Source organism: Nocardia sp. Marseille-Q1738 (assembly GCF_965283145.1).
Window position 1 is genome coordinate 684,496 of sequence record NZ_CBDIMS010000001.1, and the last position, 57,396, is coordinate 741,891.

At 67.4% G+C, this 57,396-nt stretch carries 50 protein-coding genes (1 of these 50 only partly in view); 28 read left to right on the forward strand and 22 right to left on the reverse strand.

Annotated elements, in window-relative coordinates; all coding sequences use genetic code 11:
- Window positions 1-29: 29 nt before the first annotated feature.
- From ACWPXK_RS03070 to ACWPXK_RS03085, 4 genes are all read right to left on the reverse strand, one after another.
- On the reverse strand, window positions 30-341 hold the full coding sequence (locus ACWPXK_RS03070; RefSeq protein WP_454194472.1) for a PE domain-containing protein: 312 nt from the start codon (window positions 339-341) through the stop codon (window positions 30-32).
- 164 nt (window positions 342-505) lie between these two features.
- A complete protein-coding gene (locus ACWPXK_RS03075) occupies window positions 506-856 on the reverse strand; it encodes a metallopeptidase family protein (RefSeq protein ID WP_454194473.1) in 351 nt (116 codons plus the stop codon).
- Window positions 857-866: 10 nt separating this feature from the next.
- Complete coding sequence (locus tag ACWPXK_RS03080) at window positions 867-2,003, reverse strand: septum formation family protein (RefSeq protein WP_454194474.1); 1,137 nt, start codon at window positions 2,001-2,003, stop codon at window positions 867-869.
- A 75-nt stretch (window positions 2,004-2,078) separates the two neighbouring features.
- Window positions 2,079-3,779 carry an aldehyde dehydrogenase family protein gene (locus ACWPXK_RS03085; RefSeq protein WP_454194475.1) on the reverse strand — a complete coding sequence of 567 codons (1,701 nt, stop codon included), beginning with the start codon at window positions 3,777-3,779 and terminating at the stop codon, window positions 2,079-2,081.
- A 92-nt stretch (window positions 3,780-3,871) separates the two neighbouring features.
- Here ACWPXK_RS03085 and serS point away from each other — a divergent pair, with 92 nt between their 5' ends.
- The 6 genes from serS (at window position 3,872) to ACWPXK_RS03115 (ending at window position 11,740) form a co-directional block, all read left to right on the forward strand.
- Window positions 3,872-5,134, forward strand: coding sequence for a serine--tRNA ligase (serS, locus tag ACWPXK_RS03090; protein ID WP_454194476.1), 1,263 nt, complete (start codon window positions 3,872-3,874; stop codon window positions 5,132-5,134).
- 169 nt (window positions 5,135-5,303) lie between these two features.
- Window positions 5,304-7,097, forward strand: coding sequence for a putative bifunctional diguanylate cyclase/phosphodiesterase (locus ACWPXK_RS03095; protein WP_454195420.1), 1,794 nt, complete (start codon window positions 5,304-5,306; stop codon window positions 7,095-7,097).
- A 362-nt stretch (window positions 7,098-7,459) separates the two neighbouring features.
- Window positions 7,460-9,100, forward strand: a complete 1,641-nt coding sequence (locus tag ACWPXK_RS03100; protein ID WP_454194477.1) for an MFS transporter — start codon at window positions 7,460-7,462, stop codon at window positions 9,098-9,100.
- Window positions 9,101-9,204: 104 nt separating this feature from the next.
- Complete coding sequence (locus tag ACWPXK_RS03105; RefSeq protein ID WP_454194478.1) at window positions 9,205-10,161, forward strand: DMT family transporter; 957 nt, start codon at window positions 9,205-9,207, stop codon at window positions 10,159-10,161.
- A 55-nt stretch (window positions 10,162-10,216) separates the two neighbouring features.
- Window positions 10,217-11,248, forward strand: coding sequence for a TlpA family protein disulfide reductase (locus ACWPXK_RS03110; protein WP_454194479.1), 1,032 nt, complete (start codon window positions 10,217-10,219; stop codon window positions 11,246-11,248).
- 153 nt (window positions 11,249-11,401) lie between these two features.
- Window positions 11,402-11,740, forward strand: a complete 339-nt coding sequence (locus ACWPXK_RS03115) for a BP74-related protein (protein WP_454194480.1) — start codon at window positions 11,402-11,404, stop codon at window positions 11,738-11,740.
- A 60-nt stretch (window positions 11,741-11,800) separates the two neighbouring features.
- Here ACWPXK_RS03115 and ACWPXK_RS03120 read toward each other — a convergent pair whose 3' ends face one another.
- Complete coding sequence (locus ACWPXK_RS03120) at window positions 11,801-13,339, reverse strand: Rieske 2Fe-2S domain-containing protein (RefSeq protein ID WP_454194481.1); 1,539 nt, start codon at window positions 13,337-13,339, stop codon at window positions 11,801-11,803.
- A 41-nt stretch (window positions 13,340-13,380) separates the two neighbouring features.
- Window positions 13,381-14,208 carry a hypothetical protein gene (locus ACWPXK_RS03125; RefSeq protein ID WP_454194482.1) on the reverse strand — a complete coding sequence of 276 codons (828 nt, stop codon included), beginning with the start codon at window positions 14,206-14,208 and terminating at the stop codon, window positions 13,381-13,383.
- Window positions 14,209-14,565: 357 nt separating this feature from the next.
- On the opposite strand from ACWPXK_RS03125, the gene ACWPXK_RS03130 reads away from it, so the two are divergent.
- Together ACWPXK_RS03130 and ACWPXK_RS03135 are read left to right on the forward strand one after the other, a co-directional pair.
- Window positions 14,566-15,315, forward strand: coding sequence for a lysophospholipid acyltransferase family protein (locus ACWPXK_RS03130; RefSeq protein ID WP_454194483.1), 750 nt, complete (start codon window positions 14,566-14,568; stop codon window positions 15,313-15,315).
- Window positions 15,316-15,326: 11 nt separating this feature from the next.
- Window positions 15,327-16,088 (forward strand): lysophospholipid acyltransferase family protein, encoded by a 762-nt coding sequence (locus ACWPXK_RS03135; protein ID WP_454194484.1) that lies wholly within the window; start codon window positions 15,327-15,329, stop codon window positions 16,086-16,088.
- A 435-nt stretch (window positions 16,089-16,523) separates the two neighbouring features.
- Here ACWPXK_RS03135 and ACWPXK_RS03140 read toward each other — a convergent pair whose 3' ends face one another.
- The 3 genes from ACWPXK_RS03140 to ACWPXK_RS03150 form a co-directional block, all read right to left on the reverse strand.
- Window positions 16,524-16,997 (reverse strand): NUDIX domain-containing protein, encoded by a 474-nt coding sequence (locus ACWPXK_RS03140; RefSeq protein ID WP_454194485.1) that lies wholly within the window; start codon window positions 16,995-16,997, stop codon window positions 16,524-16,526.
- 61 nt (window positions 16,998-17,058) lie between these two features.
- Complete coding sequence (locus tag ACWPXK_RS03145) at window positions 17,059-18,171, reverse strand: helix-turn-helix domain-containing protein (protein ID WP_454194486.1); 1,113 nt, start codon at window positions 18,169-18,171, stop codon at window positions 17,059-17,061.
- Window positions 18,172-19,161: 990 nt separating this feature from the next.
- A complete protein-coding gene (locus tag ACWPXK_RS03150) occupies window positions 19,162-19,971 on the reverse strand; it encodes a helix-turn-helix domain-containing protein (RefSeq protein WP_454195421.1) in 810 nt (269 codons plus the stop codon).
- 94 nt (window positions 19,972-20,065) lie between these two features.
- Here ACWPXK_RS03150 and ACWPXK_RS03155 point away from each other — a divergent pair, with 94 nt between their 5' ends.
- Both ACWPXK_RS03155 and ACWPXK_RS03160 read left to right on the forward strand, forming a co-directional pair.
- A complete protein-coding gene (locus ACWPXK_RS03155) occupies window positions 20,066-20,935 on the forward strand; it encodes an NAD(P)H-binding protein (RefSeq protein ID WP_454194487.1) in 870 nt (289 codons plus the stop codon).
- Between the two features lie 96 nt (window positions 20,936-21,031).
- Complete coding sequence (locus ACWPXK_RS03160) at window positions 21,032-21,376, forward strand: hypothetical protein (RefSeq protein ID WP_454194488.1); 345 nt, start codon at window positions 21,032-21,034, stop codon at window positions 21,374-21,376.
- A 267-nt stretch (window positions 21,377-21,643) separates the two neighbouring features.
- On the opposite strand, the gene ACWPXK_RS03165 is transcribed toward ACWPXK_RS03160, so the two are convergent.
- The 5 genes from ACWPXK_RS03165 to ACWPXK_RS03185 form a co-directional block, all read right to left on the reverse strand.
- A complete protein-coding gene (locus ACWPXK_RS03165) occupies window positions 21,644-23,893 on the reverse strand; it encodes a heavy metal translocating P-type ATPase (protein ID WP_454194489.1) in 2,250 nt (749 codons plus the stop codon).
- A gap of 42 nt (window positions 23,894-23,935) precedes the next feature.
- Window positions 23,936-24,892, reverse strand: a complete 957-nt coding sequence (locus tag ACWPXK_RS03170) for a hypothetical protein (protein ID WP_454194490.1) — start codon at window positions 24,890-24,892, stop codon at window positions 23,936-23,938.
- Between the two features lie 21 nt (window positions 24,893-24,913).
- Entirely contained in the window at window positions 24,914-25,123 is a 210-nt protein-coding gene (locus ACWPXK_RS03175; RefSeq protein WP_454194491.1) for a heavy-metal-associated domain-containing protein, read from the reverse strand.
- Between the two features lie 254 nt (window positions 25,124-25,377).
- Window positions 25,378-26,094 carry a sterol desaturase family protein gene (locus tag ACWPXK_RS03180; RefSeq protein ID WP_454194492.1) on the reverse strand — a complete coding sequence of 239 codons (717 nt, stop codon included), beginning with the start codon at window positions 26,092-26,094 and terminating at the stop codon, window positions 25,378-25,380.
- Window positions 26,095-26,117: 23 nt separating this feature from the next.
- Window positions 26,118-26,840, reverse strand: a complete 723-nt coding sequence (locus ACWPXK_RS03185; RefSeq protein WP_454194493.1) for a FadR/GntR family transcriptional regulator — start codon at window positions 26,838-26,840, stop codon at window positions 26,118-26,120.
- A 105-nt stretch (window positions 26,841-26,945) separates the two neighbouring features.
- Between ACWPXK_RS03185 and ACWPXK_RS03190 the strand changes: the two genes are divergently transcribed.
- The 5 genes from ACWPXK_RS03190 (at window position 26,946) to ACWPXK_RS03210 (ending at window position 30,252) form a co-directional block, all read left to right on the forward strand.
- Window positions 26,946-27,518 carry a TetR/AcrR family transcriptional regulator gene (locus ACWPXK_RS03190; RefSeq protein ID WP_454194494.1) on the forward strand — a complete coding sequence of 191 codons (573 nt, stop codon included), beginning with the start codon at window positions 26,946-26,948 and terminating at the stop codon, window positions 27,516-27,518.
- A gap of 540 nt (window positions 27,519-28,058) precedes the next feature.
- Window positions 28,059-28,535 carry a DUF1772 domain-containing protein gene (locus ACWPXK_RS03195; RefSeq protein WP_454194495.1) on the forward strand — a complete coding sequence of 159 codons (477 nt, stop codon included), beginning with the start codon at window positions 28,059-28,061 and terminating at the stop codon, window positions 28,533-28,535.
- 115 nt (window positions 28,536-28,650) lie between these two features.
- Window positions 28,651-29,049: a PPOX class F420-dependent oxidoreductase gene (locus ACWPXK_RS03200; protein WP_454194496.1), complete on the forward strand. Its 399-nt coding sequence runs from the start codon at window positions 28,651-28,653 to the stop codon at window positions 29,047-29,049.
- A gap of 121 nt (window positions 29,050-29,170) precedes the next feature.
- Window positions 29,171-29,806: a DUF2867 domain-containing protein gene (locus ACWPXK_RS03205; RefSeq protein ID WP_454194497.1), complete on the forward strand. Its 636-nt coding sequence runs from the start codon at window positions 29,171-29,173 to the stop codon at window positions 29,804-29,806.
- Entirely contained in the window at window positions 29,803-30,252 is a 450-nt protein-coding gene (locus ACWPXK_RS03210; protein WP_454194498.1) for a DUF6463 family protein, read from the forward strand. Before ACWPXK_RS03205 ends, ACWPXK_RS03210 begins: the two co-directional genes overlap by 4 nt.
- Window positions 30,253-30,269: 17 nt before the next feature.
- On the opposite strand, the gene ACWPXK_RS03215 is transcribed toward ACWPXK_RS03210, so the two are convergent.
- The 6 genes from ACWPXK_RS03215 to ACWPXK_RS03240 are packed head-to-tail and all read right to left on the reverse strand — an operon-like array spanning window position 30,270 to window position 38,090.
- Window positions 30,270-30,932 (reverse strand): hypothetical protein, encoded by a 663-nt coding sequence (locus ACWPXK_RS03215; protein WP_454194499.1) that lies wholly within the window; start codon window positions 30,930-30,932, stop codon window positions 30,270-30,272.
- Window positions 30,929-32,608, reverse strand: coding sequence for an ABC transporter family substrate-binding protein (locus ACWPXK_RS03220; RefSeq protein WP_454194500.1), 1,680 nt, complete (start codon window positions 32,606-32,608; stop codon window positions 30,929-30,931). The genes ACWPXK_RS03215 and ACWPXK_RS03220 overlap by 4 nt, the downstream gene beginning before the upstream one ends.
- Window positions 32,609-32,640: 32 nt before the next feature.
- The gene (locus ACWPXK_RS03225) at window positions 32,641-34,341 is read right to left on the reverse strand and encodes an ABC transporter family substrate-binding protein (protein WP_454194501.1); all 1,701 of its coding nucleotides are present in this window, start codon (window positions 34,339-34,341) and stop codon (window positions 32,641-32,643) included.
- Window positions 34,342-34,354: 13 nt separating this feature from the next.
- Window positions 34,355-36,199: an ABC transporter ATP-binding protein gene (locus tag ACWPXK_RS03230; protein ID WP_454194502.1), complete on the reverse strand. Its 1,845-nt coding sequence runs from the start codon at window positions 36,197-36,199 to the stop codon at window positions 34,355-34,357.
- A complete protein-coding gene (locus ACWPXK_RS03235) occupies window positions 36,196-37,116 on the reverse strand; it encodes an ABC transporter permease (RefSeq protein ID WP_454194503.1) in 921 nt (306 codons plus the stop codon). Before ACWPXK_RS03235 ends, ACWPXK_RS03230 begins: the two co-directional genes overlap by 4 nt.
- Entirely contained in the window at window positions 37,113-38,090 is a 978-nt protein-coding gene (locus ACWPXK_RS03240) for an ABC transporter permease (protein ID WP_454194504.1), read from the reverse strand. Before ACWPXK_RS03240 ends, ACWPXK_RS03235 begins: the two co-directional genes overlap by 4 nt.
- Before the next feature lie 153 nt (window positions 38,091-38,243).
- Between ACWPXK_RS03240 and ACWPXK_RS03245 the strand changes: the two genes are divergently transcribed.
- Window positions 38,244-39,083 carry an HAD family hydrolase gene (locus ACWPXK_RS03245; RefSeq protein WP_454194505.1) on the forward strand — a complete coding sequence of 280 codons (840 nt, stop codon included), beginning with the start codon at window positions 38,244-38,246 and terminating at the stop codon, window positions 39,081-39,083.
- Window positions 39,084-39,340: 257 nt separating this feature from the next.
- Here ACWPXK_RS03245 and ACWPXK_RS03250 read toward each other — a convergent pair whose 3' ends face one another.
- The gene (locus ACWPXK_RS03250; RefSeq protein WP_454194506.1) at window positions 39,341-41,752 is read right to left on the reverse strand and encodes an N-acetylmuramoyl-L-alanine amidase; all 2,412 of its coding nucleotides are present in this window, start codon (window positions 41,750-41,752) and stop codon (window positions 39,341-39,343) included.
- Window positions 41,753-42,089: 337 nt separating this feature from the next.
- Between ACWPXK_RS03250 and ACWPXK_RS03255 the strand changes: the two genes are divergently transcribed.
- The 3 genes from ACWPXK_RS03255 (at window position 42,090) to ACWPXK_RS03265 (ending at window position 45,227) form a co-directional block, all read left to right on the forward strand.
- A complete protein-coding gene (locus tag ACWPXK_RS03255) occupies window positions 42,090-43,766 on the forward strand; it encodes a SpoIID/LytB domain-containing protein (RefSeq protein WP_454194507.1) in 1,677 nt (558 codons plus the stop codon).
- Window positions 43,767-43,892: 126 nt separating this feature from the next.
- Window positions 43,893-44,399, forward strand: a complete 507-nt coding sequence (locus ACWPXK_RS03260) for a hypothetical protein (protein ID WP_454194508.1) — start codon at window positions 43,893-43,895, stop codon at window positions 44,397-44,399.
- A gap of 63 nt (window positions 44,400-44,462) precedes the next feature.
- Complete coding sequence (locus tag ACWPXK_RS03265) at window positions 44,463-45,227, forward strand: MerR family transcriptional regulator (RefSeq protein ID WP_454194509.1); 765 nt, start codon at window positions 44,463-44,465, stop codon at window positions 45,225-45,227.
- 165 nt (window positions 45,228-45,392) lie between these two features.
- On the opposite strand, the gene ACWPXK_RS03270 is transcribed toward ACWPXK_RS03265, so the two are convergent.
- Complete coding sequence (locus ACWPXK_RS03270; protein WP_454194510.1) at window positions 45,393-46,037, reverse strand: TetR/AcrR family transcriptional regulator; 645 nt, start codon at window positions 46,035-46,037, stop codon at window positions 45,393-45,395.
- 108 nt (window positions 46,038-46,145) lie between these two features.
- Between ACWPXK_RS03270 and ACWPXK_RS03275 the strand changes: the two genes are divergently transcribed.
- The 9 genes from ACWPXK_RS03275 to ACWPXK_RS03315 form a co-directional block, all read left to right on the forward strand.
- Complete coding sequence (locus tag ACWPXK_RS03275; protein WP_454194511.1) at window positions 46,146-46,868, forward strand: SDR family NAD(P)-dependent oxidoreductase; 723 nt, start codon at window positions 46,146-46,148, stop codon at window positions 46,866-46,868.
- Between the two features lie 248 nt (window positions 46,869-47,116).
- The gene (gene glf, locus ACWPXK_RS03280; RefSeq protein WP_454194512.1) at window positions 47,117-48,346 is read left to right on the forward strand and encodes a UDP-galactopyranose mutase; all 1,230 of its coding nucleotides are present in this window, start codon (window positions 47,117-47,119) and stop codon (window positions 48,344-48,346) included.
- 7 nt (window positions 48,347-48,353) lie between these two features.
- On the forward strand, window positions 48,354-50,288 hold the full coding sequence (locus ACWPXK_RS03285; RefSeq protein WP_454194513.1) for a glycosyltransferase: 1,935 nt from the start codon (window positions 48,354-48,356) through the stop codon (window positions 50,286-50,288).
- A gap of 74 nt (window positions 50,289-50,362) precedes the next feature.
- Window positions 50,363-50,923: a phosphatase PAP2 family protein gene (locus ACWPXK_RS03290; RefSeq protein ID WP_454195422.1), complete on the forward strand. Its 561-nt coding sequence runs from the start codon at window positions 50,363-50,365 to the stop codon at window positions 50,921-50,923.
- Between the two features lies 1 nt (window position 50,924).
- Window positions 50,925-51,851, forward strand: coding sequence for a decaprenyl-phosphate phosphoribosyltransferase (locus ACWPXK_RS03295; protein ID WP_454194514.1), 927 nt, complete (start codon window positions 50,925-50,927; stop codon window positions 51,849-51,851).
- 4 nt (window positions 51,852-51,855) lie between these two features.
- Entirely contained in the window at window positions 51,856-53,781 is a 1,926-nt protein-coding gene (zomB, locus tag ACWPXK_RS03300; protein WP_454195423.1) for a flagellar motor control protein ZomB, read from the forward strand.
- Between the two features lie 228 nt (window positions 53,782-54,009).
- On the forward strand, window positions 54,010-55,077 hold the full coding sequence (locus ACWPXK_RS03305) for an alpha/beta hydrolase (RefSeq protein WP_454195424.1): 1,068 nt from the start codon (window positions 54,010-54,012) through the stop codon (window positions 55,075-55,077).
- Between the two features lie 299 nt (window positions 55,078-55,376).
- A complete protein-coding gene (locus ACWPXK_RS03310) occupies window positions 55,377-56,429 on the forward strand; it encodes an alpha/beta hydrolase (protein WP_454194515.1) in 1,053 nt (350 codons plus the stop codon).
- A gap of 620 nt (window positions 56,430-57,049) precedes the next feature.
- Window positions 57,050-57,396, forward strand: partial view of an alpha/beta hydrolase gene (locus tag ACWPXK_RS03315; RefSeq protein WP_454194516.1) — the start only. 694 nt of this gene lie beyond the right edge of the window; 347 of the gene's 1,041 nt are visible here — the first part of the coding sequence; its start codon is at window positions 57,050-57,052; the stop codon falls past the right edge of the window.

A 57,396-nucleotide genomic window follows, 5' to 3' on the forward strand; every position in this document is an offset into this window, starting at 1 on the left:
GAATGTTGCTGATGGTCTCGGTGGCGGATCTACACCTGGATGGCGCTGATGCCCGCGGCACGCACCACGTCACCCGCGACGTGCTGGGCCAACTGCATGCGCAGCGTTGCCGCGGCGTGGTGGCATTCCAGAATCGCCTGCGCGACCGCGCGGTCGTGGGACATCGCCCCCTGGTTGAAGTGGCTGGCACTGACGAACGAGACTTCCTCAGCGCCAGAAGGCAATACGTGCGTCGCGGGCGCGGTGATCGCCGCGGCGGCGGCCAGCCGTTCGGCGACGAGGTCGAGCTCGGCCGCGGCGGCGAGAATGGCTTCGGGTGCGATCAGTACATGTCCAACCATGACTCGACTCCTTCTAGTGGCTGTGGGGCGGAACCACGAGAATTCCCCCTTCGAGTGATAGGACGCGATAGCAACGCGATCGGTTCCATCGAATCCCCAACGTTTCGATCTCCCTGCCGATTACACACCCATGGCTGTGGGTACGCAATACGACTCGGTCAAGATTAGCCCCATCCCAGCTGATGTAGACGGTCTTCGTCAATCCCGAAATAGTGTGCGATCTCATGGATCACGGTGATCGCCACCTCTTCCACCACCTCCGCCTCGTCGGCGCAGTGTTCGAGAATGGGCTCGCGGTAGATCGTCACGGTGTCGGGAAGCGCTCCGCCGTATTGACTGTCGCGTTCGGTGAGCGCGATGCCGTGATACAGCCCGAGCAGGTGTGGATCCTCCGGATTGCGCGGCTCGATCAGCACGACCACGTTATCGATCGCGCGGGTCAGCTCGGGCGGGATGAGATCAAGTGCGTCGCCGACCAATTCCTCGAACCGGTCGTCGGACATCGAGACGGGCATCTGCGATCGGTTACCTCGGCCGTGGCTGCGGTGGCAGCGGCGCGGCGCCGGGCAGCGGTACGGGCGTGGAGCGTCCGTTGTTCGGCGGCGGCACCGGAGCCTGGCCGTTGATCAGGATGTCGCCCCTGGCCGAACCGGTGATCGGTGCGAAACCTTCCTGGTCGGCCCCCTTGCCGATCATGCAGTCCAGCTTGCGGCTGCCCGCCATCCAGCTGCGAGCGTCGATGTAGTCGAAGAACAGCGTCAGCGTCTTGTTGCGGATCACGTCCGGTCCGCCCAGGTAGTCCGTCGAGGTGCGGGTGCACTCCTCCTCGACGAACTTGTCCTGCTCCTCCTTCGGCGGCGGGCCACCGGTGAAGTGGGGACCGAGGTCGACGGTGGAGACGATCTCCACGGCGTGCGGCTGCGCGCAGTCCACCGGATCGGTGGGCAGATTCTGGTTGATGCCGAGGCACACGCCGGCCTCGTACACCCGGGACTGGTCGTGCTCGGTGGCGCTGCCGACCGAGGCCGGCGTGCCGACGCTGGCCGCGACCTGCAGCCCGCAGCGCAGCGTGCGGTCACCGTGGCGCCAGCCGTCCGGGCTCGGATACATCAGCCCGACAATGTATTTGCCGCGCGGATCGAAGCGACCGGACATGTATTTCTGCACGGCGGGCACGCAATGCTCTTCTTTGAGCTCGGTGAGCCGCAGCGAGTCCGGGAACCGCGAGCCGGGGCCGAACTCCTTGCCCGGATACCTGCTCATGTCGATGTCGGCGGCGACTTCGAACATGTGCTTGCTCGAACAGTTCACCTTGACCAGGTCGGATCGATCGGGCTTGGTCCAGCTCAGGCAGTCGCCCTTGGCCGCGGTCCCGAACTCCTTGTCCAGTACCGGTTGCAGCGGCGAACCGGGATTGTGCGCCTCGAGGCCCTTCTCGTTGTCGAAGCCGGTCACGAACAGCGTCACCAGGGCCGCGACCACGGCGCCTGCGGCCACCGCGAGCAGACCCCAGCGCAAGGTGGGCGCCGACAGATGCACGTCGCGCAGGTTGCTGTCGGCGAGCGCGGCCTTGGCCGAGTCGAACGAGCGACGTGCCGCGGCGGCGCGCGAGGCGCCGCGCCTCGGCGCTCGCCGGGATCGGGACACAGGTTCGGAGGACATCGCGGTCCATCATGGCAGTGTCCGTCCCGTGGTGCCACGACCTGGCCCGATCGGCGCGGCAGCCTGTCGCGGGGCTCAGCCGCGCAGTGCCGACAGGAAGACGCCGGGCAGCCTGGCGGGATTCGCGCCGGCGTAGAACTCGGTCAGCCTGCGCCCGGTGGTCGCGGCGGTGGCGTTGTCGATGAACCACGGCGGTTTCGGCGAGAGGGCGAGTTCGCCGCCGAGCAGCGAGCGCGGCACGGGCCGGAACGGACCGCGCACCACGGTGCGCTCGACGTCGTCGAGCAGCAAGGCATTGTGCACCACGCCGATTCCGCTCTGCACGTCGTCCAGGGTGTGGCCGGGGAAGGCGCCCCAGGCGGCGCGCGGTGTGAGGAAGGCCAGCCCGGTCCAGGCGTTCACCGCGATCGCGCCGTAGCGCAGCCGCTCGATCGCGCGGTCGAAGGCGACGCCGAGCCTGCGGATGGTCGTCGGTGGGGCGATCACGTTCGCGCCGAGCGTCCCGGTCAGCTCGGCGTTCGCGAAGTCCACCGCACGCTGCAGGAACTCACCGCCCGCGTAAGGCAGCTCGACCACCCCGAGCACCGGAGAGAAGTACTCGGTGCGCAGCAGCGGGGTGTCGGTGCGCGGCAGCCGGTCGATCAGTACGCGGCCCGCGCCGAGGCGCTCGGCCTCCGGATACGACGCCAGCGCGTCGGCGACGCGCGCATCGCTGCCCGGGTAATACGCCGTTCGCTGCGGTGCCCGCTCCAGCGCGAGGCGCAGCTCGTCGAGGAACTCGTCCTTGCGGTCCCAGTCCGCGCTGAGCACGACCGTCTGCGCCGCCACGCAGTTGTAGCCGCCGTTGTGCAGCCGCTGGGTGGCCACGTGCTCGGCCTGGTAGCGCAGGTCGGCGTCGGACCAGGCGCCGGGCACCACGATGGTCGGCGAGACGCCGCCCAGCTCGCTGGTGATCGGTTTGTCCAGCAGCGGCCGGTTGTCCTTCTTCCGCTGCGCACGCTCGGGGCTCGGGCCCCAGACGATCGCGTCGTGGGTGTTCGCGCTGCCGGTCATGTGCACATGCGCGACGTCGGGATGGTGCACCAGGTAACCGCCCTGCTCCGCGCCGCCGGTGAGAATCCGCAGCACGCCGAGCTCGAGCAGGGGCTCGAACACCATCTCGAACACCGTGAACAGCGGGTCGGTGATCGGATTGAGCTTCAGCGCGACCACTCGGTTGTGCGCGTACAGCTCGTAGAGCGCGTCCAGCGGCGGGATCGAGGTGATATTGCCCGCGCCGAGCACCGCGCCGATACCGCCGGTCGCGGTCGGGTCCAGCTGCGCCAGTCCGGCCCGCCTGCGCGCCGTGTCGGCGTCGACGCCGGGCCGTAGCCAGACCTCGCCGCTGAAGCCGTTGAGCAGCAGCCGGTCGTAGACGCCGTGCGGAAGGATCGGCACCGCCACCCGGCCGCCCGGCGCCTCCTTCAGCGCGAGGCCGGTGAGCGGGCTGTCTCCGGCCTCCAGCACGGCAAGAGTCGCCGACATCGCGGCGGTGGCCTGCAACAGGGTGAGCGGTCCTGACATCCATTCCTCGCCGACCAGCGGCGAATCCTCGGCGAGGCCCTTGATGACGCACGCGGCCCGCACCCAGTCCTCGGCGAACCGCCCGGTCCGTGCGTGGATCTCGTCGAGCAGTTCGCGGCGGCGGCGCAGCGGCGTCGCGGCCCAGGCCTTCTCGCCCGCGGTGAGGTCGGCCAGCGCGTTGTCGATGGCGGTCTCGTCGAATGGGGTGCCCACAAGCCCACTATGCGCGCGATCCCGCGCCGATGGACCGCATCCTGGGATATCGGCGTGAAACGGCAATGCACCGACCACTAGGCTGGTGGCCCATGATCGACCTCCGATTCCTGCGGGACAACCCCGACGTGGTCCGCGCCTCGCAGCGCGCCCGCGGCGAAGACCCCGCCCTCGTCGACGCGCTGCTCGAGGCGGACGCGGCGCGGCGTGCCGCGGTGGCCACCGCGGACAATCTGCGCGCCGAGCACAAGGCGATGGGCAAGCTGATCGGAAAGGCGAGCAAAGAGGAGCGCTCCGCGCTGCTCGCGCAGGCGGGCGAGATGTCGGTCAAGGTCAAGGAGGCCGAGGCCGCGCAGAACGCCGCCGACGCCGACCTGGACGCCGCGCACCGCGCCATCTCGAACGTGGTGCAGGAAGGCGCTCCCGCGGGCGGCGAGGACGATTACGTCGTGCTGCGAACCATCGGCACGCCACGGGAATTCGACTTCGAGCCGAAAGACCACTTGGAGCTGGGCGAGTCGCTCGGCTTGATCGACACCGAGCGCGGCGCGAAGGTATCGGGCGCCCGGTTCTACTTCCTCACCGGTTACGGTGCGCTGCTGCAATTGGGTCTGCTGCAGTTGGCCGCGCAGCGCGCCGTGGCCAACGGCTTCACCATGATGATCCCACCGGTGCTGGTGCGTCCGGAGATCATGGCCGGCACGGGTTTCCTCGGCCAGCACTCGGCCGAGGTCTACCATCTCGCCGACGACGATCTCTATCTCGTCGGGACGTCGGAGGTGCCGCTGGCGGGCTACCACTCGGACGAGATCCTCGATCTGAGCGCCGGGCCCAAGCGGTATGTCGGCTGGTCGTCGTGTTTCCGCAGGGAGGCGGGCAGCTACGGCAAGGACACCCGCGGCATCATCCGGGTGCACCAGTTCGACAAGGTGGAGATGTTCGTCTTCACCACGCCCGACCAGGCCGACGCCGAACATCAGCGGCTGCTCGGCTGGGAGCAGGAGATGCTCGCGGCCATCGAGGTGCCCTACCGCGTGATCGACGTCGCGGCGGGCGATTTGGGCAGCTCGGCCGCGCGCAAGTTCGACTGCGAGGCGTGGGTGCCCACTCAGCAGACCTATCGGGAACTCACCTCGACCTCGAACTGCACCACGTACCAGGCGCGTCGTCTCGCCGTGCGCTATCGCGACGAGAACGGAAAGCCGCAGATCGCCGCCACTTTGAACGGCACGCTGGCTACCACCCGCTGGATCGTTGCGATACTGGAGAACCATCAGCAAGCCGACGGGTCGGTCCTGGTGCCGTCCGCGCTGGTCCCGTTCGTCGGCACCGAGGTGCTCCGGCCGCCGAACTGACGACGAGCGGATGACATACAGGTGAATAGCTACCGGTTCGCCGTGCCGGATTCCCGGGATGTGGCAACCGGCGGGATTCCTTATGTCTAGGCTGTTCATCGTGCGAGGAATCGGGTCTCGCGGCGATACCCGGACTCGGGTGCGGGCCGCATCTGCGCTGGCGACGGCTATGGTCATGGCTCGGACCACCGGGGCGTTCTACGTCATGGGCGGGGTTCTCGGCCTGCTCATCACCGCGATCGCCCCTGGTGAGGAGGGTAATCGGCCTCTGGTCGGCGGGGCGGCGGCGGTAGCGCTGGTGCTCGGTCTCACGCTGCTCGCGTGGGGGCCTCGACTGCCGCATTCGATCCACCATGTCTACGTCGCGATCGCCACGGTGCTGGTGACCATCGCGGTGCACTCGTTCCCGAACACGGTCGGCGCGATCAGCCTCGCGTCCTTCTACGTGTTCGTCGCATGCGACGCCGCACTGTTCTTCGCCTGGTCGCAGGCGGCGGCGCACATCGCGTTCGCGTTGGCGCTGTGCCTGTGGGTGCTGCCCGCCCGGCCGGTGACTCCGGGGCTGCCGTGGTGGTCGGGCTTGATCCCAGCCGGTGTGACCTTCGGCGTCGGCGTCGTCGTCGGCATCCTGACCAGGATGGCGTCCGAGGCCGACATCGATGTGCTCACCGGCCTGCTCAACCGGCGCGGCTTCGACCGTGCGCTGAACACCGCGATCGAGCAGGCCACCCGGTCCGGGCAGGGGCTCGCTCTGGTGCTGGTCGATCTCGACCGCTTCCGGAAGATCAACGATCATTTGGGACACCGGGCGGGCGACGCCGTCCTGCAGCGGGTGGCCGACACCTGGTCGAAACTGCTCGCCCCCGATCAGCGTCTGGCCCGTTACGGCGGGGACGCGTTCGCGTTATTGCTGCCGAACACCACCGAGCAGGCCGCGATCCTGCTCACCGAACAGCTGCGCGCGGCGGTGACCACCGGCTGTTCGGCGGGTGTGACCTCCTGGCAGCCGGGGGAATCGGGATCGCTGCTGGTCAGCCGCGCCGATGTGGGCCTGTACCGGGCCAAGCAGGCCGGGCGCAACCGGACGGTGCTGGAGTCTTCGCGGCAGCTGCCGCTGGCGGTGGAGCTGCGCGAGGCGATCGATCGCGGCGCCCTCGACGTGCACTACCAGCCGATCGTCAGCCTGACCGAGGGCGGCGGCAAGGCCGTCGGCGTGGAGGCGCTGCTGCGCTGGTCGTCCAGCGCGCAACCGGACGTCACCACCGAGGGCCTGATCCGGGTCGCCGAGGAATACGACCTCATCTCCGACCTGGACGAGCTGGTGTTGCGCCGGGCCTGCGCGGACGCCGCGCGGCTGCAGGAGACCTTCGCCCAGCTGGACTTGACGTTGAACGTGAACGTCAGCGGACTGGAGCTGGCCGAGGCCGGTTATGCCGACCGGGTGGCCGGCATTCTCGCCAGTACCGGGTGGCCCGCCGATCAGCTCGTGCTCGAGGTGACCGAGAGCGAGTTGGCCGCCGAATCACAGACCGCGATCGCGAATCTGCACACTTTGCGCGAGCGGGGTGTGCGCATCGCCATCGACGATTTCGGCACCGGGTACTCCTCGCTCAGCAGGCTGGCCACTTTGCCGAGCGACATCCTCAAGGTCGACCAGTCTTTCGTCGCCGCGATCCGCTCGGATTCACCCGCGCCACCGCTGCTCGGCGTGATCGCCGCCCTGTCCAGCGCGCTGGATCTCCAGGTGATCGCCGAGGGCGTGGAGACCGAGTACCAGGCCGCGGTGCTCACCGAACTGGGCTTCGCGCTCGCGCAGGGTTACCACTACAGCGACTCGCATCCGGTGTCGGAACTGATCAGCGACCTCAACGAGAACCAGGGCTGGGTGGGTATCGGCGCCACCGACCGCGAACTGGGCGACGGGGACTCGGTCCACGCCAACGGCTGGGTGCCGCTGCACTGAATCCCCGGCTGACTGTCGGAACTGCCCCGCAAATTTCTTCGGCGCTGCCCGCCGGACCTCGTTGAGCTGCCCGGCTGATGCCGTGGCGGCGTGCTGATTGTTGAGGCTGCCCGCCTGATCCCGCTGAGGCGTCCGGCCGGTTTCCGAGCGCCGTACTGATTGTCGAGGTGGCCGGAGATCCGGTCGCCGTGCTGATTCCCGTGACGCCGCCCTGGTTAATTCCCTTGACGCCGCAGGGTGACCGTGCGCATGCTGGCGGCATGCGTTTGCTCATCTACGCCTATTGATTCGCCGAATCGGCGCGCGCCCGTTCGACGGGTAGCCCGCATAATCTCAGCCTGCGCTCGCTGACCGTACGAGCCGTGCTCTTCAAGAGCATCGGTGAACTGATCCCGCTGTACGCCCTGTACGCCCTGCTGTTCGCCGACCATGGGATGAGCACGGGACAGATCTCGCTGCTGTTCGCGATCTGGTCGGCGACGTCCTTCTTGCTCGAGGTGCCCTCCGGCGCGTGGGCCGACACGGTCTCGCGGCGAGGTCTGCTCGTGCTGAGCGGTGTGTTGCTGACCGCGGGTTTCGCGCTGTGGACTGTCGCACCCTCCTTCCCGGGCTTCGCCGCCGGATTCGTGCTGTGGGGCACGTCGGGGGCTTTGGCCTCCGGAACTTTTGAGGCGTTGCTCTACGACGACCTCGCCACCCGCGGCGAATCCACGGCCTACCCGCGCATCCTCGGCTATACCCGCGCGGGTGCGGAGGCAGCTGTCGTCGTCGCCATTGTCGCGGCGACGCCGCTCTACCTCTACGGCGGTTACGCGCTGGTCGGCTGGTCCAGCGTCGCGGTCGCCGCCCTGCATACGGTGATCGCGCTATCGCTGCCCACCTCGCCGAAGGCCGTGTCCGCGGCGGATGTCGACGACCTTGAAGACGTCGTACCGGAGGCGTCCGGGGACGACCGCGCGGCACGATCCGGTGCCACCCATACGCCAGTGGCACATGCAGATGCAGGTAACTCGACCCGTGGCGTCGATGCGGTGTCGATTGAGGATGGCGGCGCAGCGGATCGTGCCGTGGACTCGGATCTCATGGTGGGCGCGGGTACGCGGGCCGCGGTCCGAGACGCCACGCGCGGAACCGTTGCCGGTGGCACGAGCGGTGCGGACGATTGCGCTGGTCCGGAGGTTGTAGCGAGCGGCCGCGCGTCCAACGGCGATCAGCGAGCTGCGGCGGGAGATGCCCTTCGCGACAGCGACGTGGCGGTCACCGGCGGCGGCGCGGCGAATGATCGCGCTGTCAGCTCGGAGCTGTCGGTAGACGATTGTGTTTCGGTTGTCGGTGAGCGATATGCCTTGTCGGGGGGCGTGGTCGAACAGCCGCGGCCATTCGCTCGGTACCTCGGCATGCTGAAAGCCGGTATCGAGGAAGCCCTTCGGGTGCGCGTGGTGCGCTATGGCGTGCTGCTCGAGGCGTTGCTGTTCGGCATCACGGCGTTCGACGAGTATTTCGCTCTGCTCGCGCAGCAGGTGGGCGTCTCCACCGCGGTGGTGCCGCTGTTGGTGGGTCTCACCGTGCTCGGTTCGCTGGTCGGTTCCGTGCTGGGCGGGCGGACCGAAGGGATGTCGGGCCGGACAATGGGGCTAGTGATGGGTATCGCCGGTGTTTTGTTCCTCGGCGGCGCGCTGGTCGCCGGGCTCGCGGCACGGCGGCCCGACGCGATGTATCCGTTGACGGTTCTCGGGTTCACGGCGATCGGCGTCTCCTACGGCATCGTGCACAACGCGGTGGTCGTCGCAGGCGCCCGCCTCCAGGACGCCATCGAGGGCCCGGCCCGTGCCACGGTCACCTCGGTGTCCGGCCTCCTGAGCGAGGTGGTCGCGCTAGCGGTCTTCGGTTTCGCCGCCGTGGCGACCATCTGGTACTCGATGTCCACCCTGCTGGCCATGCTCGGCGTCGCCATGCTCGCCATAGCCGCCCTGACCCCCCGCTGGCTCCCGCGTCGCCGGTAAGTGGCACATCACGGAGATCCGCTCTCGCGTTTGCCACATTCAGGTGCCACTCGCGTTGGTCGGGTGGGGTGGGGGGTTGATCTTGGCCCGGTAGCGTGCGGGTTATGACCGTGCAGGTGAGGCTGGGGCTGGTCTTCGGGTTCGGGATCGGCGCGGGTGTCGCGGTGCAGGGGCGGATCAACGGCGCGCTCGGCGCGCGCCTGCACGATGGGATCGCAGCCGCCACCATCAGTTTCGGCACGGGCCTCCTTCTGCTCGCGGTGGTCTTCGCGGTCAGCGGGCAGCTGCGCGACGGCGTGCGGCAGGTGCGGCGGGCCTTGACAGATGGTGCGCTGCGGCCGTGGCAGCTGCTCGGCGGCCTGTGCGGCGCGTTCTTCGTCGCCTGCCAGGGCCTCACCGTCGCCGCCATCGGCGTCACCGCGTTCACCGTGGCCGTCGTCGCGGGCCAATTGCTCAGCAGCCTGGTCGTCGACCGTCTCGGTCTCGGCCCGGGCGGACGCACGCCGGTCACCGCGGTGCGTCTGGCCGGAGCGGCACTCGGCGTGCTCGCGGTTCTGGTCGCCGGATTCGGCCACAGCGGTGCCGCAACCGGTGGTCTCTCCGTGCCCGAAGCGCTGCGTGATGCACCGACCGCGCTGCTGATCGTGCTTCCCGCGCTGGCCGGGATCGGCCTGGCCTGGCAGCAGGCAGTGAACGGCAAAGTCGGCGCCGTCGGCGGACCCCTCTCGGCGGCCCTGGTCAATTTCTGTGTCGGCCTGTTCGCGCTGCTCGTCCTGGCAGCCGCGGTGATCGCGACCTCCGGTGGTCCGGCCGAATTCCCTACCGAGCCATGGCTTTATCTCGGCGGGTTCATCGGCGTGGCGTTCATCGCGCTGGCCGCCCTGACCGTCCGCTGGATCGGTGTGCTGCTGTTGGGCCTCACCTCGGTGGCAGGACAACTGCTGTTCGCCTTGGTCCTCGACCTGTTCACCCCGACAACCGCGGGCCTGTCGGTGACCGCGATCGTCGGTTGTGTGCTGACCCTCGTCGCGGTCGGCGTCGCCACTCGATCTCGGTCCTGAAAAGCCCGGTCGAGTCATTCATGTTCAAAGCGCATGAGTGTGGGATGGTGCGCTCATGCTGATCGAATACGGGGTGTGGGTTTCGCGGCTCTGTCTGTGTGTCGTGTTCGGGTTGTCGGCGTGGGGCAAGCTGGCGGATCGGAGTGCGGCCCGGCAGGCGATGGGCGACTTCGGCGTGCCGCTGCGCTGGGTGCCCGCCGTGGCATGGGGGTTGCCGATCGCCGAGGCGATGATCGCGATCGGAGTGGTGCTTCCGTGGGTGTCGGGTGCGGCCGCGGTGGCAGCGCTGCTGCTGCTCGGCGTGTTCACGGTGGTGATCGGGCGCCTGCTACGTCGCGGTGAGCGGCCCTCGTGCTCATGCTTCGGAACCGCGAGCGCGGTGCCGATCGGCCCGAAGACACTGGTACGCAATGGCGTTCTCCTAGCGCTCGCCGCGGCGGTCGGTGTCGGCGCGCTGACGCATCCGCGCGTGCCGATGGGCTCGCCCGTCGACGACGCGATCGGTTGTGCGGTAGTCGCCGCACTGTCGGCGGTGCTGGCGTGGTTGGCGGGGCAACTGCGCGTGCTGCGGCGCAGGGTCGATCAGCAGGCGTTGTCCACGTTGGGCGCGGAGGGTCTGCCGGTGGGTTCCGTGGCGCCGGAGTTCGCACTGCTCGACGCCGTGGGCGGGAAGACCACGCTGGAAGATCTGCTGGCCGGCGACCGGTCGGTCCTGCTGGTATTCGTGCATCCGGGTTGTGAGCTGTGCGCGGCGCTGGCCGAGGAATTGCCACGCTGGCATGCGCGGACGCGCGATGTCCTGGCCATCGTGGCGGTAGGTAACGGTGACGCCGCCGAACAGGCCGCGTGGGGCATGGAACACGGGCTCGGCGAGATCCCTTCGCTCGTGCAGCAGAGCAACGAGGCGGCCCTGCGGTATCGGGTGCGCGGCACCCCGTCCGCCGTCCTGATCGATCCCGACGGACGCGTCGCGGCCCCCGTGGCCAGGGGCGGTATCGCCATCCGCGAGCTGATCAGCACGGTGAAACCAGCGCGCCGCCCCCGTTGGCCCGAGCGCAGCGACATCCCTGCCGGGATTTCCAGCTGACTTTCGGGGCGTACATTCTTTCCGATACTGATAACAATCGATTTACTGATTATTTGCTGTGTCTGGCATTTCGGGCAGAAACTCGGTTGTCCACCGATAGGATCGAGGCGCACCGGTGCGGAACCGCCCTCCATCGACAAAAGGGGATAAGACATGGCGTACTTCGCATTCACGGACAACTCGGAGAAAGAGTTCGTCATCGAGCTGACCAACGAGCAGAGGATCGCGGAAGCCCGCCGCATCCTGATGGGCGAGGAGACGATGTCCGTACACGTCATGGGCAGGATCAGGAAGAATCCGGTGCCCTACAACCCGGGCTGGGATTTCTACCTGGACCCGGACACCATCACCTTCTTCACCATGGCCATCGAGGTCTGCGACGCCAGCATCCCGTACGTCAACGACCACCTCGATGAGGCGTGTGGCGCGTTCCTGCCGGGTTGCATGTGGTGTCCGTGGTCGTCGCGGCTCATCCGCGAGGTGGAATTTTAACTGTTGATTTGCTAGCGGGTACTTCCGGTCAGTGCGGAATCGCTGACCGGAAGTAGGCACTCAGCCCAGCTTGCGCGAGCGCAGTTCGTGTCCCTTGGAGGTCTTGCAGCGCCCGGACTCCAGGTCCCACTGCCAGCCGTGCAGGTTGCAGGTGAGCGTGTTGCCGTCCACCACGCCGAACTTCGACAGGTCCGCCTTCAGGTGCGGGCAGCGCCGCTGCACTTCCCAGCCGCCGAGTTCGGTGGAGGCGGAATCGTCGTGCGCCTCGGCGAACCAGCCGTCGGCGTAGGCGATCCGCTCGTCGGTGAGGCACTTGAAGAAGGTGTAGAGGAACTCGTTGTACCCGCCGATACGCCAGGCTTGGAAGCGGGTGGACAGAAAGATGGTGTTCACCCAGTCCGGCTCCTGGTCGCGCAGCACCGTGCGCACCAGTTCCGGCGCGATGCGGAAGCCGTAGCGGTAGCGGCCCTCGCCCTCGATGGGTCCGCGCACCGTGCGCTTGGGGAAGTCCAGCACCACGGTTTCCTCGCCGATCACCAGACCGACCGGGTAACCGATGCCGTCGCAGATCAGGTCGCTCTGCGCCATGATCGGTTCGAACAGCTTCTGCAGCGGTTCGAGCAGCGCGCCATCGCCGGTGGCCCAGGTCGCCTTCTCGGCTTCCAGCACGGGCGCGAGGCGCTGCGCCATCCGCTCGATGTACTCGGCCTTGTTGTCGTAGATCTCGGCGGGGTCGCTCGGATGGGTCAGGGTCAATTCGGCGCCGCGGACGTCGGCGACCGAGCCCGGGATCATCAGGATCCCGCCCGCGTTGCCGTGGATCTCCATCTGCTCCAGGAACACCTTCTGGTCGGGGAAGATGTTGCCCTCGTCGCCGCGATCATCGTTGAGGTAGCGCAGCTCGTCGTCCAGAAACACCGGCGGACCCGCCGACGGCACTACCCAGGTCGCCCCGACCTGTTCGATGTAGCTGCGGGCCCGGTCCATGCCGCGCTGCCGCTTCTGCTTGCCGAAGTTCGACTTGGTGCGGGCCGGGATGTCGTAGACCATCGGGTACCAGATCGCGCCCGAGTATTGCAGCAGGTGGATGTCGACGTGGCCGAACGCGTCGTGCAGCACGTCCATGTCGACCGGGCGGGCGTCGTTCATGTTGAAGCAGGTGGTCTCGCCGTCGGAGACAACCAGCCCGGAGTCGCCGATCGGGCCGTCGGCGGGCGCGCGCAGCGCGATGATCATGATGTCCAAGTCGCCACCCGGACCGGTGACCGTGTGCTTGACCGAGTCTTCCGTCTCGAAGAACTTGTGGAACCCCAGGTGCTCCAGTTCGCGCTTCAAGTCCGGCACCGGATAGTCCGGCAGCAGCACGGTCGCGTCCTTGTTGACGTGCTCGGCCAGCGTCTTCGCGTCGAAATGGTCGCGGTGCAGATGCGAGACGTACAGGAAGTCGCATGCGCCCAGCTCGTCCCAATCGAGCTGGGTGTTGTCGGGGAACGGGAACCACGAACCGAAGTACGCGGGGTTCACCCAGGGGTCGCAAAGGATCGACCCGGCCGCGGTGCGGATGTGGAATCCGGCGTGTCCGACGCTGGTGATCTGCACTAGCTGCTCCTCCTGCTGTTACCAGCCAACCAGGGTAGTAGTTACGGCGAGACGTCGCCGATGCAGTAGCCGTCCGGCCCGGATCGCAGGGTGAAGGTGCGGGTCTGCGTCACACCCGCGGAGTTGGTCACCGGGACGAGCACCGCGACGTACTCGGCGTTCAACTGCTCCGAGCGGATCTGCTGGTCGGCGAACTCGGTGGTCCCGGTCAGCATGCCCTGGTTGTTGGCAAGGGGGGCCGGGATCGGGCGTCCAGTGGCGGTGGGATCCCAGCTGGCTGGGGACGCCTTGCACACCAGCGGGTAGGTGCCCTCCTTGTCGGCCGGGTCGAGCGGAGATCCGACGAAGCGGGACAGGTAGCGGCGCACGGTGTGCCTGGCGTCGGCGTCGTTGTAGGTGACGTCCGTGCCCGCCGCGGTGACGCGCGGACAGGCGTAGCCGGTCTCGATCTCGGCGCGGTCGACGGCGACCGTGGTGGTTCCGCTCTGCCAGACGACGGCGTCCGTCGTCGCCGTGCCCGGCTGGGCCAAAGCGGCCAGGATGGGCTGCTGGTCGTCGTACATGTCGGCCACGTTCTTCGGCGCGATGGTCCAGCACTTCTCCTGCATATCGGCGATGCTGTGCGTTCTCAGATCGGCGGCCCAGCGCTGCACGGCGGTCGCCGCGGCGGGCAGTCCCGAGACCGCGCCGACCGGGGGAGCGTCGGCGGGTACCGGCGGCAACGACGGGGTGCTCGGCGCCGCTGTCGCCGGGACGGCGGCGGGCGGCGTCGTGCGCGGGGCCGACTGTGGGGTGCTCTCGTCGGGGATGCCGGCGACGGAATCGCAGCCGGTCAGCGCACCCGCGCCGATCAGGGCCAGGCCGATCATCGCTGCGCGCATACGCGGTCGGCCGCCCCGGCGCGGAGTCGAGTGCGTGGGGATGCACGTCGGTTGCCCCATAGGCGATGATTCCGGACCGATCAGCGCTGCTCCACCTGGTCGGATGCTCTGGCGCGTCGGGTGCGCGGCTGTGGACGTCGGTTGGCCCGGGTTCGCTGAAGCCCGAATCCGATCGCGTGCTGAGCTGTGGTCGAATTCGCGCGGTATCGGTCGGGCGCGTTCCACTTCGACGATCCTCTTCTCTAAGGGCGTGCGGTTAGGGCTGCTCAGGCGTCCTCGATCCGGTGCCGCATGCGACGGCGAGCACTGCCGGAGGGGACGATCAGCGACTACGCTAGCGGACTTGTGGAACCCGTCTATCGGACGATCATCGGGCTGGCCCGTACCGTCTTCTTTCTCGAAGGTCTGAAGTTCACCGTCAAGGGCGATGAACATATCCCCGCGCGGGGTGGCGCCGTGTTGGCGGTGAACCACACCGGCTACATGGACTTCACCTACGCGGGCCTGCCGGTGCGCACCCCGAAGCGGTACATCCGCTTCATGGCCAAGAAGGAGGTCTTCGACGACAAGATCTCCGGTCCGATCATGCGGGCGCTCAAGCACATTCCGGTGGACCGCTCGGCGGGCGCCGATTCGTACCAGGCCGCGGTGGAATATCTGCGCCGCGGTGAGCTGGTCGGCGTGTACCCCGAGGCGACCATCAGCCGCAGCTTCGAGATCAAGGCATTCAAATCGGGCGCGGCGCGCATGGCCATCGAGGCGGAGGTGCCGATCATCCCGATCGTCATCTGGGGTGCGCAGCGGGTGTGGACCAAAGGCTTCCCGAAACGCCTCGGCCGCACCAACACGCCCATCTCGATCGCGGTCGGCGAACCGATCCAGCCGTTCGAGCCCGCCGCCGAACTCACCGCCAAGCTGCGCTCGACCATGCAGGAGATGCTGCTCGATCTGCAGAAGGACTACGTGCACGAGCCCGGCGCGTATTGGGTGCCCGCCCGGCTCGGCGGCAGCGCTCCTACCCTGGAAGAGGCGGACGCGATGGATGCCGCCGAGGCGAAGGAGAAGGCCGCTCGCAAGAACGCGGCGGAGCAGTAACGGGAGTTGCAATGGCGCGGGAACCGGTTTACGACATTCTCACCGGCCTGGCCCGCACCATTTTCCTGGCGCAGGGCCTGCGCATCGATATCGAAGGCCAAGAGCACATTCCCCGTTCCGGCGGCGCGGTGCTCGCCGTCAACCACACCGCCTATCTGGACTTCATGGAAGTCGGGCTGGTCGGGCGCAAGTCCGGCCGCAACGTCCGATTCATGATGAAGGCCGAACTCGAACACGGCATCATCGGTTTCCTCATGAAGCACTGCAAGGCGATCGGCGTCGATCGCACCGCGGGCGCGGAGTCGTACGCCCGCGCGGTGACCGCGCTGCGGGACGGCGAATTGGTCGTGGTCTATCCCGAGGCGACGATCAGCCGCAGTTTCGAGCTGAAGGAATTCAAGTCCGGCGCGGCCCGCATGTCCATCGAAGCCGACGTCCCGATCATTCCGCTGATCATCTGGGGCGCACACCGCATCTGGACCAAGGACATCCCGAAACAACTGGGCCGCCACAACTTCCCGATCAATATCCGCATCGGCGCCCCGATCCCACCCGCCGAACCGGCCGAACACCTCACCGCCACCTTGCGCAGCCGCATGGACGAACTACTGGAAGACGCCCAGCGGAACTACCCGATGCCGGAAGGAGCCCGCTGGGTTCCCGCACGGCTCGGCGGCACCGCACCCACTCTCGCGGAGGCGGCTGTCCTGGAACGCGAGGAAATGGCCAGGCGCCGAGCCAAGGCCGGCCGCCGCATTCCAGGCCGGGCCTAGCTGCTGCGGGCACGTCCTCCCTGCGATCGACGGTAGTCAAATGGCTGCTGTCTCGTGGTCGAAAGCCGCCATTTGACTCCGCTCGATGCTCGGGTTCTACAACGCAACCACAGCCGGTTGACTGAGCTGGGAATTGGGCGTGCGATCGACGGCGGAAGGTAAGTCGGGTACGGCACTCAGCGTGCCCAGCACTGCCTCAGTAAACCTATGGAGGGTGTACTTACCTACGCGGCATCGCCAAAGAATTTTCTGCCTGAAGCCTCGAGCCATGCACTACCTACCACTGTTTTCCCCTGGCGGTGCTGGGCACGTCGGGTGCCGTACCCGGCTTACCTCCCGCAGTTCGTCAGAACCGCGTCTTTCCAGCGTGGTCGACCGGCTGTGGTTGCGTTCGAAGTTCCAGCTGGGGGCAGGGCACAGAGGTTGGCAAGCAGATCATCCTAGGTACGGGTGTTTTCGCTTTTCGGTGTGATGCCGCAAGCGGAGCCGGACGGTGTCGTGTACTGGCTCGTCTCGTAGCTGCTCCGGATGAATGAAACGAACGTCGGTGGACTCGTCGCTGACCGCTAGTTGGCCGCCGATCACCTGGGCGTAGTACGTGACGTTGAATTCCTGCCGTACCGCGCCGTCGGTGTAGGCGATGACGTGTTCCGGATCGGTGTAAATGCCGAGTAGACCGGTGATTTCGATGTCGAGGCCGGTTTCTTCCTTGGTCTCACGGATGACGCACTGTTCGAGAGTCTCGCCGATCTCCATGGTGCCGCCCGGTAGAGACCAGTTACCTGAGTCGGCCCGGCGCTGCATGAGAACCGCCCCGTCAGCGTCGATGATCAGAGCCGATCCACCCGGAACCAGACTATTGGCCTCGGGTGCGTCGGGATCTCGGTAGTAGTCGCGTCGATGGCTCATCCTGGCCCCCCGATCCGGTACGGAATTTCGGTTCGGTTGTACTCGCCGTACATCGAGTGGCTCAGGCCAGCATTGCTTCGATTTCGGCAATGCGCCGGTCGAGGCGGGTCGAGTGGGCGGTGTCGGCGGCTGTCCGGGCCTCTTGGATGGTTGCGTGTGCTGCGTCCAGATCGCGGGTCTTCAGGAACGACTCCGCGAGCCAAGTGCGGTACAGGGCTACCTCACGGACTCGGTCATCGGATAGTTGTCCGATGGCTCTGGACAAAAGGGGACTTGCCTTGGCCGGTTCGCCCAGTTCGACAAAGCATCTACCCGCCATGACGTCTATCTCTGTACGGTCCATCCAATACACCCACTCGGGCTCAGGAACGTCGGCCGAACGGCGGTCGTATGCGTCATCCACCGCGTCGAGAGCACGTTTCGCCTCCTCGCGATCGCGTGAGCGTGCGCATGCCCAGGCCAAGCGGTCCACGAGCAATGACCGGACTGTTGGCGGCGCATGAGGTGCTCCCTTGACAGCGGTACGTGCTAGCAACGCTGCTTCTTGTGGATTGCCGACATTGGCCATTTGGTAGCTGAGGCTCGACAGGAGTTGCGCCGTCAGGACACGGTCTCCCGCGTCATCCGCTGCCGATGCGCCGCTCAGGTACAGGCGCTGCGCTTCGCCGTATCTACCTGCGTCGCTCGCCACCCACCCGGCGAGTTGTGCGAGTTCACCCGCGACGACCAGCAGTCGCTTGCCTATCCGCTCGGTGTAGCTGCACTCCGTGATGACACTCCGGGCATTCTCGAACTCCTCCGATACCAGCGGAAAAAGGTCCCTTCCACCTACGCTGTCATCCATATGCCGCAGCTCGACCACACGTTGTTCCATCTGGGTGGCGAGTGAATCGCCGACGCGTCGACCAGCGGAACCACATGTCTTGGGTGCCGAGTCGGCCACCAACCATTCGTGTGCGACACGGATCGGGTCCTGCGGTGGTGCCGTGAGCTCATGCACGGGGATGTTCAGAGCGCGTGAGTAGCCGATGATGTGCTCTTGCTTCACGTCGCGCTGCCCGTTCTCCAACATGCCGAGCAACGACTTGCTGTAGTTCGTCTTGGCCGCGAGCGCGGCCAGGCTGACCCCTCGGCTTCGCCGGGCAGCGCGGAGCAGAAATCCAGGATTCTCCATCGATCCATGCACCCGATTCTGTGGACCTTTGTGGACGGCAAATCGATTACGTGCCTTACGTATTGGCTCAAGACTACTACGTAGCGCCTGGTAGGAAGCGGTCTGAATCGCACGTCTGATTTCGCGTCTGCTGAACTCCGAATGGTTGGCTATCGGAGTAGACCCGACCGGGCCCGGCGCATTTCAACCGTCTTTCGATGTGAGAGCTGGGGGCTACGGATGGAAGCTTGTGGGGATACGCCGCGGTCGCGGTGTCTGTTCTATCGGCGGGAGTGCGATCTGCCCGCGGTGGTCGACCCGCCCGAGAGCGGCCGGATTGTAGTGCGTGCCGGGCATGTTTGGGCGATGACGATGCCTACTCGGCTCGGGCAGGCGGTGAAAGCGCACATTCAGAGCCGAGGCGGTCCGCTGGGACCTGTTGTCGGACATCCACGTTCGGGGCGATGGACCTATCTGATCAGGCCCGATCTTCCCGACGATGTGCGGTTGTTCGCCGAGTTGTTCCGGCTGGACGTGTCGGTCTCTCGGGCCGGTGCGACTATCGCGCTGCCGTCTCCCACCGCGTCGGTTGGCGCGATCCGGTGCTGGATAATACCGCCGCGCAACAGCTTTCGCCCTTCCGGGCAAGTTGTCGTCGAAGCGATTCGGGCGTGGGCGGACCAGGTTCCGCCCAATTGGCGGGCTCAGGGGTGATGCCGTATGCCGGATAACGAAATCTCCACCCTGGAATCGGGTGTGCGGTGAGCGGGGATGAGTCGCCGAATCCGTCGGAGCCGGATGTGCGCTTGAGTGTGTTCTGGCATGGGCTTCGGCTGGAGTTCGCGGCGTGCTTCACAGCGGCGATGACGTTCGCGCAGGAGTGGCGGCGTGCTCATTACCCAGATGCGGTGGAGATCTTGTCGGACGGGGCTGACGGTCTGCCTCGGCTGCCTTGTGAACGGTTGTATTTGGAGCCCGTCGAGCTTGCGGCCGTCACTGACGCGGAGATTCTCAGGAACGAACAGGGACGCCGCAGGGGGTAGCGGCCGGTACTTCACCCCGGATAAACGATGTGGGTGGAACACCCATCAGACTGCGGAAGTCGGCCGTCATGTGGGATTGGTCGTAATAGCCGGTGGTGACCGCGATGTCGGCCCACGGGGTGTCACTTGCCTGGGATAGGACTTTGCGAACTCGGTCTATGCGCGCGAAAAACTTGGGGGAGACGCCGATTCCGCTGGTGAACAGGTTGCGGAGTTGGCGTTCGCTCACTGCGAGTCGCGCGGCGAGCTCGGGAACGGTAACGGGGTCGTCGTCGGCGATGGCGCCCACCGCCGTGGCGAGCAGGCGGCGGTGGGCGCGCTGGGCCGGATCGTCGGCAGCGCGGCGTGGCAGCTGGTCCTCGAGATAGGGAACAACTTCGTCGGGCGAGAGTTCGACCAGCTCGGTGGCGAGGTGGGCGGCGGGGCCGGGTAGATCCTCCAACCGCACGATTCGATCGGTGAGATCCACAGCCCGGACGCCGAGCAACGAGCGGATGGCCCCGGGTGCCAGGCGCAGGCGCACGCAGCCCGCTGGCTTGTTCGCCCGCGAGTAGATCGCCTTGGTCTGCGGCCCGACCACGAGCGCGTCGCGCGGACCGTCGTGCTCGGCGCGCAGCACGATGGTGGTCGAGGTCTGCGGAACGTGCGCGAACGGTTCGGACAGGTCGACCACGGTGGGGATCCGGCCGAGTTCGGCCAGCCACGGTCGCAGCGACTCCGGCGCGGGCTCGGACGATTCGACCAGGTCGGCCGTCACGACCGGCGGCGGGCGCAGCATGGTGGTCACCGCATCCACTGTAGGCAGTCCGCGCCTCGCCGGGTGTGCCGAAATTTCCTAGAGGACCTGTACTGACACGCGGCACGGTTGTCCCATGATCGTGATCACCGGTGCCACGGGCACCATCGGGAGTGAAATCGTCCGTCAGCTTGCCGACCGGGACGTGCCGGTTCGCGCCGTCACCAGGGACCCGAGCCGCGCAAAAGTGCCCGCGGGCGTCGAAGTAGTGCGGGGTGACTACACCGATCTCGCATCCATACGGTCGGCCATGGACGGCGCGGAGGCCGCGTTCATCGTCGGTGTGCTCGGCCCGGAATATGTGGACGCCGACCGCGCGCTGATCACCACGGCGCGCGAGGCAGGGGTCGGCCGCATCGTCAAGCTTTCGGCCATCGGTACCGGCGAGACGGGGCTCGGCCGCGTAGGCACTTGGCATTTGCCCGGTGAGCAGGCCGCACGAGAGAGCGGCGTCGACTGGACCATCCTGCGCCCCAGTTCCTTTGCCTCCAACACATTGAGCTGGGCCGAGGCCATTCGTTCCGGGAAGCCCGTGACCAACCTGACCGGCGCTGGTGCACAGGGCGTCATCGATCCCCGCGACGTCTCCGCGGTCGCCGTCGAGGCGTTGGTCTCCGCCGAGCACGCGGGCAAGATCTATACCCTTACCGGCCCCGAACTGCGCACTACCCATGACCTGGCCGCGACCTTGGCCGATGTCGTCGGACACCCGGTGGAGGTCGTCGACATCGCGGAATCCGAAGCGCGGGAGTACATGCTCGAGTCCGGCATGTCCGCCGAATTCGCCGAGGGGGCGCTGGCAGGACAGGCCTACGTGCGTGCCGGAAACAACGCGATCATCACCGATGACGTGCGGCGCATCCTCGGTCGCGCCCGCACCTACGCCGAGTGGGCCGCCGATCATGCGAGCGCGTTCGTGGCGGACGCGAGCGTGGCAGCCCACTGACGGTCATGTGATTGGCGTCACATAAAATTGCCGAACCGTGGACGCTGGGCAAGGGTGGCATGACTGCCCAGTGTGGCAACAAGGAAAGGGGATTCGATGCGTCGTCGGGTCATGTCGGTCTTGGTCGCGCTGACGGCGGGAGGGTCGGCCGCGGCGTTCGGTGGCGCGAGCGCCTCCGCGGTGGCGCTGAACCCGTTCCCCGGCGGCACCGAGGTCTACTTCGACCACGCCGAGTCCACCGCGATCGCGAATCTGAACCTCGGACCGGCGCTGAGCCAGGTGGCGGTCGCCTGGTCGCCGCAAGCCAAAGCGACACTGGGAGCGGGGATCACCGAGCATGCCCAGTGGGCCAGCGAGACTCCGACCGGCGCGGTTTCGATCGAGGTGTACGGCATGTTCGTCCAACCCGCGCTCGTTACGGTCACGACTATCCGCGGCTGAGTTCCTCTTCCGTTTTCGGATTCGGCTGCGCGGGGGTAGTCTCGCCCATGGCGTTATGCGCATGCATTATCGGAACCTTCGCCACTCGCGCGTAGGGCTCGGTGTGCGGCGGCGAGCACGCATGCGGCGACGCACCGGGCTACCGCTCGCGCCGCCGGATGCCGCAGCACACGCGCCGCGCTGCCGGTGAACACCGACATGAAGACTTCCTGGCGTATACCCGGACGGGACGGCACTCCGTGCGCCGTCCCGTCCGGTGTTTTCGTTTTATCGCGCAGTCGAGCGGAAGCTCCGCAGCCGCAGGCTGTTGCTGACCACGAAGACCGAGGAGAACGCCATCGCGGCCCCCGCGAGCATCGGGTTCAGCAGGCCCGCTATGGCCAGTGGGATCGCGGCCACGTTGTAGGCGAACGCCCAGAACAGATTGCCCTTGATGGTCGCGAGCGTCCGGCGCGAAAGGCGGATCGCGTCCGCCGCCGCCCGCAGGTCGCCGCGGACCAAGGTCAGATCGCTCGCCTCGATGGCCACGTCGGTGCCGGTGCCCATGGCCAGACCCAGGTCGGCCTGGGCCAGCGCCGCGGCGTCGTTCACGCCGTCGCCCACCATGGCGACCACCTTGCCCTCGGCTTGCAACCGCTTGACGGTGTCGACCTTGTCTTGCGGCAGCACCTCGGCGATCACCTCGTCGATGCCCACCTGCGCGGCGATCGCTTCCGCGGCGGCCTGGTTGTCGCCGGTCAGCATGATCGGGGTGAGGCCGAGTGCGCGCAGCTGGGCAATCGCTTCGGCGGAGGTCGGTTTCACCGCGTCGGCGACTACGAGCACACCGCGCGCGGTGCCGTCCCAGCCCACCGCGACCGCGGTCTTGCCCTCGGACTCGGCCGCGCGCATCGCCTGCGTCAGGTCGTCGCCCAGGTGCTGGGACCAGTCGGCGAGCAGCCGGGCCCGGCCGACCACCACGGCGTGACCGTCCACCACTCCCTGCACGCCGAGTCCCTCGACGTTCGCGAAGCCTTCGACGGGCTTCAGCTCGCCCACCCGCTCGCGGGCGCCCTTGGCGATCGCCTGCGCGATCGGGTGCTCGGACGAATCCTCCAGCGCTCCAGCCAGTTCCAGAATCCGCGAGACCTGCTCGCCTTCGGCGGGGATGACGTCGAGCAGGGTCATCCGGCCCGCGGTGACCGTGCCGGTCTTGTCCAGCACCACCGTGTCCACCCGCCGAGTCGATTCCAATACCTCGGGGCCTTTGATCAAGATGCCCAGCTGTGCGCCGCGTCCGGTGCCCACCATCAACGCGGTCGGCGTGGCCAGCCCGAGCGCGCACGGGCAAGCGATGATCAGCACGGCCACCGCGGCGGTGAACGCGGCCGCCACCGATCCGCCGGTGCCGAGCCAGAATCCGAGCGTCGCGACCGACAGCGCGATCACGATCGGCACGAAGATCCCGGAGATCCGATCGGCCAGCCGCTGGGCTTGGGCCTTGCCGGTCTGCGCGTCCTCGACCAGCTTCGCCATCTGCGCCAGCTGGGTATCGGATCCGATTCGGATAGCGCGTACGACGATCCGGCCGCCGACGTTCACGGTCGCGCCGACCACGGCCTCGTCGGGGCCGACCTCCACCGGCACCGACTCGCCGGTGAGCATCGAGGCGTCGACGGCCGAGGAACCTTCCACCACGATGCCGTCGGTGGCGATCTTCTCGCCGGGCCGCACCACGAACCGGTCACCGACCGTCAGTTGCTCCACCGGGATACGCCGCTCGGTTCCGTTGCGCAGCACCGAGACTTCCTTGGCTCCCAACTCGAGCAGAGCACGCAGCGCCGCGCCCGCACGCCGCTTGGCGCGCGCCTCGAAGAAGCGCCCGGCCAGGATGAACGTGGTGACACCGGCCGCGGCCTCCAAGTAGATGCTGCCGGTGCCGTCCATCCGGGAAATGGTGAACTCGAACGGGTGGGTCATCCCCGGTGTTCCCGCGGTGCCCCAGAACAGCGCGTACACCGACCAGCCCAGCGCCGCGAGCGTCCCCATCGAGATCAACGTGTCCATGGTCGCGGTTGCGTGGCGCAGGTTGGTCCACGCGGCACGGTGGAACGGCAGCGCGCCCCACACCACGACCGGCGCGGCGAGAGTCAGCGAGAGCCACTGCCAATTGGTGAACTGCAACGCCGGGATCATCGCCATGGCGACCACCGGTATAGACAGCACCAGCGAGACCAGCAAGCGGGTCCGTAGCGCGGCGGCCGGATCTTCCTCGGCGGGCGCGATTTCCCGCGGCTTCGGTGGGGCGGGCAGGGACGCGGTGTAGCCGGCCTGCTCAACGGTGGCGATCAGGTCATCCGGCGAGATGTCGCCGGTGACCTCGACGCGCGCCTTCTCGGTGGCGTAGTTCACCGTCGCGGTGACGCCGTCGAGCTTGTTCAGCTTCTTCTCGATGCGAGCGGCGCAGGACGCGCAGGTCATGCCACCGATCACCAGCTCGACCTGCCCGGAGGGCGGTGGTTGTGTCGCGGTGGTCATCGTGGGTGCTCCGTTCTGTGCGGGCGGTGGTGGATCGACGGGTCAGTGGCTGTGGCCGCCCGGCACCAGCTGCTGATCAGTGTGTTCGGTGTGCGTGGTGGCGCTTGCGGCGGGGGTGCCCTGGGCGACGGTCAGGGTGAACTCGGCGGTGCGGACCACACCCTCGTGCTGGAAGTCGAGGAACAGGCGGTAGTCGCCCGCGCTCGGCGCGGTGAGCGCGAAGGTGATGCCGGGTCCGGCCTGGGTCACGCCGTCGCCGGGGTGGCCCTCCGGATGGACGTGCAGGTAACCGAGGTCGGCGGCGCGCAGTGCCACCAGGTGGCCGTAGGCCCCGAGGTAGGGCTGCAGATCGGTGACCGGCTTGCCGCCGCGATGCACCGACAGGGTCACCGTCGACGGTCGGCCGGGGACGACGACGCCGTCCAGTGTCACGGTGTAATCGCCGACCGTCGCGGTGGTGGTCGCGGCCGGGAGTTGTTGCGGGTCGTACTTACCCGCCACCCGCAGATCCGCGCCCAGGGTCAGGTTCTCGCCACCCTGCGGGGTGAAGTCGGCGAATACCCGGTAGTCGCCCGCTCGGGTGAGATCGAGGGGGACGCTCCAGGTCCCGTCTGTGCCCAGCACCGGATGCACGTGCTGGAAGGCGACCATGTCGCGGCGCACGACGATCAGATGCAGATCCTTGTCGTGGCTGCGCACATAGCGAGTGACGGCCGCCCCGTTCTGGTCCAGGATGCGAAAGCGAAGCGGCACGTTCGGTGCCGGTGCGGCCTGTGTGGTGTCGAGCCGCAGGGTGTATCCGCGCTCGGTCGTCATCATTCCTCCAGGTAGTGCTTCTGAGTGGGCCTCGCCCTGTTCGGCGGGTCGGTCGTGTGTTCCCGAGTTGTGTGCGGCGGGTTCGGCGGGATCGGGTCCGATGACCGCGCCGGTTGCGACAGCGATCCCGAAGACCGCCGCGAGGCCGAGGGCGAAACCGCCGAACTTGGTGGATGTGTTCATCGCCAGCGCTCCGTTCCGTGCTCAGTCGGCGACCGCGTAGCCCGCTCGGACCACGGCGGCGGAAAGTTCGGCGCGCTCGACCGAGTCCCCGCTCTCGACGGTGACCCGGCCGCTGGAGAGGTCGACGGCGACGGAGCTGACGCCGGAGATACGGCCGATCTCGTCCCGGACCGAGGCGGCGCAGCCGCCGCAGGTCATCCCGGTGACGGTCACGGTGGTGGCGGTGCTCATGGTCGATCTCCTCTTCGGGTAGCTCTTGCTTCTGTGACTACCTTACCCCCCTAGGGTATAAATCCGTCAAGAGTGGTCCGGCACACATGACAAAGCCCGGTCCGCGAGCTCGCGCGGACCGGGCCTCGTATTGGGGATCACGTCAACACCATGGTCGAAGTGGTCGATCGTGAGAGCGCCGCGCATCAGGTGGCCGATCGCCACAAACGCCGCATGGCTGCCGTCCCGCTATCCAGGGACGGCAGCTGTCGAGGTCAAGCCGAGTGCAGGTTGCGGGCGGTAGGGGAGGTTTCGGTGGTGGCAGGGTCCGGGTAGGTGCCGAAGAGACGGTCGGCGGTACCGGAGGTGGTGACCGTGAACCAGTAGTGCTCGTTCTTGTAGTGGTGGTGGCGGTGGTTGCGCCAGACCGCGCGGTAGAGCGAGCCTTTCGGCTTGTAGTCGGTGTGGACCAGGTAGTGCGTCCACTCGTAGCCGAGGCCGAGCAGTGTGATGGTGATCAGGAAGGTCAGGCCCAGGCCGGGGCGCGGGAAGGCGAACGCGGCCAGGGCGATAAGGACGACGATCAGTGCGGCGAGCGTCTTCGTCGGGATGAAGATCAGCGGGATGTTGCGCGGATCGACATGGTGCTCGCGGTGTTTGCGGGCCAGCTCGCTGTCGAGCGCGATCGGGCCGAGCCGCCGCGGCCGCCAGTGCAACACGGTGACGTGCACGATCCACTCGAAGACCGGGAAAACCGCCAGCATCACGGCGGGCACGAGCAGGTCGGATGTTTGCCAGTCGCCGACGATGATCCGGCCGATCACCGCGCCCACCAGCGTGGTCGCGATCATCCACGGCGAGGGATGCCGGAGGAATTCGCGGAAGGCTTGTCCGAGGGTCAGCCCGCGGCGCAATGCCCGCTCGTCCCGGCGCACCTTCGCGCGCGCCTGCGCCTCGACCGTATCCCGTTCGGATGCCTTGGATTTCGTCATGGTCGTTCCTAGGTGATGCGTGATCAGGATCCGCCGAGGATCTCGATCAAAGCGGTGGTCGCCGGTTCGAGCAGCGCCCGAGCGGTAGTGGCGGCCTTCTGCGGCCTGCCCGCCACGATGGCGGCGGCCAGTTCGCGGTATGCCTCGACGTTGCCCACCTCGGCGGACATGATCGGGGCCAGCGCCGCGAGCGCCGGTTCATAGGCGGCGCGCAACATGTTGAACATCAGCCGGAACACGATGGAATCGGCCGCGTCCACGACGTGATCCCAGAACTCCATCGCATGCCGCTGCTGCGTGATCGGATCCTGTTCGGCGGCAAGTGCTTCGACGGAGGCATGCAGCAGCGCGCGGACCTCGTCGGCGCCCGTCGCGCCGATCCGGCGTGCGGCCAGCTCCGCCACCTTCGGTCCGTTGTGCAGCCGTGCCTCCACAATGCTGCGCGCCACCGTGGGGTCCAGTTCCCCGGCTTGCACCAGCAACCTGGGCAGGACCTCGAGCCCGGCCCCACGCCGGTAGTCCAGCACGGTGGTCGCGTCCCCCTGACGCACGGACACCAGCCCGGCCGCCGCGAGCCGCTGTAGCGCCTCCCGCACCGCGGGCCGCGAAACCCCCAGCGCCTCCGCCAACTGCCGCTCGCTGGGCAGGGTCGACCCCGGCGCCAGCTCCCCACTGAGCACGTCCGCCGCGATCTGCTCGAACACATCCGCCGACACCGACCGCTTGACCACAGGTTGCAACGCCATGCGTCTACTGTGCGCCGTGTTGGTAAGGAGGTCAAGTGGTCAGACCAATTGGCCTCGTCTGAATCCTAGTAACACTAGATTGTCAAGCAATGCTATAGTCGGCCTATGGGGACCCAGACGCGACGAGAACGGGAACGCGCCGAACGGCACCGGCTGATCATCGACACCGCTCGGGAGCTGGCCGAGTCGCAGGGCTGGGACGCGGTGACTGTGCGCAGGCTGGCGGAACGGATCGAATACAGCCAGCCTGTGCTGTATTCGCACTTCGCGGGCAAGGATGAGATCGTCACGGCGGTCGCCGAGGAAGGCATCGCGGAGATGGCCGCGTGGAGCCGCGCGGCGTTGGAGTCCGCGGGCGGCGAGCCGCGCGCAGCGTTGGCGGCGGTGGCGCGGTCCTACCTCGACTTCGCGACCGCGCGGCCCGCGCTCTACGACGCGATGTTCCTGATGAAGGTGAACCTCGCGTTCGGCGAGAATGCCTCGCAGCCGCTGCGGGACGCGTTCGCCGTCATGTTCGCCGCCTTCGCACCGTTCGCGGGCGAGCACGATCCGGAAACCTTCACCGAGGTGGGCTGGAGCGCCCTGCACGGCCTGGCGACCCTGGACCGCGGTGGACGGCTGCGGCCGGCTCAGCGGGACGCCCGGCTGGCGGTGTTGGTCGACCAGTGGACCCGGTAAACCTCTGCCGTGGTGAGCGCATTGTGACCCGATTCGCGTTCGGCGAACTGCGGTTTCGCGATTCCGGTGCGCCGAATCGAGTTCGGTTCGGAAACGACCATTTTTGACCCGTCGCATCGCGCGGTATGCGGCATATGAGTGCGTTTCTGCGGGTGGCCTCGGTGCGTGGCAGTGATGCCGCCGCCTGAGCTGCGGTGGCATCACTGGGCGGCAGGTCAGCTCACCGGCGTGAAGACGGGGGTTGCCCGGTGCCGTCGATCGCCCACCCCGACGCGGTTGCCCGCAACCCGGTCGACGAGGACCGGGACCGCGATGAGCCCAGCACCACCAGCGGATCCAGCAGACCGAAGATCCGCCAGCGTTCGGTGACCGGCTTGTCGGCGACAGCGTCTGCTCGGCCGGAACGGGCATGTGCGGCTTGCTGATCAGCGCGATCCCGGGTAGCGATCTGAAATCTAGCAAGGCTAGACAATATAGCGAGCGAATGTTACCGTTGCTCTAGTTGCTAACGCTGCTAGAACTTGGAAAAGGAAGCAGAAAATGCTCATTGTCACCGGCCAGATCATCGCCGCCGCCGCCGTTCTCTCCAATGCCGTCGTCTATGGCACCGACGTCTGCGGGGCGGTGATCACCCGGTCGGTGTACCGCAAGCTCGATGACGTGACCGTGACCATGAGTGCGGGATGGGGTCACTATTACGGCGACAAGCGCATGCCGGTGGTCGGTGCGGGCGGTGTGGTCACCGCGGTGCTCACGCTGCTGATCGCGCTGTTGGCCGGGCAGATCGGCGCCGCTGTCGCGGCGGGGATCACCGTGGCGGCACTGTTCACCTGGCTCGCCTTCTACGTCCGCGTCGCCAAGCCGATCAATTCTCAGCAGACCGCCGCTGCGCGGAGCGGCATCATTCCGGCCAATGCCCGTGCGCTGCAGGACAAGTGGGACAGCATTCTGAAGTACCGGGTCACCCTGCAGTTCATTGCCATTGCCGGACTGTGCGCCGCGCTGATTCTGTTCTGATTCCAGAGCACGGGGTAGGCGGTGTCGCGCGTGAGTAGGTGGTCGGTGCCCCGACAAACTTCCGGCTGATCGCCGGGGGCACAACTGATATCGAATTCACTGAGGAGTAACTGACATGACCTTCACCATCAATGAACAGCAGTTTCTCGCGGAGGCCGGGATCGGTCGGCTGGCCACGGTGTCGCCCGACGGCGTTGTGCAGAATAACCCGACCAGCTATCGGGTGAACGCCGACGGCACGATCGACATCGGGGGCATGCGGATGCGTGCCAGTCGAAAGTACCGCAATGTCGAGGCGGGCAGCCGGGTGTCGTTCGTCGTCGACCAACAGGTTTCATTGGAGCCATACGTGATTCGCGGCATCGAGGTTCGCGGCACGGCCGAGGCGCTCGATGACGAGGAGCCACCGTTCCCACCCCAGGAACGCGCGGTCATCCGAATTCACCCCGAACGGGTCATCTCCTGGGGCATCGACGGCGGATCCTTCGACTTCACCAGTCGCCGCGCCGAGTAGTCGGGCATCGTGGTCGAGCCCGCCGGGCTCGTGTGATGCGGGGTCCGGCAGGACCCCTGGCGCCATTGAGTGAGTCGTATTTATGCGGTACCGTACAAACTAACTATACGGTGCCGTATAAATGGAGAGGCGAACCGTGTCCCGACTCGCAACGACCACCTACACCGATCAACCGTGGCGCATCCACGAATTCACGAAGGACTTCTCGGTCGAGGACGTGTGGTCGTACCGCACTCCGGGAGCCGGGCCGGACGACTTCCCGACGATGCTCGCAGCGCTGCGAGCTGCCGCCGGACCGGCGAAGCAGCCAGGGCCGGTGCGGTTCTTGTTCGCCGTTCGGTGGAAGCTCGGTGCACTCCTCGGTTGGGACAAACCATCGGCGGGCGTCGGTGAGCGGGTTGCCTCGCTCCGCGATCGCCTGCCCGCCGACCTCCGCGAGGCTCCCCGCGGGGTGGACAACGAGGATATGCCGCTCAAAGCGGTTTACGAACTCGATATGGAGTCCGCTCGCGAGCTGGCGAACAAGACCGTGCACACCGTGATGCATCTCGGCTGGGTTCGAGGCGCGAATGGCGACTATGAGCTGCGGATGGCCGTCCTGGTCAAGCCCAACGGTTTGTTCGGGCGGCTCTATATGGCCGCCATCAAGCCTTTTCGATACCTCATCGTCTACCCGGCGCTGACCCGGCGATGGGAAGGTGCCTGGCGAGACCGCAACAATGCCGAGGCGGAGTACGAAGAAGGAAGGTCGCGATGAACTCCAGAACGCGGTTGCTCCGCTGGGCGAGCGGGATCATGCTCGTGCTGGGAACAGGGCACCTCATCTTGCTAGTGCTCGCCGCCTGGGACGAGATCACCGGCTGGGTGGATCTGGGGATATGGGCAGCCGTGCCGCTCATGGACGGAAACGCCGTCCAGACGGTGGAGTCGCTGCAGAGCAAGGTCACCTTCTGGGGCGGTCCGGGCAGCTTCGCCGTGCCGCTGATTCTCTTGGGTTTCCTGACTCGGCATCTCGCTGGGCGCGGGGTGGGTGTGCCCGCCGGCATCGGCTGGGGTATCGCGGCGTGGTGCGCGTTGGGTGGCGTTCTTCTTGTGCCGTCCCCCTTCTTCGTCGGGATCATCCCCGGAGTGCTGATCGTCTTGGCAGCGCGGAAGGAAGACCGGTCGGAAGCATCCCGAGACCGGCAGATGGACCTGGCGTAATCGGTGTGGGTGGGACCTCAGGTGGGGTCGGAGCCGCGGATGGCGGAGAGCCAGACGGTGGCAGCGGCGGCGATGGTGGCGGCGGCCAGGAAGGCGGGCAGGCCGCCGCCGTCGATGTAGACCCACAGCAGGGCCGCGAAGGGGGCGGCGACGGTGGATTGGGCGTCGAGCAGGAGGCGGCGGCGCGGTCGAGTGGCCGCCGCGGTATGGGCGAGGGCGTCGGGGTCGGGGCGGCTGGGGTTGTCGATCAATCGGCCCGGTGGTTCGACGTCGCGGATGCGGCCGGAAGGGTAGAGGCGTTTTCCGGCAAGGTGAATCGTGCGGTCGGTCACCTCGGCCTCGGTTTCGGTGAGGGTAGTCAGCACCGGGTCGAAGTAGACCGGAAGCCAGCGCGGGCGGCCCGTTCCGCCGACCTGCAACCAGGAACGGCTGACCAGGCGGTGCTGCTGGCGGACTCGGGTGACCCGCACGGTCCGAGCGGAACCCGGACGCCAGAACGGAAGCAGGCCATGCGCGACGCCGAGCCGATATCCCGTGTACCCGAGAATGCCGAGCACGACCGCCGCGATCGCCGCCACCTGGTCCAGAGTGCCGAACGGCGCCCAAGCGGCACAGACCGCGAGGGCGCCGATCGTCACTGTGAGTGGATAGGCCAGCGGGTGGCCCGATCCGAAACTCACTTCAAGAAACCGATTTTCGTGTAGTCCAAGGACGCGAGTCCGGCGGCGCCATAGTTCGCCAAGTCGGCGCGCACCCCGACATTGCCCGCCGACTGCATCAGCGGCAGCGAGTGACCCTCCTCGAATACCTTGCGATCCACCTGGTTCGCCAGCTCGATGGCCTTCTCCGGGTCGAGTTCGGACACCGTCTGCTCGATCAGCGCGTTCAATTCCGGCGAGCCGATGCGGCCGTAGTTGCCCTGCAGGTCGTTCGGGTTGTAGCCGTAGATCTGGTTGAGGCTGCCGAGCGGGAACGGGTCACCTACCCAGGTCCACTGCGCGACGTCGAAATTACCCGGCTGGATCACGTCGGTGAAGAAGCCTTTGCCCGGCTTGGTTTCGATGTTGAGTTTGACGCCGACCGCGGCCAGGTTCTGCTGGATGATCTGCGCGATCTGCACCCAGGTGTCGTCTTGGTACATGACATCGCGGATCTCCAGTTTGCGGCCGTCCTTCTCGCGGACGTCGCCGACCAGCTTCCAGCCCAAGTCGTCGAGCTCCTTGGCGGCGGCGGCCGGGTCGAAGCCGAGGCTGTTGTCCTGGTAGCCCTTCTGCCCCTGGATGAAGATGTGGTTGTTCAGCGGTTTCGGGTTCTCCACCAGGCCGTTCTGGATGGCCGTTACGATGCCCTGCCGGTCGATCGCCTTCGAGATGGCCACGCGCAACTTCTGGTCGGCCAGGATGGAGCCGGGAGCGCCGTTGAAGGTGAAGTGGTTCCAGCTGTTGCCCGGCGCCCGGCGGACGGCGATGCCCGGCGTGTTCCTCGCGGTCCTCAGTTCGTCCCGGGTGCCGAGGCCGACCGCGTCGATCTCGTTGTTCTGCAACGCGGGCAACTGAGCCGAGGAATCGAGCACGCTGAAGGTGATCGTGTCGAGCTTCGGGGTGTCGCCCCACCACTTGGGATTGCGGCCGAGCACGATCCGGCCCTGCGCCCGGTCGGTGGACTGCACGAGGAACGGTCCCGCGGTCAGCACGATGCCGTCGACGAGGCTCTTGTTGAACGCCTCGGGGGTAGCGGTGACGGACTTGGGGAACAGGAAGGTGTTGCCCGCGAACTGCCCGCGCCATTCGGCGTAGTGCTGCTTGAACGTGATGATCGCCTGCCGGTCGTCGACGCCGCGCTCGACCTTCTCGACCCGATCGAACCCGCTGTTGTTGGCGATCAGGAACGCCTTGTCCGCGCCGCTGAGCGCGTTGGCCTGGGACTGAATGTCTTCCCAGGTGATCGGGGTGCCGTCGGACCAAACGGCCTTGGGATTGATCGTGTAGGTCACCTGCTGCGGATTGGTGTTCGTCAGTTCGACGGCGGTGAAGTAGTCGGTGTTGATCGAAAGCTCGCCCGCCGCGTTGGTCCGGAAGGCGCGCGGCATCATCGGCCGCTCGAGCGCGCCGGTCTCGGCGTCGTTCCCGTCGTTGGACAAGCTGTTCCAGTTCGCGGGGAACGCCGAGATCGCCAAGCGCAGGTTGCCGCCGTCGCGCAGCTCGCTGACATCGTGCGGGTTGATGTCGTTGGTGGTGCCGAGCTCGGCGGCCGAGCCCGCGGGGGCGCCCTCGTCGTCCGAACTACACCCGGAGGCCACCAATCCGATCGCGACAGCGGCAATCGCCAGTCGTGTCGTCAGTGAACGAATCCGCATGGTTCGCTCCTTCCCGCAGCGCTGCTGCGTGTCTACTTCAGGAAACCAATTCTGGTGTAGTCGTATGAGGCGAGCCCGGGGGACCCGTAGTTGGCGATGTCGGCGCGGATACCGAAGTTTCCTTCGGACTGGGTCAACGGCAGCGAGTGGCCCTCCTCGAAGACCGCGCGGTCGACCTGGTTGGCGAGTTCGATGGCCTTCGCCGGATCCAGCTCCGACAGGGTGCGGTCGATCAGGGCGTTCAGCTCCGGCGAGCCTATGCGTCCGTAGTTACCCTGCAGGTTGTCGGGGTGGTAGGCGTAGATCTGCGGAATGCTGCTGAGGGGGAACGCGTCGCCGGAGAAGATGAACTGGGCGGCGTCGAAATCGCCGGGCTGGATCACGTCAGTGAAGTAGCCCGCGCCCGGCTTGGTGTCGATCACCAGCCCGACGCCGATCGCGGCCAGGTTCTGCTGGATGATCTGCGCGATCTGCACCCAGGTGGGGTCGTTGTACATGACGTCGCGGATGACCAGCTTGCGGCCGTCCTTCTCGCGGACGTCGCCGACCAGCTTCCAGCCCAGATCGTCGAGTTCCTTCGCCGCGGCCGCGGGGTCGTAGCCGAGGCTGTTGTCCCGGTAGCCCTCCTGTCCTTGCAGGAAGATGTGGTTGTTCAGCGGTTTCGGGTTCTCCACCAGTCCGTTCTGGGTGGCGGTGGCGATGCCCTGGCGGTCGATGGCCTTGGCGATGGCCACGCGCAGCTTCGGATCGGCGAGGATGGAACCGGGCGCGCCGTTGAACGTGATGTGCCGCCAGCGATTGCCCGGCGCCCGGCGGACCACCAGTCCGGAGGTGTTGCGCACGGTCTTGACGTCGTCGATCGTGCTCAGGCGCACCGCGTCGAGTTCGTTGTTCTGCAGCGCGCCGACCCAGGCCGCGCGGTCGAGCACGCTGTAGGTGATGGTGTCCAGCTTCGGCTTGTCGCCCCACCAGTTCGGGTTGCGGGCCAGCACGATGCGGCCCTGGCTGCGATCGGTGGACTGGACCAGGAACGGGCCCGCGGTGGGTCCCATGTGGTCGACCAGGCTGTGGTTGAACGAGTCGGGATCGGCGGTCACCGACTTGGGGAACAGCGCCATGTTCCCGGCGAACTGGCCGCGCCATTCGGCGTAGTGCTGCTTGAACGTGATGATCGCCTGCCGGTCGTCGACGCCGCGCTCGACCTTCTCCACTCGGTCGAAGCCGCTGGTGATGGCGATCAGGAAGCGTTTGTCGGCGCCGCTGAGCGCGTTGGCCTGGGAGCGGATGTCTTCCCAGGTGATCGGGGTGCCGTCGGACCAGACGGCCTTCGGATTGATGGTGTAGGTGACCTGCTGCGGGTCGGTACCGATCAGCTGGACGTCGGTGAAGTAGTCCTTGTTGACGGCGAGCTGCCCCGCGGCGTCGGTGTGGAACGCGCGTGGCATCAAGGGGCGCTCGATGTCGCCGATCTCGCCTTCGTGCCCATCGTTGGACAGCGTGTTCCAGTTCGCCGGGAACGAGGTGGTGGCCAGGCGCAGGTTGCCGCCCTCGCGCAGCTCATCCCGATGTCGCGGATTGATGTCGCTGGTGGTGCCGAGCGCGTCGGACAGACCCTTCGCCGATTCGGCGTCGTCCGCGCCGCAGCCCGCGACCACGAGTGCGAGCGCGACGAGCGGAACCGCCCAGCGCGCCGGGCGCGGCCTGGTGCGGCTTCGGGTCGATCGGATCCGCATCGCGCTGTCCTTCCTAGCGGCTGACCGCCGGTACCGGCACGGCATCGATCAGCGCACGGGTGTACTCGTGCGCCGGCGCCGCGAAAATCTGCTCGGCGGAGCCATATTCGACGATCTTGCCGCGGTACATGACCGCGATGTCATGGGCCAGATTGCGAACCACGGACAGGTCGTGTGAGACGAACAGGTAGGACAGCCCGCGCTCGGTCTGCAGATCGCGCAGCAGGTTCAGCACACCCGCTTGGATCGAGACGTCCAGCGAGGACACCGGCTCGTCCAGCACCAGCAACTCCGGATCCAGCGCGAGCGCGCGGGCGATGCTGATGCGCTGCTTCTGGCCGCCGGAGAAGTCGGCGGGGTAGCGGTCGGCGTGTTCCGGGCGCAGCCCGACCTGCTCGAGCAACTCCGGGACCCGGCGGGCGATCTCGGCCCGCGAACGCCCGTCGATGCGCAGCGGCTCGGCGAGCGCGTCGAAGATCGGCAGGCGCGGGTCGAGCGAGGCGGTGGGGTCCTGGAAGACGATCTGCATCTTCCTGCGGATCTCCCGCCTGCGCGCCCTGCTCAGCGACGCGACGTCGCTGCCCATGATCTCGATGCTGCCCGCCTGGGGGCGAACCAGATCGAGAATCTGAGTGAGCGTGGTGGACTTCCCGGAGCCGGACTCGCCGACCAGCGCCAAGGTTCGTCCGGCCCGCACCTCGAAGCTGATGCCGTCGACCGCCCTGATCTCGCCCGTGCGGCGGCGCAGCACCACACCGGAGGTGATCGGGAAGACCTTCACCAGGTCGGAGACCCGCAGCACCACCTCGGAGTCCACCTCGGCCTCGGCCTCCGGCTCGGAAATCTCGCTGCGGTAGGCCTCGAACAGCGCGTCCGTGCCGACCTCGCTGGTGCGGATGCAGGCGGCGGAGTGCCCGGGATCGGTCGGCTCCAGAGGCGGTTCGGCGGCCCTGCACTCATCGATCGCGACCGGGCAGCGCGGCGCGAACGTGCAGCCCGGCGGCAGCGCGTGCATGGCGGGCGGCGCACCGACGATCGGGATCAGCGGACGGCGCGGGGGACCGTCCATCCGCGGAATCGAGCCGAGCAGTCCCACGGTGTAGGGCATTCGCGGCGCGCTGAACAGTTCGGTGGTGGCGGCGGTCTCGACGATCCGGCCCGCGTACATCACGGCGACGCGGTCGGCCAGCGTGGCGGCGATGCCCATGTCGTGGGTGATCATGATGACGCCAGCACCGGTGATGTCCCGTGCCTTGCGCAACAGGTTGAGGATCTGCTTCTGCACCGTCACGTCGAGCGCCGTGGTCGGCTCGTCGCAGATGATCAGCGCCGGATCGTTGGCTATCGCCATCGCGATGACCACCCGCTGGCGCTGGCCGCCGGAGAATTCGTGCGGGAACGCCTTGGCCCGCACCTCCGGATCGGGGATGCCGACCAGGTCGAGCAGTTCCACCGCCCGCTTCGCGGCCTCGGACTTGCTCATCTTGCCGTGCGCCAGCAGGGCTTCCGCGATCTGGTCGCCCACCCGGTAGACCGGGGTGAGCGCGGACAGCGGGTCCTGGAACACCATGCTGATGGAACTGCCGCGCAGCTGGGACAGCTGCCGGTCGCCGAGCCCGATCAGCTCGCGGCCGCGGAACCGGATGGAGCCGGTGATCCGCGCCTGCTCCGGCAGCAACCCCATCACCGCCAGCGAGGACACCGACTTACCCGAACCGGATTCGCCGACGACGGCGAGCACTTCACCGTCGGACACCGTGTAGGTGACCCCGCGGACCGCGTCGATCCGGCCCTCCTCACTGGGGAAGGAGACGTGCAGATCGGTGATCTCCAGCAGCGGTGTGGTCGAGTGGGTCATGCTTTCGCCTTCTTCTTCGACCGCGCTCGCTTGGCGCCGGGATCGAACGCGTCGCGCAGTCCGTCGCCGACCAGGTTCGCGCACAGCACGGTGATGATCAACAGACCACCCGCGAACAGGAACAGCCACGGATAGGTCAGCGCCGACTTGGTGCCCGTCGCGATCAGCGAGCCGAGCGACACGTCCGGCGGTTGCACGCCGAATCCCAAGAAGCTCAGTCCTGTTTCGGCCATGATCGCCGAGCCGACGGTGAGCGTGGTGTCGATGATCAGGATCGAGGCGATGTTGGGGATGATGTGGCTGAGGATCACCGTGCGGGTGGGCGCGCCCATATACCGTGCGGCGCGGACGAATTCGCGATCGCGCAGGCTCAGCGTCAGGCCGCGCACGATCCGCGCGGAGATCATCCAGCCGAAACAGGACAGCAGGATGATCAGCAGCAGAATGGATCCGCTGCCCTTGGTGCGCGGCGCGAACAGCGCGATGATGATGAAGCTCGGGACCACGAGCAGCAGGTCGACCAGCCACATGATCGCGCGATCGGTCCAGCCGCCGAGCAGCCCGGCCAGCGAACCGGCGGTCGCCGCGATCGCGGTGGAGAACAGCGCGACGCACAGGCCGATGATCAAGGATTTCTGCAGGCCGCGCAGGGTTTGCGCGAGCACGTCCTGGCCGATCTGAGTCGTGCCGAACGGATGGTCCAGGCTCGGCGGCTGGAGCAGCGCGGTGTAGTCCAACTGCTGGTAGTCGTACGGCAGCACGGGCGGGAGCGCGAAGCTGGCGACGAACAGCAAGATCAGAACAATGCCGCCGGCGACGGCCGGTTTGTTGCGCAGGAAGCGTCGCAGGACCAGCTTGCGCCGTCCGGTCGCGGCGACTTCGGGAGCGCCTTGGACGATGATTTCGGCTTCCGTCATCCCACACGCACCCTGGGGTCGAGAATCGCGTACACGATGTCGGAGAGCAGGCCGGACACCAGCACGACCAAGCCCGCGAACGCGGTCACCGTCACCACCACGTACAGATCCTGGGCATTGATCGAATCGACCAGCCATTCGCCGACACCGTGCCAGCCGAAGATCTTCTCGGTGAACGTCGCGCCCGTGATCAGGGCGCCGAGGCTGTAGGCGAACAACGTCGCCATCGGGATCAGCGCGGTGCGCAGGCCGTGTTTGTACAGCGCTCTGCTGCGGGTGAGGCCCTTGGCGCGGGCGGTGCGGATGAAATCGCTCTGCAGCACGTCGAGCATGGCGTTGCGCTGGTAGCGGCTGTAGCCCGCCATGGCGCCGAGCGCCAGGGCGGTCGTGGGCAGGATCAAGTGCTGGACACGGTCGAGCAGTTGCGCCCAGAAGCCCTCGATCCTGGTGGCCGACGTCTCGCCGGTGTAGAGGAAGATCTGCTCGCCACTGACCGAATTGACCTCCAGCGCACCGTATTTCAGCAGCGTCGCGAGCAGGAACACCGGTGTGCTCAAGACCAGCAGCGACACCACCGTGGTGAAGTAGTCGCTGAATTTGTATTGCCGGATCGCCCCCGCCGCGCCGATCAGAACCCCGAGCACGGTCCCGACCAGCGAGCCGACGATCAGCAACCGCAGACTGACCGCCACCCGCCGCGGCAGCTCCGCGCTCACCGGCTGACCCGCCAACGTGGTGCCGAAATCGCCCTGCGGGATGCCCTTGATCCAGGTGAGGTACCGCTGTGGAATCGGATCGTTGAGGTGCAACTCCTCGGCCTTCGCGTCGATCACTGCCTGCGGCGGTCGCGGGTTGCGTTGTTCGAGACTGTCCAGGGGCCGGAACGTCAGGGACGCCAGGCTGAACGTCAGGAACGAAGCCAGCAGCAACAGCACGACATAGTTGAGCGCGCGTCGTAGCAGGAAGCCGGTCATCAGTCCTCTGGTCTTTCGGCTGGACGAGCCAGCGTCGGTATTAGCCCCCGATCATAAGGACGTGCTTGCCTGCGCGCGTGCCACGTGACGTTCGGGCATGTCCGATCCCGATCCGGCGACGGGCCGGGCGGTGGCCACGGGTTGTCCGGCAGGATGGAAGAGGTGAGGCCCTTGCACCTGCCCAAGCCGAAGATGGTCGCCACCGATGTGGACGGCACGCTCATCGATCACGACGAGCGGGTCACCGCGCGGACCAAGGCCGCGGTGGGAGCGCTGATCGCGGACGGTGTGCCGTTCGTGCTGGCCACGGGGCGTCCGCCGCGCTGGATCGCGCCGGTCGTGGAGGGCCTGGGCTATGCGCCGTTGTGCGTGTGCGGCAACGGCGCGGTGGTCTACGACAGCGCCGCCGATCGGGTGCTGGCCAGCCAGACGTTGGACGTGGCGACGCTGGCCTGGCTCGCCGATGTCGCCGAGCGGGCGCTGCCCGGCTGCGGTCTCGCGGCGGAACGGGTGGGCGAGAGCGCGCACGACGCGGTGACGCCGCAATTCGTCAGCTCGCCGCAGTACGAGCACGCCTGGCTCAACCCGGACGACACCTCGGTCGCCCGCGAGGAGGTCATCGACGAACCGGCCATCAAGATGCTCATCCGGCTACCTGGCGCGCGCAGCTCGGATATGCGCACGGTGCTCGCTCCGCTGATCGGGGAGCGCGCCGACATCACCTACTCGACCGAGCACGGCCTCATCGAACTGTCCGCACCCGGCATCACCAAAGCCTCGGGTCTCGCGGTCGTCGCACAGCGTCTCGGCGTGGACGCCGCCACCGTCGTCGCCTTCGGCGACATGCCCAACGACGTGCCCATGCTCACCATGGCCGGTCACGGCGTCGCGATGCGCAATGCCCACCCCGAAGCCATCGCGGCCGCCGACGAGATCGCCGAATCCAACTCCGATGACGGTGTCGCCCGCGTCCTCGAACGCTGGTGGGTCTGAGCTGTACTCGATTTGCGGCGGCGCGTGTTCGCGGCCCCCTTATGGCTCGCGACTGAGCGAGCGCCACTGGCGACTGCGTCGCGGACGCGACGGCCGGTCTGGTTGTCCCTCCGCGCGTGCTTGGCGGGGCCCGCTCGCGTTGTGACGGAGACGTGCTCGGAGCCCGCGGTGGCGGGCTCCGAAGCGGTTGTGATGTACGGGTTTTGGGCGGCTCGGCTTGCGTCGGATGGGGACTCGGCGGATGCCGGGCCGGAACGTCATGGTTGGCCGAAGGTCCCCGGGTCTGCCGGATCGGCAGATGCTGGCGTGTCGCTCGAATCCTGGCCCTCGGCGGGGGCGGGGGTGGGGTCGGTGGGTGCTGATCCCTTGCCCACCGGGGCAGGGCCTGCGGGTGCAGGGTTCCCTTTGTCGATCGTGTCCGGAGTGTCGGGGGACTGGGCACCGACCTGGGTTCGGGTGTCGGGAACCGGGGGGCTCGCGGGTGCGGGGAAAGCGGGAGATGCGGCACCCTCAGGGGCAGGGACGTTCGCCGGAGCCGGAGCCGCGACCGGGCTGTTTCGGTTCAGTTCCTCCCGGTAGATGTCGTTGTAGGTCTTCCACACGGTGGTGACGATGCCGGTGAGCTGGTTGAGGATCAGTGAGCCGTGCTGGAAGTCGGCGCGCAGGCCGTCGGGGACGGGGTAGGCGTTGTGCAGCGGGAGTCCGAGGATGCCGGCGTCGGCGCCGAGTTGCAGGAAGCGGTCCAGGATGGTGCCGAGCACCTCGACGACTCGGCCGTCCGGCACGGTGTAGACGTAGCCGTTGGTGAACTTCGCGTACTGCTGGCCTTGCGCGGCGGGCAGTACCTCCGACTGCGCGGCGCCGAGCGGTCCGTTCGGTCCGCCCGACAGCGACCAGTGCCTGGCGATGATGTTGTCGTGCACCATGTTCAGCAACTTGGTGGTCAGCTCGGCGAGGGCCGCCACATCGGTGCTCGGCGCGGTCGGACTGTGGAACCCGCTGGAGGCGCCGGGCGCACCGGCGGCGATGTCGCGGATCCGGTCCATCAACGCGTACGCGGCTTCGCCGGGACAATTGGTGTTGCCGACATCGCGGTGTGCGAAGACGATCGGCAACCGCACGGCCTCACCCTGCGCGAACGGGGTGAACGACGTCCCCTCGGAGTACATCGTGGTGTAGCCGTTGGGATTCAGCCCCGCGACCTTGGTGCGCCAGCCCACGAAAGCGCCGGTCGCGTCGATCGCCTCCTGCGTCGGTTGGGTGGATTCGTAGTCGCCCATCAGCGCGACACCGGAGGTGTTCTCGTTGAACCCGCCTGCGTGCGCGCCCTGCACCGGCCGGTCGAGGCCGCCGAAGCGTCCTTCGAAGACCTGGCCGTACTTGTCGACCAGCGCGTTGTACCCGATGTCGCACCAGCCCAACGTTTTCGCGTGGTAGGTGTAGATCGCGCGGACGATTCCGGCCGACTCGGACTTGCTGTAGTCGTTGCGCCCGGCGGTGTGGTGCACGGTGACGCCGCCGAGGCCGTCGTCGTAGGTCGGTTCGTCGCAGCGGATCGATTCGTCCGCGCCCCACTGGGCCCGTGTGATGACGGGCGGCCCGCCGCCGGGCAGTGCCGCAGCCACGTTGTGCAGCGAATCGTCGATGGCGCCGTGTCCGGGATCGATGAGCACGGCGGTCAGGTCGGTGGTCTGCTGGGTGACATCGTCGGATCCGGGCTGCGTCGGCTCGCCGAGGCGGGGATCTGACGGCTGGGTGGAGTCGACGGGATGGGGGTCGGTCTGCTGGGCGGGATCGGCGGAGTGCGGGTCGGTCTGCTGGGCGGGGTCGACAGAGTGCGGGTAGGTCTGGACCGGATCGTCCGCGATCGCAGCGGGCTGCGCCACTGGCTCCACCTGCGACGCCGAGGCTTGATTCCGCGTGACCAGCACTTGGACCGCTTTCGTGTTGCCGACGTAGATCGGCTCGGTGCCGTTGGTCGCGCCCGGACCGGAGCGGTCGGTGCGGTGGGTGTCGACCGGTTCGGTGTCGTACCAGGGCCCCCAGGTGCCGTCGGGTTGCCGGGCTCGGATCGTGGCCTTGGTGTTCGCCAGTTCCTTGGCGGTGAGCGCGACCATGCTGAAGGGGGTGTCGCGGGAGAGTTCTTTCACCTGTGCCCCCACTTGGCTCATCAGTTCGGGGGTCACGGCGCCGGGCGATAGCGCTGGAGTGTCGGGAGTGGTGCCGGGCTGAAGCCGGTCGGGTTCTGCGATGAAGCGCACGCTGCCGGGTGCGCGCTCGGCATTCACCGGAGCGGGCGAATTCGGGCTGTTGGACGTTCGACCTGGGATTATCTCGGGGCCGGAGGTTTGGTCGGGATCTATTCCGGGTATCGGTATTCGCTCGGGTAGCCGCACGCCGGGCGGTTGCGGTAGTCCGTCCGGCACCGGAATGGATTCCGGAATCGGCAGCATGCGCAGGTCGGAAAGGCGCAGATCAGGCAGGTCCAATCCGGTGAGTTCGCGCAGCGGCAGGACGATGTCGGGTGCTTTGGTGAGCGCGACCTCGGCGAGTCGGGCCGCTACGGCGGCCGGTCCGCTGTCGTTGGCGGCCTGGTAGTCGGTCGAGTCGCTGAGTGTGAGCGTGACGAGCGGCGCCGCGACCGCGAGGGTGGTGACAACCGGGAGCACGTAAGAACGTTTCGGTTTGCGGTACCGCACGAGCATCTCCAATCAGGTCGAACCGGTGAGCACGAGCAATTCGGCGTTACTACCTGATGTATCAATGGTCACAATAGCCACAATTGTCACAGTCTAAACCTCTACTTGAGAATTATGTTTGCTTGAATGTAGCTCTCGGATTGTGACCGGCGGGGGACGACATGCCGACCGGTATCGACTCGCCGGTCGCGGAAACCGTGGGAGTGAAGCGATGCACCGGAATGCAGGAGTGCGGAGATTGGCGAAGGGTGTGGTGCGAACCATCCGCGGTGCCGAACCCCGCGCAGTGCGGAGTCGGCGGGCGCTCATGCGGTCGACGCCGCGTCCGGTGTCGGTCGGCGGAGCCGCGCTGCTCACCGGCGCCGTGTTCGTGCTGTCCGGCTGGCCGGGTGACGCGCCATATCGAACGGTGGCCGGGCCGGGACATGGGCGCGGCATGAGCCAGGTCGGCGCGTTCGAGAGCGCACGGAACGGGTGGGTGGCCGAACGCATTCTCACGCACTATTACCCCGGCGCGGCGCTCGCCACCATCGCGCCCACCGCGCTCCGGGTTCGCCTCATGGCGCGGGACGGCTCATCCCTGGACGCCTTTGCCGCCGCGGGTTTGCGGGTGGCGGGCCGCGAGGTCGCGCCCGGTCAGGTGGCGCATCTGACGCCGCTGCCCGGCGGCGGCGCGAACGTCGTCGTGACGGTCGGCTGCGACGGTGAGGTGCTGTGGCAGGCGGCGACCGACGACCCGTGGATCCACCCGCTCGATCCCCGGCCGAATCGTCCTGCGGCCGAACATCTCACGCTGTGCGGGGGGCCTGCGTATCGCGGCGCGCTCGGTGTCACCGTCGAGGACGGCGTGCCCCGCACGGTCAACCAGGTGGACGTCGAGGACTATCTGCTCGGCGTGGTCCCGGCCGAGGTGCAGGCCAACTGGGCGGACAAAGGCGCGGCCGAGGCACTGCGAGCGCAGGCGATCGCGGCCCGCTCGTACGCACTCGCCGAGCAGCGTTATCCGTACGCGCAGACCTGTGACACCACCGACTGCCAGGAGTACCCCGGCACGGCGAGGGAGGATCCGCGAGCGGCCGCGGCCGTCGCCGCTACCGCGGGCAGGGTGTTGCTGCGGGATGGCCGGATCCTGCGCACGGAGTATTCCGCCGCGCCTGACGGTGGAGAACCCGCGGACATCTACACCTTCGATGTCGGCCCCGCGCCGCGCGAGCTGCTCGCGACCGCACCGCCCGAGGATCCGCACAAGCAGGCGTCCGGCACAGAATCCGCGATCGAGGCCGAGTACCGCCGGATCGGCGGCGCGACCAGCGCGGTCGGCACACCGATCGGCCCGGAGATGCTCCTGCCGCAACAGGCGGGCACCTACCGGCTCTACACCAACGGCGTCATCATCGCGACGCCGACGCTCGGCGCCCAGGTGGTCGACTTCACGACGCTGTTGCAGTTGGTGCCGGATCCTCCTAATGCGCAGGCGATTCCGTCCACCGAACAGGCTGCCGATGCGCCCAGCGCTGACGCTGCGCATTCATCTGGAGGTGCGCCCCCTGCTGCCGGTGCGCCCTTTGCTGCGGGTGCGCCCTCTGCTGCCGGTGCGCCCTCTGCTGCCGGCGCGCCCCCTGCTGATGATGCGCCCTCTGCTGCCGGTGTGCCCCCTGCTGCCGGTGTGCCCAGCGCTGACGCTGCACCCAGTGTTGACGCTGCGACTCCGCCTGGTGCTGCGCCTCCCGCTGGTGGCGCGGTTTCGCCTGGTGTTGCGCCTCCAGCTGATGGTGCGGTTTCGTCTGGGGCTGCGCACCCGTCGGCAGCCGCGACTCCGCCTGCTGCATCAGTGCCGCCCGTGAATGCCGTTCCGCACGGTGAGTCCAAGCCCTCCTCGTATGCGGTTCCGCCTAGAGATACCGCGCCTGCCGGTTCGGTTCCGTCCGGGGGTACGGCGCCTGCCGGTTCGATTCCGCCTATCGCCGTGCCACCTGCCGAGTAGCAGTCCGACCCTCGAGTCTGCCCAGCCGATGGCCAGGCGAGGCCGCCGCGGGCGATTCGCTCGGGCTTCGCTCGCAGATGTGTTGTTCCTCCACAGACCCGGTGTGGCCGCACACCTGCCGGAGTCGTGGCCGCGCGACACCGATCGTTGCTCGGCGCCGTCGCGCCGGTCTTCGCGCTCGTCATCGCGACCGCCGCGTTGAGCGAAAACCCCAGCGGCCGCAAGCTGCTCGCCGGCGTAGTCGGCGTCGCGCTCGTCGTGCTGCGTGCCAACGCGCAACTCGACACCGTCGGTGTGCTCGCCGGTCTCGCGGCCGCGGCTGCCATGGCCGCGGGCACCGTGCTGACCAAGAAGTGGGGGCGTCCCGATGGCATCACGCGGGTGCCCGCCACTTCGGCGGCCTTCCTCGGCTTGCTCAGCCCGGTGTCCGCCGCGGTGATCGGTTGGGTCGGCGCTCGGGCAGGCGCTCACCGCGCTCCAGGTGCTCGGCATGGTGATAGCGCTGGGCGTGACCCTGCTCGGCCAGACGGTAGGTGCTGCGAAGGTCGCGATCCGCCCCGTCGCACCCCCGTCTCGGCCGAGCCCGGCTCGGGCGTCGCGCTGACTGCCGGAATCTCGGCGAATAAGTCTTGACCTTGACGTAACGTCAACTTGCATGCTGGTTGCACCGACGAGACAAGAAGGGAGAACGCGGTCATGACCATGGTCACCGGCGAATGGTCCATTCAGGATCTGGCGAAGGCGGCCGGTACCACCAGCCGCACGCTGCGCCACTACGGGCAGCTCGGGCTGTTGCCGCCCAGCCGGATCGGCGCCAACGGGTATCGCTACTACGACCAGGACTCCCTCGTGCGGCTGCAACGCATCCTGCTGCTGCGGGAACTCGGCCTCGGCCTGCCGGTCATCGCCGAAGTCCTTGCCGGAGAACAGGACACCGCCGCCGCGCTGCGCACGCACCTGGACTTGCTCCGGCAGGAACAGGATCGGATCCGGCGCCAGATCGAGTCGGTGCAAACCACGCTGCACAAGACGGAAAGAGGTGAACAACTCGTGGCAGCAGAAGTTTTCGACGGCTTCGACCACACGAAGTACAAGGACGAGGTGATCGAACGCTGGGGCAAGGAGGCCTACGAGAGCGGCGACCGCTGGTGGCGCTCGATGTCCGACGCGGACAAGAAGGCCTTCCAGCAGACCCATCTCGATATCGCCACGGACTACGGTCGTGCGCACGCGGCCGGGGTCGCGGTGGACAGCGACGAGGTGCAGGCCATCGTCCAGCGCCACTACGACTGGATCGGCGTCGGCTGGCAGGGGCGGCCGGTGGTGAAGGAAGCCTTCATCGGCCTGGGCGAGATGTACGTCGCCGACCCGCGTTTCGCGGTGAACTACGACGTGCACGGCGCCGGCACCGCGGAATTCGTACGCGACGCGATGAAGGTCTACGCCGAGCGGAACCTGTAGATCGCACCTGACCGACGGCCGGTACGCGAAGTATGCGTACCGGCCGTCGCCGTTGGAGCGCTACCGATTTCCCTGTGCGGGACGGACTTCGCCTGGACCGGGGCGGCGCAGTCGCGACCGCGCCGGGCTTGGTCGCCGCAGCGTCATGGGGGAACGCGAACGCCGTCAGGAACGATCGTCGCTGGAGGGCGCACGTCCGAGGGCGCTCATCAGTTGGTCTTCGGTGATCGGGGGGACCGGGAGCGGATGGGCCGCCTCCGCGCGCAGGCCGTCGAGCACCAAGGCGAGGTGGCGGCGCCAGGCTTCGGGGGCAACGTGGCTGGTCGCCTCCACGATCCTGGTATGCGACCAAGTGATGAAAGCGATGTCCTCGAGCACCCAGTCGGGGCGCAGTACCCCGGCCTGCTGTGCGCGCGCGATGATCCGCCGCATCAGGCCGTGGCCGTACTCCTGGGCTTGCGCGATGGCGCGGCTGGGCGCCGCGCGGACGGCGAGCTCGCTGAGCAGGCGGTCGGCGGCTTGCAGCGCGCAGACCTGTTCCACCAAGTAGACGAACGACTCCCACGGGTCATCGATGGCCAGCGCGTCTTCCGCGATGCGACTACCCGCCTCGATCCGATCCTCGACGGCGGCGGCGATGAGGTCGTCGCGGGTGGGGAAGCGGTTGTAGAGGGTGCCGATGGCGACCCCGGCCCGGGCGGCGATCTCCTTCAGCGGCGCGTCGAGGCCGCGTTCCTCGAAGGCGGCACGGGCGGCCGTCACGAGAGCGTCCCGGTTGCGCTGGGCGTCGCTCCGTAACGGTTTGTCCACGGCCCGATCCTACAAATCGGCCGACCGGAATAAGTTGAGCATAGGTTCAAGTTAATGCTATGGTCGGCACGAACTTGAACCATCTCTCAACTTAATCAGGAGCGGAAAATGTCCAAGACCATCGCGATCTTCGGGTACGGACCAGGTCTCGGCGTCGGAACCGGACGCCGATTCGGACGCGAAGGGTTCCGGGTGGCCGTGATCGGGCGCGATCCGGACAAAGCGCGGCGGCACGCGGACGAGCTGACCGCCGAGGGCATCGAAGCCGCCGCATTCCCCGCGGACGTCACCGATGCGGCGCAGGTCACGGGCGTGGTCGGGAAGATCGAGGCGACCTTCGGCCCGATCGACGTGGCGATGCACGGCGCGGCAGGCGACATCGCCACCCGGACTCCGTCCACCATGGAGGTGGATGTCCAAGCGCTCGATATTCCGATCGCGCTGAAGCTGCACTCGCCGATCCTGGTGACGCGGGCGCTGGCGCCCGGCATGGTGGAGCGGGGCGACGGCGCGCTGCTGTTCTCTTCGGGTTCTTCCGAGCGCCACCCGTTGCCGTATTTGGCCAACTTCGGCGTCGCCCTCGCCGCGCAGCGCGGTTACCTGCGCCAGCTCGCGGTCGAACTCCAGGGCACGGGCGTCTACGTCGGGGTGCTCAATATCGGTGCGCTGATCGACGGAAGTAAGGCCGCGCAGCTCGTCGACGAGCACCCGGAGCTGGTTCCCGACGGAGTCGAGATCGTCCGGATCGGCAGTGACGAGCTCGGCGACCACTACTGGCGGCTCTACACCGAGCGGGACAAGGTCGAGCTCGACGTGGGGTTTGCTGCCTGATGTCGCTCGGGTGCGGCAAGACCCCTTGATCAGGCCGGAACCGGCGCGGGACGTGACGCGGGAACCGGGCAGCACGCAGCCCGACCGTGCAGCCAACATCGGCTCGGTTGCCGTAGAGACCCCTTTCGGCAAACATCCGGCGAAATTCGGAGGTCCCCGGCGTGAAACCGGGCCTTGCAGCAGTGCCGCCCAGCGCAGGTTCCGACTCCACCAGGACACCGCCGGGACTTCCGATACTCTGGGCTCCCGTGACCGTCGCATCGTCCCCGGGTAACTCCGTCAATTCCGCCTCACAGTTCGATCTGATCGTCGTCGGCTCCGGATTCTTCGGGCTGACCGTTGCCGAACGCGCCGCCACCGTGCTGGGTAAACGGGTTCTGGTGATCGAGCGCCGCCACCACATCGGTGGCAACGCCTACTCCGAGCCGGATCCGGAAACCGGGATCGAGATCCACAAGTACGGCGCGCACCTGTTCCACACGTCGAACAAGCGGGTCTGGGACTACGTCACGCAGTTCACCGAGTTCACCGGGTACCAGCACCGCGTGTTCGCGATGCACAAGGGGCAGGCCTACCAGTTCCCGATGGGCCTGGGTCTGGTCTCCCAGTTCTTCGGCCGCTACTTCTCGCCGGAAGAAGCGCGCAAGCTGATCGCGGAGCAGGCGTCGGAGATCGAGACCAAGGACGCGCAGAACCTCGAGGAGAAGGCCATCTCGCTGATCGGCCGCCCGCTCTACGAGGCGTTCGTGCGCGACTACACCGCCAAGCAGTGGCAGACCGACCCGAAGGAACTGCCCGCGGGCAACATCACCCGCCTGCCGGTCCGCTACACCTTCGACAACCGCTACTTCAACGACACCTACGAGGGCCTGCCCCGCGAGGGCTACACGAAGTGGCTGGAGAACATGGCCGCCTCCGATCTGATCGAGGTGCGGCTGAACACCGACTGGTTCGAGGTCCGTGAGCAGTTGCGCGCCGAGAGCCCGGACGCGCCGGTCATCTACACCGGCCCGCTGGACCGCTACTTCGACTACAGCGAGGGCGAGCTGGGCTGGCGCACCATCGACTTCGAAACCGAGGTGCTGCCGGTAGGCGACTTCCAGGGCACCTCGGTGATGAACTACAACGACGCGGACGTGCCCTACACCCGCATCATCGAGCCGCGCCACTTCCACCCGGAGCGCGACTACCCCGGCGACAAGACCGTGATCATGCGGGAGTACTCCCGGTTCGCGCAGAGCGGCGACGAACCGTACTACCCGATCAACACCCCGGAGGACCGGGCGAAGCTGCTGGCCTACCGCGAGCTGGCCAAGAACGAGACCGCGAGGGCGAAAGTCGTCTTCGGCGGCCGGCTGGGCACCTACCAGTACCTGGACATGCACATGGCGATCGGCAGCGCGCTGAGCATGTTCGACAACGTGCTGCGCCCGCACCTGGAAGACGGCGCGGCGCTCGTGACCGACCAGGAGGCATAGGAGCAGAATGACCTCCCAATCCATCTTGGCAGAGCAGACCACCGAGACCCGGGCGAAGTCGCTGCTACAGCGCATCATCCTGCCCCGCCCCGGCGAACCGCTGGACGTGCGCACTCTCTACGTCGAGGAGTCGGCCACCAACGCCAAGCGCGCGCACGCCACCACCCGCACTTCGCTGTCGATCGGCGCGGAGTCCGAGGTCTCGTTCTGCACCTACTTCAACGCGCTGCCCGCGAGCTACTGGCGGCGCTGGAGCATCCTGTCGTCGGTGGTGCTCCGGCTGGAACTGGCCGGCCACGGCCGGGTCGACATGTACCGGTCCAAGGCCGACGGCTCGCGCATCCACGTGCAGGGCAAGGAGTTCGCGGTCGCGAGCGGCGCCGACTCGGTGGTCGTGGAATTCGAGACCGACCTCGGCCCGTTCGAGGACGGCGGCTGGATCTGGTTCGACATCACCACCGACACGGCGGTCGCGCTGCTGTCCGGCGGCTGGTACGCACCGGTCGAGGCGCCCGGCGACGGCAGCATCGCGGTCGGCATGCCCACCTTCAACCGGCCCACCGACGCGGTGAAGACCCTGGCCGCACTCGGCTCGGACCCGCTGGTGCTGGAGAAGATCAAGGCCGTCATCATCCCCGACCAGGGCACCAAGAAGGTGGTCGACGAGCCCGGTTTCGCGGAATCGGCCGCGGCGCTCGATGGCAGGCTGGCCATCCACGACCAGCCCAACCTCGGCGGTTCCGGCGGCTACAGCCGGGTCATGTACGAGGCGCTGAAGACCACCGACGCCGAGTACATCGTCTACATGGACGACGACATCGAGATCGAGCCGGACTCGATCCTGCGCGCGCTGGCCTTCGCCCGGTTCGCCAAGTCGCCGGTGCTGGTCGGCGGCCAGATGCTCAATCTGCAGGAGCGCTCGCACCTGCACGTCATGGGCGAGGTGGTCGACCGCGGCATCTTCATGTGGACCGCGGCGCCGAACGTCGAATACGACCACGACTTCTCCAAGTACCCGCTCAAGGACCGGGACAACTCGAAGCTGCTGCACCGGCGCATCGACGTCGATTTCAACGGCTGGTGGACCTGCGTCATCCCGCGCCGCGTCGCCGAGGAGCTCGGCCAGCCGCTGCCGCTGTTCCTGAAATGGGACGACGCGGAGTACGGTCTGCGCGCCCGCGCCGCCGGGTATCCCACCGTCACGCTGCCCGGCGCGGCCGTGTGGCACATGGCCTGGAGCGACAAAGATGACGCCATCGACTGGCAGGCGTACTTCCACCTGCGTAACCGCTTGGTGGTCGCCTCGCTGCACCTGCCGGGCAACGGCCGCGGCATGGTCGTCAACACGGTCAAAGCGACCCTGAAACACCTGCTCTGCCTGGAGTATTCGACGGTCGCGATCCAGAACCTGGCCATCCGCGACTTCCTCGCCGGGCCGGAGCGGTTGTTCCAGCTGCTGCCCAGCGCCTTGGGTGCGGTGCACGAACTGCGCAAGCAGTACCCGGACGCGGTGATCCTGCCGTCGTCCACCGAACTCCCGCTGGCCAGTCACATCGGCGTCGGCGCGGTGGCCGAGCCCGCCAACCCGATCGCCAAGGTGACCCGGCTGGCCAAGGGCGTGGTGCACAACTTCCGCCCCGCCCGCACCGAGCACCACGAGACTCCGCAGCTGAACGTGCCGACGCTGGACGCGCGGTGGTTCCTGCTCTCCCAGGTCGACGGCGTCACCGTCACCACGGCCGACGGCAGGGGCGTCGTCTACCGCAAGCGCGATCCGCGCCAGGCACTGGGCCTGTTCAAGGAGGCGATGCGCCTGCGCAAGGAGCTGGCCGCCCGGTTCCCGGAGATGCAGCAGCGCTACCGCGCCGCCCACCCGCAGCTGACCAGCACCGCGGCGTGGGAGAAGGTCTTCGGCATCGACACGAAGGATGGACAGCAGTGAGTCTCGGAGCGAGCGCGGCCGACGACGCGGCGGTGCACCTGCCGCCGCAGAGCGCGAACGGCCACGGCGGCCCGGTGTACGCGGAACCCGCGCAAGCGTCGGCGGCGCCGCCCGAGGTCGCGATCATCAACGCCGTGCAGGCCGCCCTGGGGAGCAAGCCGGCGGTGGTGTCCGCGGCGCGCGGCATGTCGCACTTCGGCGAGCACGCGCTCGGCTGGGTCGGCATCGCGGCAGCCGGCTGGTTGCTGGACAAGCCGCGGCGGCGGAAGTGGGCCGGTGTCGCGGTCGGCGCGGTCGGCGCGCACGCGGCCTCGATCGTCATCAAGCGCGTGGTCCGGAGGCCGCGCCCGAACGATCCGTCGGTGCAGGTCAACGTCGGAACGCCGAGCAAACTGAGTTTCCCGTCCTCGCATGCGACCTCGACTACGGCGGCGGCCGTGTTGCTCGGCAGATTGACCGGGCTACCCTTGCCTGCGGTGCTCGTTCCCCCGATGCTGCTTTCCCGAGTGGTCCTGGGGGTGCACTATCCCTCCGACGTGCTCGCCGGTTCCGCGCTCGGTGCCGCGTCCGCCGCTGCCCTGCTTGCCGCCGAAAAGAGACTTGATAGTGACCGGACAAGAAAGAGCCTTGGTTGACATGAGTGAAGAGCCGACCGGCGCCGACCTAGCCGAGGCCGTTGTCAAGGGCCCGCCCAAGACGCTGGCCGGTGGTCTGTTCAAGGCGGTCCGTCCGCGGCAGTGGGTCAAGAACGTCCTGGTGCTGGCCGCGCCGCTGGCCGCGGGCACGGCCACCGATGTGGACGTGCTCGCGCATGTGGGTGTCGCCTTCGTGGTGTTCTGCATGGCCGCCTCGGGCATCTACCTGGTCAACGACGCGCTCGACGTGGAGGCCGACCGGGCCCATCCGACCAAAAGGTTCCGGCCGATCGCCGCGGGCGTCGTCCCGGTGAACCTGGCCTACCTGCTCTCGACGCTGCTGTTGGCCGGGTCGGTCGCGGGCTCGTTCCTCGCGTCGTGGCATCTGGCCGTGGTGATGGCGGTCTACATCGGCATCCAGCTGGGTTACTGCTTCGGCCTCAAGCACCAAGCGGTGCTGGACATCTGCATCGTGTCCTCCGGCTTCCTGCTGCGCGCGGTGGCGGGCGGCGCGGCGGCGAGTATCCCGCTGTCGCAGTGGTTCCTGCTGATCATGGCCTTCGGGTCACTGTTCATGGCCGCGGGCAAGCGCTACGCCGAACTGCAGATCGCGCTGGGCACCGGGGCCAAGATCCGCAAGTCGCTCGAGTACTACACCCCCACCTACCTGCGCTTCATCTGGACGCTCGCCGCGACAGCGGTAGTGGTGTTCTACGGGCTGTGGGCGTTCGAGCAGGACGCCAAGAACGACACCGAGTGGTTCGCGATCTCGATGATCCCGTTTACCATCGCAATCCTGCGTTACGCGGTCGACGTCGATGGGGGCGAGGCCGGTGAACCCGAAGAGATCGCACTGGGGGACCGCGTCCTGCAGTTCCTCGCAATTGCCTGGATCGGAGCGGTAGGTGTCGCTGTCTATCTCACCTGACGAGATGCTGGTAGCGGGGCGAACGGAATACGCGGGGGAGCGGCCGGCCGATGAGGCGGCGCGCTCTGTGTCGCGCTTCGCGCGCCTATCCAAAGCCACTTTCGTCGGTGGGATCGCGCTCACCGTCGTCCTTTTCGCGATCGGAGGCTGGCAGCGGCGCTGGATCGCCGACGACGGCCTCATCGTGTTGCGTACCGTGCGTAACCTGCTGGCGGGCAACGGCCCCGTCTTCAACAAGGGTGAGCGCGTCGAAGCGAATACCAGCACGGCCTGGACGTATCTGGTGTGGTTCTTCAGCTGGCTGACCCAGGCGCGGCTCGAGTACGTGGTGCTCGGTGTCGCGCTCACGGTGTCGCTGGCCGCGGTGGTGTTCGCCATGCTCGGCTCGGCGCGGCTGTGGGGCGGGACCGGCGCCGGGCTGCTGCTGCCCGCGGGTGTGCTGGTCTACATCGCGCTGCCCCCGGCCCGCGATTACGTCACCTCCGGACTGGAGAGCGGTCTGGTGATCTGCTGGATCGGCCTGCTGTGGTGGCAGCTGATGCGGTGGAGCCAGGCGAAATCGGTTCGGCTGCCCGGCCTGCTCGGCCTGGTCTTCCTCGCCGGGCTCGCCCCGCTGATTCGTCCGGAGATGACGCTGGTCGGTGCCTTCGCACTGTTGATGATCTTCCTGGCGCCCATGCCGGAGAGCAGGGTGCGCCCGATCGTGCTGCGCGCGGTGATCGTCGCCGTGGCCGGGCTGGTCCCGATGGGCTATCAGATCTGGCGCATGGGTTACTACGGCCTGCCCTACCCGAACACCGCTGTCGCGAAGGACGCGGGCGGCGCCAAATGGGGCCAGGGCTTCACCTACCTCTGGGATCTGGTCGGCCCGTACTTCCTGTGGGTGCCGCTGCTGGTGCTGTTGATCGCCGGTGTGGTCGCCGCCCGCGCGCGAGCGGGCCGGACAGCGCACGCCGACCGCGACGAGGCGGGCGGCCGGGTCAGGAATTGGCTGCGGTCGCCCGGCGCGGTGGTCACCATGGTCCTGGTCAGCGGGGTCCTCCTGACTTTGTACGCGCTGCGGGTCGGCGGCGACTTCATGCACGGCCGGATGCTGCTTCCGCAGCTTTTCCTGTTCGTGCTCCCGGTCGCGGTGCTTCCGATCCGGGTGCCCGCGGGCGGTGTGCGCGCGACCACGGCCGATTGGTCCTTCGCGGTGCTCGCGGTCGCACTCGTCGGCACCGCGGGCTGGGCGCTGTTCGCGGCGAGCACCACCGCCATCAAGACCGGTACCAAGATCACCTCGACCGGCATCGTGGACGAGCGCGTCTACTACGTGCTCAACACCGGTCACGACCATCCGATCCTGGCCGAGGACTACCTGGACTACCCGCGCGTCCGCGCGATGGTCAACGACATCGCGGCCACCCCGAACGGCGGTCTGCTGCTCAACTCGCCGTCGTTCATGTTCTGGTACATCGCTCCGCCGCCGCAGCCCATTCCCGTCGGCGGCGCCGGGCACACGGTCTACTTCCTCAATCTGGGTATGACCAGCATGAACGTCCCGCTGGACGTGCACGTGATCGACCCGATGGGCCTGGCCTACCCGCTGGCCGCGCACACCGACCGGCTCACCGACGGCCGGATCGGGCACGACAAGAGCCTCTACCCGGACTGGGTCGTCGTGGACACCGGCATGGTCGACAGGAAGCCGTGGATGCCCTGGTACCTGGACGAGAAGTGGGTGACCCAGGCGCGTACCGCGATGTCCTGCCCGGACACCCAGGCGCTGCTGATCTCCTCTCGCGATCCGCTCACCTTCGAGCGTTTCCGGCACAACGTGCGCCACGCGCTGCGGTTCGCGAAGTACCGCATCGACCGGGTGCCGAAGTACGAGATCCAGCGCTGCGGACTGGCCGATCCGTTCCCGCAACCGGTCGCGCCGCGCTGAATTGCTGAAGCGGATGGGCCCGGCGCAGTACGCTGCGCCGGGCCCCAACGCGCGAGTTCGGTAAAGTGGCGTACGCCGCTTTATCTCTTTTTGATAACGCCCGCGCATCGATACCGATATAGGCTACGACCGTAGGCCCGGCCGTGGCGTCCACCGGTCGTGGGCATCGGCGAGGGTAACCGTATGGACGGCTTGCCGCTGTCGCTGTGGAACGAGAGGTTGAAACTGATGCGAGGCGTGATCGGGCGTCGTCCGAATACTCGAAGAGCAGGCTCCTGGCTCAAGCGGTCCATGCTGGTATCGCTGGCTGTTCTGCTCCCGCTCGGGGCGTCGGTGGCAGGCCCTGCCGCCCCGGCGTCCGCCGCGTTCAATCCGGACGGCTTCGACTTCTGGGTCGATTCCGAAATGGGGCCGATCAAGTCGCGCATTTTCCGTGCGGCCGACGGCAACACCGGGCGCGTGGTGTACGCGCTGGACGGCATGCGGGCGCGTAACGACCTGAGCGGCTGGGAGATCGACACCGAGGTCGCGCGCGAGCTGACCAAGTGGAACATCAACGTGGTCATGCCGGTCGGCGGTCAATCCAGCTTCTACGCCGACTGGAACGGTCCGAGCGACTTCTTCGGTCTCGGCAGCGCCGGCTCCTCCTCCAGCGGTTCGGCGAATTCGGGCTCCGGCCTGCTGACCGGTTCCGCGGGTGGCCCTGGCAAGACCAGCACCTACAGGTGGGAAACCTTCCTCACCAAGAACCTGCGCTGGGCGCTGCGCGACCGGCTCGGCTTCAACCCGAACGGCAACGGCGTGTTCGGCCTGTCCATGGGCGGCAGCGCCGCGCTCACCCTGGCGGCCTACCACCCCGACCAGTTCCGTTACGCCGGTTCGTACTCCGGGTACCTGAACATCTCCGCGCCGGGCATGCGCGAGGCCCTGCGCGTCGCCATGCTGGATGCGGGCGGCTACAACATCGACGCCATGGCGCCGCCATGGGGCCCGCAGTGGCTGCGGATGGACCCGTTCGTGTTCGCGCCGCGGCTGAAGGCCAACAACACCCGTCTGTGGGTCTCCGCGGGCAGCGGCCTGCCGAGCGCGGCGGACGGCCTGAGCTTCAACACGGTCAACGCGATGGGGCTGGAGGCGCTGGCGCTGGCCAACACCCGCGCGTTCCAGGTCCGGATGCTGACCCTCGGCGCGGGCAATGTCACGTACGACTTCCCGGCCGTGGGTGTGCACAACTGGAACTACTGGGCCGACGAGGTCTACCGGATGATCCCGGACCTGTCCGCGAACATCGGGTAAGCAGCCAGTAGCGAACCACCGACCGCCCTGTACCTCTGGTACAGGGCGGTCGGTCTTTTTCTGCGGTAGTCCTGGATTTTCTCGGCAACGAATATGAAGACGAAACGCTTCGGTGGTTGTGCACTGGATCACTATCCAGCAACATGAAGGCATTCGTTCCCGATTGATACGTGAACGACATGCATCGAGGTCGATTCGTCCACTTCGTGACTGACATCGGTATCGGTGTCCGATGAGGGGGCCGGTGAAGGTCGCTAGATGTTTGCCGAGAAGGTCGCCCGAGGGAAAGGTCGAATGTGATGGGAAGTGCGCGCTGGAAACGCGGTCCCGGTAGAACCGGTTCGTGGTTGCGGCGGTTCGTTCTCGGTGTCGCCGTGGCAATGCTGTTACCGCTCGGAACGACCATCGCGGGTATCGGCGCCCCGGCGTCGGCGGCATTCAACCCCGCCGCCTTCGACTTCTGGGTCGAGTCCCCCATGGGACCGATCAAGTCCCGGATTCTGCGCGCCGGGGACGGCAACACCAATCGGGTCGCCTATGTGCTGGACGGCATGCGGGCTCCGGAGCACTTGAACGGCTGGGAGATCGAGACCAACATCCCGGAAGTCCTGGCCCGGCACAACATCAACGTGGTCATGCCGGTGGGCGGCATGTCGAGCTTCTATGCCGACTGGAACGCGCCGAGCGAATTCTTCGGCGTCCCGGCCGGCGCCGGCTCGAGCACCGGCTCCGGGGCGCTCGACGGGTTCGCCGGCGGGCCGGGCAAGACCTACCGCTACCAGTGGGAGACGTTCCTGACCGAGAACCTGCGGTGGGCGCTGCGCGACCGGCTCGGGTTCAGCCCTTACCGCAACGGCGCGTTCGGTCTGTCCATGGGCGGCAGCGCCGCACTGACCCTGGCGGCCTACCACCCCGATCAGTTCAGCTATGCCGGTTCGTTCTCCGGCTACTTGAATATCTCCGCGCCCGGCATGCGGGAGGCGATTCGCGCGGCCATGATGGACGCGGGCGGCTACAACGTCGACTCGATGGCGCCGCCGTGGGGTCCGCAGTGGCTGCGGATGGACCCGTTCGTCTTCGCGCCCAACCTGGTTCGCAACGGCACGCGCGTGTGGATCGCGGCGGCCAGTGGCCTGCCTGCGGTGACCGACCCTGTGGCGTTCAACACGCTCACCGGCATGGGTCTGGAGTCGCTGGCATTGGCGAACACCCGCGCGTTCCAGGTCCGAATGGCGACGCTGGGCGGCGGCAACGCCGTCTACTCTTTCCCGCCCTTCGGCATTCACGCCTGGAACAACTGGGCCGACGAGGCCATGCGGATGATTCCGGACATGTCGGCGAACATCGGCTGAATTCAATTGCAGCGCCCGCGGCGCTGTGTTCGTGGCCCCTTCATGGCTCGCGTCCGAGCGATCTCCGCTTGCGCGTCGGTCGCTCGGACGGGAGCCGGGCCGCGAACGGACAATGCTCGTTAGTAGCTGCGCGAGGCTGCTCGGCCGAGTGGGTGCGCTTGCCCTTCAGTCGCTGCGGCTATCACAGCAGATCACGGCCTTGATCACGGCTTCGTCTCTGGGCAGGTATTCCGGTTCGGGCTGGTGGTGCACATTCGAGCCGACTCGACGGCGCCGAGGATGACCGCTCCGGGAAGATCTCGGGTCGGTGACAGTTCCCGCCAGGAACGGAAATATCTTGGCTTCCAACACGACATCACCCTCCGAACGCGATAAGGTCACCGCACCATTACCTTGTGCAAACGGAGGGATTTCGACCACTGGGAAAGGCCCGACCTTGCTAAAGCGGGGGGCGTCGAATATCGTCCAGCGAGCGCAAGTGTGACCAGATCGTTGTAGCGCCGTCACAGGACCGGATAGTCGGGACCGTGCCCGTGATGCGCGTCTCGTTGGCAACACGGGTGCCGCTTCGCCCTACGGGCGGCGACTGGCACCACAACAGCAGAAAGAGAGCAGGATTCATGCGTTTCGGCAGGGCGGCCGCGCCGAAGAGAACACAGTCGGGACGGCGAGGCGCACCTCGCGGTTGGCGTAATCGAATTCTGGCTGTCGGTGCCGCCGTACTGGCGCTACCGACCGCCGCCGGACTGGCGACCCCGACCCTCGCCACCGCGGCCCCGTCGGCGCACGCGCCGGTGTTGCGGGCGCCCGCGGGTGGCTTCGAGGACCTCATGGTTCCCTCCAGCATGGGACCGATCAAGGTGCAGGTGCAGTGGGCCTCGCGCGGTGGTAGCGCGGCGCTCTACCTGCTCGACGGTCTGCGTGCCCGCGACGACCGCAACGCCTGGTCGTTCGAGACCAACGCGTT

Coding starts and splice junctions, on each gene's coding strand:
- ACWPXK_RS03070 (WP_454194472.1), bottom strand. CDS start 341: ATGGTTGGACATGTACTGATCGCACCCGAAGCCATTCTCGCCGCCGCG.
- ACWPXK_RS03075 (WP_454194473.1), bottom strand. CDS start 856: ATGCCCGTCTCGATGTCCGACGACCGGTTCGAGGAATTGGTCGGCGAC.
- ACWPXK_RS03080 (WP_454194474.1), bottom strand. CDS start 2,003: ATGTCCTCCGAACCTGTGTCCCGATCCCGGCGAGCGCCGAGGCGCGGC.
- serS (WP_454194476.1), top strand. CDS start 3,872: ATGATCGACCTCCGATTCCTGCGGGACAACCCCGACGTGGTCCGCGCC.
- ACWPXK_RS03095 (WP_454195420.1), top strand. CDS start 5,304: ATGGTCATGGCTCGGACCACCGGGGCGTTCTACGTCATGGGCGGGGTT.
- ACWPXK_RS03105 (WP_454194478.1), top strand. CDS start 9,205: ATGACCGTGCAGGTGAGGCTGGGGCTGGTCTTCGGGTTCGGGATCGGC.
- ACWPXK_RS03110 (WP_454194479.1), top strand. CDS start 10,217: ATGCTGATCGAATACGGGGTGTGGGTTTCGCGGCTCTGTCTGTGTGTC.
- ACWPXK_RS03115 (WP_454194480.1), top strand. CDS start 11,402: ATGGCGTACTTCGCATTCACGGACAACTCGGAGAAAGAGTTCGTCATC.
- ACWPXK_RS03125 (WP_454194482.1), bottom strand. CDS start 14,208: ATGATCGGCCTGGCCCTGATCGGCGCGGGTGCGCTGACCGGCTGCGAT.
- ACWPXK_RS03135 (WP_454194484.1), top strand. CDS start 15,327: ATGGCGCGGGAACCGGTTTACGACATTCTCACCGGCCTGGCCCGCACC.
- ACWPXK_RS03140 (WP_454194485.1), bottom strand. CDS start 16,997: ATGAGCCATCGACGCGACTACTACCGAGATCCCGACGCACCCGAGGCC.
- ACWPXK_RS03145 (WP_454194486.1), bottom strand. CDS start 18,171: ATGGAGAATCCTGGATTTCTGCTCCGCGCTGCCCGGCGAAGCCGAGGG.
- ACWPXK_RS03150 (WP_454195421.1), bottom strand. CDS start 19,971: ATGCTGCGCCCGCCGCCGGTCGTGACGGCCGACCTGGTCGAATCGTCC.
- ACWPXK_RS03155 (WP_454194487.1), top strand. CDS start 20,066: ATGATCGTGATCACCGGTGCCACGGGCACCATCGGGAGTGAAATCGTC.
- ACWPXK_RS03160 (WP_454194488.1), top strand. CDS start 21,032: ATGCGTCGTCGGGTCATGTCGGTCTTGGTCGCGCTGACGGCGGGAGGG.
- ACWPXK_RS03165 (WP_454194489.1), bottom strand. CDS start 23,893: ATGACCACCGCGACACAACCACCGCCCTCCGGGCAGGTCGAGCTGGTG.
- ACWPXK_RS03170 (WP_454194490.1), bottom strand. CDS start 24,892: ATGAACACATCCACCAAGTTCGGCGGTTTCGCCCTCGGCCTCGCGGCG.
- ACWPXK_RS03175 (WP_454194491.1), bottom strand. CDS start 25,123: ATGAGCACCGCCACCACCGTGACCGTCACCGGGATGACCTGCGGCGGC.
- ACWPXK_RS03180 (WP_454194492.1), bottom strand. CDS start 26,094: ATGACGAAATCCAAGGCATCCGAACGGGATACGGTCGAGGCGCAGGCG.
- ACWPXK_RS03185 (WP_454194493.1), bottom strand. CDS start 26,840: ATGGCGTTGCAACCTGTGGTCAAGCGGTCGGTGTCGGCGGATGTGTTC.
- ACWPXK_RS03190 (WP_454194494.1), top strand. CDS start 26,946: ATGGGGACCCAGACGCGACGAGAACGGGAACGCGCCGAACGGCACCGG.
- ACWPXK_RS03195 (WP_454194495.1), top strand. CDS start 28,059: ATGCTCATTGTCACCGGCCAGATCATCGCCGCCGCCGCCGTTCTCTCC.
- ACWPXK_RS03200 (WP_454194496.1), top strand. CDS start 28,651: ATGACCTTCACCATCAATGAACAGCAGTTTCTCGCGGAGGCCGGGATC.
- ACWPXK_RS03205 (WP_454194497.1), top strand. CDS start 29,171: ATGGAGAGGCGAACCGTGTCCCGACTCGCAACGACCACCTACACCGAT.
- ACWPXK_RS03210 (WP_454194498.1), top strand. CDS start 29,803: ATGAACTCCAGAACGCGGTTGCTCCGCTGGGCGAGCGGGATCATGCTC.
- ACWPXK_RS03220 (WP_454194500.1), bottom strand. CDS start 32,608: ATGCGGATTCGTTCACTGACGACACGACTGGCGATTGCCGCTGTCGCG.
- ACWPXK_RS03225 (WP_454194501.1), bottom strand. CDS start 34,341: ATGCGGATCCGATCGACCCGAAGCCGCACCAGGCCGCGCCCGGCGCGC.
- ACWPXK_RS03230 (WP_454194502.1), bottom strand. CDS start 36,199: ATGACCCACTCGACCACACCGCTGCTGGAGATCACCGATCTGCACGTC.
- ACWPXK_RS03235 (WP_454194503.1), bottom strand. CDS start 37,116: ATGACGGAAGCCGAAATCATCGTCCAAGGCGCTCCCGAAGTCGCCGCG.
- ACWPXK_RS03240 (WP_454194504.1), bottom strand. CDS start 38,090: ATGACCGGCTTCCTGCTACGACGCGCGCTCAACTATGTCGTGCTGTTG.
- ACWPXK_RS03245 (WP_454194505.1), top strand. CDS start 38,244: ATGGAAGAGGTGAGGCCCTTGCACCTGCCCAAGCCGAAGATGGTCGCC.
- ACWPXK_RS03255 (WP_454194507.1), top strand. CDS start 42,090: ATGCGGTCGACGCCGCGTCCGGTGTCGGTCGGCGGAGCCGCGCTGCTC.
- ACWPXK_RS03265 (WP_454194509.1), top strand. CDS start 44,463: ATGACCATGGTCACCGGCGAATGGTCCATTCAGGATCTGGCGAAGGCG.
- ACWPXK_RS03275 (WP_454194511.1), top strand. CDS start 46,146: ATGTCCAAGACCATCGCGATCTTCGGGTACGGACCAGGTCTCGGCGTC.
- ACWPXK_RS03285 (WP_454194513.1), top strand. CDS start 48,354: ATGACCTCCCAATCCATCTTGGCAGAGCAGACCACCGAGACCCGGGCG.
- ACWPXK_RS03295 (WP_454194514.1), top strand. CDS start 50,925: ATGAGTGAAGAGCCGACCGGCGCCGACCTAGCCGAGGCCGTTGTCAAG.
- zomB (WP_454195423.1), top strand. CDS start 51,856: ATGCTGGTAGCGGGGCGAACGGAATACGCGGGGGAGCGGCCGGCCGAT.
- ACWPXK_RS03305 (WP_454195424.1), top strand. CDS start 54,010: ATGCGAGGCGTGATCGGGCGTCGTCCGAATACTCGAAGAGCAGGCTCC.
- ACWPXK_RS03310 (WP_454194515.1), top strand. CDS start 55,377: ATGGGAAGTGCGCGCTGGAAACGCGGTCCCGGTAGAACCGGTTCGTGG.